51 protein-coding genes and 1 pseudogene (2 of these 52 cut by a window edge) are annotated in these 57,227 nt (G+C 61.8%); 29 read left to right on the plus strand and 23 right to left on the minus strand.

Translation table 11 applies throughout. From position 1 onward, the window contains the following. From V6943_RS16520 to V6943_RS16535, 4 genes are all read left to right on the plus strand, one after another. Positions 1–936 carry the 3' portion of a cation acetate symporter gene (locus V6943_RS16520; RefSeq protein ID WP_197445710.1) on the plus strand. The gene continues 720 nt to the left of window position 1, outside the view, so only the last 936 of its 1,656 coding nucleotides appear in the window; its start codon lies beyond the left edge, outside the window; it ends in the stop codon at positions 934–936. A gap of 200 nt (positions 937–1,136) precedes the next feature. Next, entirely contained in the window at positions 1,137–1,943 is an 807-nt protein-coding gene (locus V6943_RS16525) for an SDR family oxidoreductase (protein ID WP_340554629.1), read from the plus strand. A 110-nt stretch (positions 1,944–2,053) separates the two neighbouring features. After that, entirely contained in the window at positions 2,054–3,199 is a 1,146-nt protein-coding gene (locus V6943_RS16530; protein WP_340554743.1) for an MFS transporter, read from the plus strand. 120 nt (positions 3,200–3,319) lie between these two features. After that, entirely contained in the window at positions 3,320–3,742 is a 423-nt protein-coding gene (locus V6943_RS16535; RefSeq protein ID WP_340554631.1) for a hypothetical protein, read from the plus strand. 3 nt (positions 3,743–3,745) lie between these two features. Here the strand turns inward: V6943_RS16535 and V6943_RS16540 are convergent, their stop codons facing one another. The 6 genes from V6943_RS16540 to V6943_RS16565 form a co-directional block, all read right to left on the minus strand. Further along, positions 3,746–3,976: a YheU family protein gene (locus V6943_RS16540; protein ID WP_131650387.1), complete on the minus strand. Its 231-nt coding sequence runs from the start codon at positions 3,974–3,976 to the stop codon at positions 3,746–3,748. Between the two features lie 9 nt (positions 3,977–3,985). Further along, positions 3,986–6,742, minus strand: coding sequence for a hybrid sensor histidine kinase/response regulator (locus V6943_RS16545; RefSeq protein WP_340554633.1), 2,757 nt, complete (start codon positions 6,740–6,742; stop codon positions 3,986–3,988). A gap of 210 nt (positions 6,743–6,952) precedes the next feature. Further along, positions 6,953–8,143: an osmoprotectant NAGGN system M42 family peptidase gene (locus tag V6943_RS16550; RefSeq protein ID WP_340554635.1), complete on the minus strand. Its 1,191-nt coding sequence runs from the start codon at positions 8,141–8,143 to the stop codon at positions 6,953–6,955. A 101-nt stretch (positions 8,144–8,244) separates the two neighbouring features. After that, positions 8,245–9,987, minus strand: a complete 1,743-nt coding sequence (gene ngg, locus V6943_RS16555; protein ID WP_340554637.1) for an N-acetylglutaminylglutamine synthetase — start codon at positions 9,985–9,987, stop codon at positions 8,245–8,247. 91 nt (positions 9,988–10,078) lie between these two features. Next, positions 10,079–11,851, minus strand: coding sequence for an N-acetylglutaminylglutamine amidotransferase (locus V6943_RS16560; RefSeq protein WP_181101291.1), 1,773 nt, complete (start codon positions 11,849–11,851; stop codon positions 10,079–10,081). Between the two features lie 372 nt (positions 11,852–12,223). Beyond that, positions 12,224–13,078, minus strand: a complete 855-nt coding sequence (locus V6943_RS16565) for a LysR substrate-binding domain-containing protein (protein WP_181101293.1) — start codon at positions 13,076–13,078, stop codon at positions 12,224–12,226. Positions 13,079–13,175: 97 nt separating this feature from the next. Here V6943_RS16565 and V6943_RS16570 point away from each other — a divergent pair, with 97 nt between their 5' ends. Further along, positions 13,176–13,415, plus strand: coding sequence for a DUF1127 domain-containing protein (locus V6943_RS16570; RefSeq protein WP_340554639.1), 240 nt, complete (start codon positions 13,176–13,178; stop codon positions 13,413–13,415). Between the two features lie 9 nt (positions 13,416–13,424). Here V6943_RS16570 and mnmC read toward each other — a convergent pair whose 3' ends face one another. Continuing rightward, positions 13,425–15,398, minus strand: a complete 1,974-nt coding sequence (gene mnmC / locus V6943_RS16575) for a bifunctional tRNA (5-methylaminomethyl-2-thiouridine)(34)-methyltransferase MnmD/FAD-dependent 5-carboxymethylaminomethyl-2-thiouridine(34) oxidoreductase MnmC (protein ID WP_340554641.1) — start codon at positions 15,396–15,398, stop codon at positions 13,425–13,427. A gap of 154 nt (positions 15,399–15,552) precedes the next feature. Here mnmC and pap point away from each other — a divergent pair, with 154 nt between their 5' ends. Together pap and V6943_RS16585 are read left to right on the plus strand one after the other, a co-directional pair. Further along, a complete protein-coding gene (gene pap / locus V6943_RS16580) occupies positions 15,553–17,040 on the plus strand; it encodes a polyphosphate:AMP phosphotransferase (protein WP_181101300.1) in 1,488 nt (495 codons plus the stop codon). A 129-nt stretch (positions 17,041–17,169) separates the two neighbouring features. Next, positions 17,170–18,354 carry a thiolase family protein gene (locus tag V6943_RS16585; protein ID WP_131650395.1) on the plus strand — a complete coding sequence of 395 codons (1,185 nt, stop codon included), beginning with the start codon at positions 17,170–17,172 and terminating at the stop codon, positions 18,352–18,354. Positions 18,355–18,532: 178 nt separating this feature from the next. On the opposite strand, the gene V6943_RS16590 is transcribed toward V6943_RS16585, so the two are convergent. Further along, on the minus strand, positions 18,533–19,924 hold the full coding sequence (locus V6943_RS16590; RefSeq protein WP_131650396.1) for a class II fumarate hydratase: 1,392 nt from the start codon (positions 19,922–19,924) through the stop codon (positions 18,533–18,535). Between the two features lie 148 nt (positions 19,925–20,072). On the opposite strand from V6943_RS16590, the gene V6943_RS16595 reads away from it, so the two are divergent. The 8 genes and pseudogenes from V6943_RS16595 (at position 20,073) to V6943_RS16625 (ending at position 28,066) form a co-directional block, all read left to right on the plus strand. Beyond that, positions 20,073–20,597 carry a DUF2059 domain-containing protein gene (locus V6943_RS16595; protein WP_181101307.1) on the plus strand — a complete coding sequence of 175 codons (525 nt, stop codon included), beginning with the start codon at positions 20,073–20,075 and terminating at the stop codon, positions 20,595–20,597. A gap of 15 nt (positions 20,598–20,612) precedes the next feature. Beyond that, positions 20,613–20,912 carry a BolA family protein gene (locus V6943_RS16600; protein WP_131650398.1) on the plus strand — a complete coding sequence of 100 codons (300 nt, stop codon included), beginning with the start codon at positions 20,613–20,615 and terminating at the stop codon, positions 20,910–20,912. A gap of 134 nt (positions 20,913–21,046) precedes the next feature. Further along, complete coding sequence (gene trhO, locus V6943_RS16605; protein ID WP_340554645.1) at positions 21,047–21,982, plus strand: oxygen-dependent tRNA uridine(34) hydroxylase TrhO; 936 nt, start codon at positions 21,047–21,049, stop codon at positions 21,980–21,982. A gap of 62 nt (positions 21,983–22,044) precedes the next feature. Next, positions 22,045–22,677, plus strand: coding sequence for a DsbA family protein (locus tag V6943_RS16610; protein WP_340554647.1), 633 nt, complete (start codon positions 22,045–22,047; stop codon positions 22,675–22,677). Further along, positions 22,664–24,451, plus strand: coding sequence for an ABC transporter ATP-binding protein (locus V6943_RS16615; protein ID WP_340554649.1), 1,788 nt, complete (start codon positions 22,664–22,666; stop codon positions 24,449–24,451). The genes V6943_RS16610 and V6943_RS16615 overlap by 14 nt, the downstream gene beginning before the upstream one ends. Before the next feature lie 221 nt (positions 24,452–24,672). Further along, a pseudogene (locus tag V6943_RS20515) lies at positions 24,673–25,701 on the plus strand (HAMP domain-containing protein); the annotation flags it as partial. 144 nt (positions 25,702–25,845) lie between these two features. Beyond that, positions 25,846–26,559: a methyl-accepting chemotaxis protein gene (locus V6943_RS20520; RefSeq protein ID WP_371924071.1), complete on the plus strand. Its 714-nt coding sequence runs from the start codon at positions 25,846–25,848 to the stop codon at positions 26,557–26,559. A gap of 181 nt (positions 26,560–26,740) precedes the next feature. Next, the gene (locus tag V6943_RS16625; RefSeq protein WP_340554651.1) at positions 26,741–28,066 is read left to right on the plus strand and encodes an APC family permease; all 1,326 of its coding nucleotides are present in this window, start codon (positions 26,741–26,743) and stop codon (positions 28,064–28,066) included. Here the strand turns inward: V6943_RS16625 and V6943_RS16630 are convergent. Next, a complete protein-coding gene (locus V6943_RS16630; RefSeq protein ID WP_340554653.1) occupies positions 28,053–29,093 on the minus strand; it encodes a metal-dependent hydrolase in 1,041 nt (346 codons plus the stop codon). The two genes, V6943_RS16625 and V6943_RS16630, sit on opposite strands and share 14 nt — an antisense overlap. 136 nt (positions 29,094–29,229) lie before the next feature. Here V6943_RS16630 and arfB point away from each other — a divergent pair, with 136 nt between their 5' ends. Continuing rightward, positions 29,230–29,643 carry an alternative ribosome rescue aminoacyl-tRNA hydrolase ArfB gene (arfB, locus tag V6943_RS16635; RefSeq protein ID WP_197445721.1) on the plus strand — a complete coding sequence of 138 codons (414 nt, stop codon included), beginning with the start codon at positions 29,230–29,232 and terminating at the stop codon, positions 29,641–29,643. Between the two features lie 27 nt (positions 29,644–29,670). Here the strand turns inward: arfB and V6943_RS16640 are convergent, their stop codons facing one another. Then, the gene (locus V6943_RS16640; protein WP_131650405.1) at positions 29,671–30,981 is read right to left on the minus strand and encodes an MFS transporter; all 1,311 of its coding nucleotides are present in this window, start codon (positions 30,979–30,981) and stop codon (positions 29,671–29,673) included. Positions 30,982–31,238: 257 nt separating this feature from the next. Beyond that, on the minus strand, positions 31,239–32,147 hold the full coding sequence (locus tag V6943_RS16645) for a LysR substrate-binding domain-containing protein (RefSeq protein ID WP_131650406.1): 909 nt from the start codon (positions 32,145–32,147) through the stop codon (positions 31,239–31,241). A gap of 122 nt (positions 32,148–32,269) precedes the next feature. Here V6943_RS16645 and V6943_RS16650 point away from each other — a divergent pair, with 122 nt between their 5' ends. From V6943_RS16650 to V6943_RS16680, 7 genes are all read left to right on the plus strand, one after another. After that, positions 32,270–33,091 (plus strand): FAS1-like dehydratase domain-containing protein, encoded by an 822-nt coding sequence (locus tag V6943_RS16650; protein ID WP_131650407.1) that lies wholly within the window; start codon positions 32,270–32,272, stop codon positions 33,089–33,091. Between the two features lie 243 nt (positions 33,092–33,334). Next, the gene (locus V6943_RS16655; protein WP_340554657.1) at positions 33,335–34,498 is read left to right on the plus strand and encodes an acyl-CoA dehydrogenase family protein; all 1,164 of its coding nucleotides are present in this window, start codon (positions 33,335–33,337) and stop codon (positions 34,496–34,498) included. 42 nt (positions 34,499–34,540) lie between these two features. Next, entirely contained in the window at positions 34,541–34,933 is a 393-nt protein-coding gene (locus tag V6943_RS16660; protein ID WP_340554659.1) for a VOC family protein, read from the plus strand. Beyond that, on the plus strand, positions 34,930–36,282 hold the full coding sequence (locus V6943_RS16665; protein WP_340554660.1) for an MmgE/PrpD family protein: 1,353 nt from the start codon (positions 34,930–34,932) through the stop codon (positions 36,280–36,282). Before V6943_RS16660 ends, V6943_RS16665 begins: the two co-directional genes overlap by 4 nt. A gap of 204 nt (positions 36,283–36,486) precedes the next feature. Next, positions 36,487–37,692 (plus strand): CaiB/BaiF CoA transferase family protein, encoded by a 1,206-nt coding sequence (locus V6943_RS16670; protein WP_340554662.1) that lies wholly within the window; start codon positions 36,487–36,489, stop codon positions 37,690–37,692. A 34-nt stretch (positions 37,693–37,726) separates the two neighbouring features. Continuing rightward, on the plus strand, positions 37,727–38,554 hold the full coding sequence (locus V6943_RS16675) for an HpcH/HpaI aldolase/citrate lyase family protein (protein WP_340554664.1): 828 nt from the start codon (positions 37,727–37,729) through the stop codon (positions 38,552–38,554). 55 nt (positions 38,555–38,609) lie between these two features. Next, positions 38,610–39,596, plus strand: coding sequence for a TRAP transporter substrate-binding protein (locus V6943_RS16680; RefSeq protein ID WP_131650413.1), 987 nt, complete (start codon positions 38,610–38,612; stop codon positions 39,594–39,596). Between the two features lie 85 nt (positions 39,597–39,681). Here the strand turns inward: V6943_RS16680 and V6943_RS16685 are convergent, their stop codons facing one another. The 4 genes from V6943_RS16685 to V6943_RS16700 all read right to left on the minus strand — a co-directional run bounded on the left by V6943_RS16685 (position 39,682) and on the right by V6943_RS16700 (position 45,257). Then, complete coding sequence (locus V6943_RS16685) at positions 39,682–39,813, minus strand: putative transporter small subunit (RefSeq protein WP_340554666.1); 132 nt, start codon at positions 39,811–39,813, stop codon at positions 39,682–39,684. After that, entirely contained in the window at positions 39,795–41,468 is a 1,674-nt protein-coding gene (locus tag V6943_RS16690) for a sodium:solute symporter family protein (protein ID WP_340554668.1), read from the minus strand. Before V6943_RS16690 ends, V6943_RS16685 begins: the two co-directional genes overlap by 19 nt. A 709-nt stretch (positions 41,469–42,177) precedes the next feature. Beyond that, positions 42,178–42,585 (minus strand): PA2817 family protein, encoded by a 408-nt coding sequence (locus tag V6943_RS16695; protein ID WP_131650415.1) that lies wholly within the window; start codon positions 42,583–42,585, stop codon positions 42,178–42,180. A gap of 224 nt (positions 42,586–42,809) precedes the next feature. After that, positions 42,810–45,257 (minus strand): acyl-CoA dehydrogenase, encoded by a 2,448-nt coding sequence (locus V6943_RS16700; protein ID WP_340554670.1) that lies wholly within the window; start codon positions 45,255–45,257, stop codon positions 42,810–42,812. Positions 45,258–45,631: 374 nt separating this feature from the next. On the opposite strand from V6943_RS16700, the gene V6943_RS16705 reads away from it, so the two are divergent. From V6943_RS16705 to queF, 3 genes are all read left to right on the plus strand, one after another. After that, positions 45,632–46,564: an ABC transporter ATP-binding protein gene (locus tag V6943_RS16705; RefSeq protein WP_131650417.1), complete on the plus strand. Its 933-nt coding sequence runs from the start codon at positions 45,632–45,634 to the stop codon at positions 46,562–46,564. Further along, entirely contained in the window at positions 46,561–47,340 is a 780-nt protein-coding gene (locus tag V6943_RS16710) for an ABC transporter permease (RefSeq protein ID WP_181101343.1), read from the plus strand. The genes V6943_RS16705 and V6943_RS16710 overlap by 4 nt, the downstream gene beginning before the upstream one ends. A gap of 104 nt (positions 47,341–47,444) precedes the next feature. Beyond that, complete coding sequence (gene queF, locus V6943_RS16715; RefSeq protein ID WP_131650419.1) at positions 47,445–48,275, plus strand: NADPH-dependent 7-cyano-7-deazaguanine reductase QueF; 831 nt, start codon at positions 47,445–47,447, stop codon at positions 48,273–48,275. A gap of 63 nt (positions 48,276–48,338) precedes the next feature. Here queF and V6943_RS16720 read toward each other — a convergent pair whose 3' ends face one another. Next, the gene (locus tag V6943_RS16720) at positions 48,339–48,605 is read right to left on the minus strand and encodes a DUF4404 family protein (RefSeq protein WP_131650420.1); all 267 of its coding nucleotides are present in this window, start codon (positions 48,603–48,605) and stop codon (positions 48,339–48,341) included. Between the two features lie 210 nt (positions 48,606–48,815). Between V6943_RS16720 and V6943_RS16725 the strand changes: the two genes are divergently transcribed. After that, the gene (locus V6943_RS16725) at positions 48,816–49,517 is read left to right on the plus strand and encodes an MlaA family lipoprotein (protein WP_181101346.1); all 702 of its coding nucleotides are present in this window, start codon (positions 48,816–48,818) and stop codon (positions 49,515–49,517) included. Between the two features lie 72 nt (positions 49,518–49,589). Here the strand turns inward: V6943_RS16725 and V6943_RS16730 are convergent, their stop codons facing one another. Next, positions 49,590–49,889 carry a PilZ domain-containing protein gene (locus V6943_RS16730; RefSeq protein ID WP_131650422.1) on the minus strand — a complete coding sequence of 100 codons (300 nt, stop codon included), beginning with the start codon at positions 49,887–49,889 and terminating at the stop codon, positions 49,590–49,592. A gap of 205 nt (positions 49,890–50,094) precedes the next feature. Here V6943_RS16730 and rssB point away from each other — a divergent pair, with 205 nt between their 5' ends. Continuing rightward, the gene (rssB, locus tag V6943_RS16735; protein WP_340554674.1) at positions 50,095–51,282 is read left to right on the plus strand and encodes a two-component system response regulator RssB; all 1,188 of its coding nucleotides are present in this window, start codon (positions 50,095–50,097) and stop codon (positions 51,280–51,282) included. Further along, positions 51,279–51,761, plus strand: a complete 483-nt coding sequence (rssC, locus tag V6943_RS16740; protein ID WP_340554676.1) for an anti-sigma factor antagonist RssC — start codon at positions 51,279–51,281, stop codon at positions 51,759–51,761. Before rssB ends, rssC begins: the two co-directional genes overlap by 4 nt. Position 51,762: 1 nt before the next feature. On the opposite strand, the gene tal is transcribed toward rssC, so the two are convergent. The 6 genes from tal to V6943_RS16770 all read right to left on the minus strand — a co-directional run. Then, positions 51,763–52,689, minus strand: a complete 927-nt coding sequence (gene tal, locus V6943_RS16745; protein WP_181101350.1) for a transaldolase — start codon at positions 52,687–52,689, stop codon at positions 51,763–51,765. A gap of 124 nt (positions 52,690–52,813) precedes the next feature. Then, on the minus strand, positions 52,814–53,818 hold the full coding sequence (gene dusA / locus V6943_RS16750; RefSeq protein WP_340554678.1) for a tRNA dihydrouridine(20/20a) synthase DusA: 1,005 nt from the start codon (positions 53,816–53,818) through the stop codon (positions 52,814–52,816). Positions 53,819–54,104: 286 nt separating this feature from the next. After that, entirely contained in the window at positions 54,105–55,148 is a 1,044-nt protein-coding gene (locus V6943_RS16755) for a hypothetical protein (protein ID WP_340554680.1), read from the minus strand. 190 nt (positions 55,149–55,338) lie between these two features. Then, positions 55,339–55,668, minus strand: a complete 330-nt coding sequence (locus V6943_RS16760) for a DUF3325 domain-containing protein (protein ID WP_131650428.1) — start codon at positions 55,666–55,668, stop codon at positions 55,339–55,341. Next, positions 55,665–57,197: a PepSY-associated TM helix domain-containing protein gene (locus V6943_RS16765; RefSeq protein WP_340554682.1), complete on the minus strand. Its 1,533-nt coding sequence runs from the start codon at positions 57,195–57,197 to the stop codon at positions 55,665–55,667. The genes V6943_RS16760 and V6943_RS16765 overlap by 4 nt, the downstream gene beginning before the upstream one ends. Beyond that, positions 57,194–57,227, minus strand: the 3' end of a protein-coding gene (locus V6943_RS16770; RefSeq protein WP_340554684.1) for a DUF3649 domain-containing protein. The gene runs 263 nt beyond the window's last position; the window shows 34 of its 297 coding nt (coding positions 264–297); its start codon lies off the right edge, out of view; its stop codon occupies positions 57,194–57,196. Before V6943_RS16770 ends, V6943_RS16765 begins: the two co-directional genes overlap by 4 nt.

Genomic DNA, 57,227 nt, shown 5'->3' on the forward strand with positions numbered 1-57,227 from the left:
GAGGCCGTGAGCATCCATGAGAAGGGCGCTGCGATCATGAGCCCGGGTGGTTTGGTTTCCGATCCGATCTCCGCGATCTCGCTGGGTCTGGCATTGATGTTCGGCACGGCGGGTCTGCCGCACATCCTGATGCGCTTCTTCACCGTCGCTGACGCCAAGGAAGCGCGCAAGAGCGTGTTCTACGCCACCGGCTTCATTGGTTACTTCTACATCCTGACCTTCATCATCGGCTTCGGCGCGATCCTGCTGGTCAGCACCAACCCGGAATTCAAGGACGCAGCGGGCGCCATCGTCGGCGGCACCAATATGGTCGCTATCCACCTGGCCAATGCCGTTGGCGGCAACCTGTTCCTCGGCTTCATCTCCGCGGTGGCCTTCGCGACCATCCTCGCGGTGGTGGCCGGTCTCACCCTGGCGGGCGCCTCGGCGGTTTCTCATGACCTTTATGCTTGCGTGATCAAGAAGGGCAAGGCCAAGGAAGAGGACGAGATGCGCGTCACCAAGATCACCACGCTGAGCCTGGGTGTCGTCGCGATCCTGCTCGGCATCATCTTCGAGAAGCAGAACATTGCGTTCATGGTGGGCCTGGCGTTTTCCATCGCAGCCAGCTGCAACTTCCCGGTGTTGTTCCTTTCCATGTACTGGAAGGGCCTGAGCACTCGCGGAGCGCTGATCGGTGGTTCGTTGGGCCTGGCGACAGCGCTGATCCTGACCATCATCAGCCCGACCGTATGGGTCGATGTATTCGGCTATGCCGAGGCCATCTTCCCCTACAAGTACCCGGCGCTGTTCTCGATGATCGTCGCGTTCGTGGGGATCTGGTTCTTCTCGGTCACCGACAAGTCCAAGGCGGCGGGTCTCGAGCGCGAGCGTTTCTTCTCGCAGTTCGTGCGGTCGCAGACCGGTCTGGGTTCCAGTGGCGCAGTCGCTCACTGACAACTGATCGAGCATCGAACGAAGGGCAGCCCAAGGGCTGCCCTTCGTCGTTTCGGTACGGGCAAAGGTGCTCTGGCTGGATATCGGCGGCGTCAATCGGACTCGGAACATGCCCGTCATTCAGCATTTCGATAGAGGCCGGAGCGCGCCTCGGCTTTCGCTAGACTCGTTGCAACTCAACGAACAAGAAGGCAACAACGATGCAAAACCGCATGATGGTCACGGGTGCCGGTTCCGGCCTGGGTCGTGAAATCGCCCTGCGCTGGGCGCGTGAGGGCTGGCAGCTGGCGCTCTCGGATGTCAATGAGGCCGGTCTGGCAGAGACCTTGAAAATGGTGCGCGAAGCGGGAGGCGACGGTTTTACCCAACGCTGCGACGTGCGCGACTACAGCCAGCTGACCGCACTAGCGCAGGCTTGCGAGAGCAAGCTCGGCGGTATCGACGTGGTGGTCAACAACGCCGGTGTTGCGTCCGGCGGCTTCTTCGAGGAGTTGTCGCTGGAGGATTGGGACTGGCAGATCGCGATCAACCTGATGGGTGTGGTCAAGGGCTGCAAGGCGTTCCTGCCTCTGGTGCAGAAGAGCCGCGGCAAGATCATCAACATCGCCTCCATGGCCGCGCTGATGCAGGCGCCGGGCATGAGTAACTACAACGTGGCCAAGGCCGGCGTGGTGGCGCTGTCGGAAAGCCTGCTGGTCGAACTGAAGCAGCAGGAAGTGGGCGTCCATGTGGTCTGTCCGTCGTTCTTTCAGACCAATCTGATGGATTCCTACCGGGGGCCGACGCCGAACATGAAGGCGCAGATCAGCAAGCTGCTCGAAGCATCGCCGATCACCGCCGCGGATATCGCCGACTATATGTATCGGCAGGTCGCAGAAGGCCTGTTCATGATTCTGCCGCACGACGAAGGGCGTATGGCCTGGAAGATCAAGCAGCAGAACCCGCAAGCCATCTACGATGAGATGGCTGCGCTGGCGGAGAAGAAGCGTAACAAGAGCAGAACCTGACCAACCGGTCCGTTTTGCTTGCTGTGATCTGGGGTCGAGAGTAGGGTTGCCGGTCCGATCCCAGTCCGACCCATGGATTCACTGTGAAAAACCCATCCCGCTGGCTTCTCATGCTGGCCCTGGTGCTTGCCGCCATCAATCTTCGCCCCGGAATTACATCCTTCGCTCCCTTGATCGAACGCATCGCCGAAGAGCTGAACCTCAGCCGCGGTCTGATCAGCCTGACCACGGCTTTGCCGGTTCTCTTGATGGGGCTGCTGGCTCCCCTCGCGCCGCGTCTGGCCATGCGTTTCGGGCTGGAGCGGACCATTGCCCTGTGTCTGGGCGTCATCGGTTTGGCGTTGGTGCTGCGTCTGTTCGGCGAAAGTGCCGCAGTATTGATCGGCACGGCGGCGATGGTCGGTGCCGGCATCGCGGTTGCAGGGCCGCTGCTGTCGGGTTTCATCAAGCGTCATTTTCTCGATCGCATGGGCAAAACCGCAGCCTTCTATTCGCTGAGTATGGCCGTGGGCGGCACCATTGGCGTCGTGCTGACGGCGCCTGCGACGCAATTGCTGGACCAGCGCTGGACTTTGGGTCTGTCGCTCTGGGCCATTCCGGCCGTGTTGGCGCTGGCGCTGTGGTGGCGGTTACCGAGCCAGCCGGAAGCGGCCGTCGAGCGCCAGGCCGGATTGCCGTGGAGCGAGCCGCGTGCCTGGTTGGTAAGTATCTATTTCGCGCTACAGGCGGGGCTGTTCTACGCCCTGGCCACCTGGTTGGTGGCGCGCTATCACGAAGCCGGTTTCAGCGTGCTGCAGAGCAACGCGTTCTTCAGCGGCTTCATGCTGATTGGCTTGCCCAGCTCGTTCGCCATGCCCTGGCTGGCGCAGCGCTTCGGCAATCGGCACCTGCTGATGTCGGGCTGTGGCTTGCTGGCGACGGTCTGTCTGTTGATCATCGCCTGGGTTCCGCAGGTCCAGCCGCTGGTGGTCTGCATGCTATTGGGCGTGGCCTTGAACGGCACCTTTTCCATGTCGCTGATACTGCCAATGTATGAGGCCAGCACGCCACTGGCGGTGAGCCGATTGACCGCCATGATGCTCTGTACCGGTTATTGTCTGGCCTGCTTCACGCCCGTGCTGACCGGACTGGGGCGTGACGTCGCCGGCGACTACCGCTGGCCGTTCCTGGTGCTGGCGGGCATGTCTGCCGTGATGTGCGTCCTTGCCTTGCGTCTGGCTCCACGGCGCGATCTGGCTGCCGCGACTGCCACCTGACGAGGCGATTGGCGTCGCGAGCTGTGGCCTGTGTCACCCCTGCGTCAGGTGGTGATGCCGGATGCTGGAACACAGCGCGTAATTGATCGAACATGTCGGGCTTTCGTCTGGAGCGTCTCTGTGGAGCCAGAATCCATCGTTTACGGCAGCATTCGTGACTGGCCGTCGGTCGACGCCGAGCAGCGTCGCCTGCGCCGCGCCGTCAATCGCCGTGCGCTGGACAGCCTGCCGCAAGGCGAGGGCTGGCCCTTCATCGGGCGGGAAATGTTTTCCTGCTGCGCGGAGGAGGGCGTCTATCAGACCCAGGTCATCCACTTCGGCGCCAGCTATCGCGCGGTCGAGTACGAGTGGTCGTTATGGGTACGCAACTTCGAGGCGCTGCTCAGCGAACTCTACTGGACTAGCGCGGTGGTCCATCTGGAAACCGAGCTCAACGGCACGCACACCTTCCGCTGGGAAACCGAAAGCGGCACGCATAGCCCTCATCAGCGCGATCTGCGGATGCGTTGCGCCTGGGAGCGTGACGGCGGCGTGCTGGGCTGAGCGTCAGTCCTCCAGCCACTCCTTCGGCACGTCGCTTCTGAGCGCCAGCTGACACTGTTGGTGATCCGCATCGAACACGATCACCGCCGTACCCTTGCTCAACGCCCGGCGTACCCGTTCGACACGGGTCTGCAGCGGCGTCTCGTCGCCATTGTCGGTGCCATCGCGGGTCACGAAGTCCTCGATGAGGCGGGTCAGGGTGTCGGGTTCGAGTTGGTCGTAAGGAATGAGCATGGAGTCGGATCAGGTTGGATGGTCGGGTTCGGTGATCGGCTCATTGAGAAAGCGATCCAGGCAAGCATACAGCTGCTCACTCTCCAGCGGCTTACCAATGAAGTCGTTCATCCCCGCATCGCGGCCTTGCTGGCGATGATCGTCGAGGACATGAGCGGTAAGCGCGATGATCGGCACTTCGTCCAAGCCCTGTTCAGCCTCGATGCGGCGGATTTGCCGGCTCGCCTCGAAGCCGTCCAGTTCCGGCATCTCGCAGTCCATCAGGATCAATTGAATGGCGGAAGGGTTCTCGCTGTAGGTCGTCACAGCGAGGCGTCCGTTCTCGACGATCAGCACTTCGTAACCGCGTTTGCGCAGTAGACCCGACACCACCATCTGGCTGACCGGATTGTCTTCGGCAATGAGGACACGCGAGCACGGCTTCGTCTCGTTTACGTGGGGGGCGACCGCCTCGATTGCAGGGTTCGTTGGCTGGTAGAGCCGATGCAGCGCCTCGCGTAGCGGGCCGAGCGGAAGCGGCAATGACAGGTTGACCAGCCGGAGCGCTGGCGCCAGAACCGGATACTCGCTCTGTGGTGGGTACAGAAACATGACCCGCTGGTTCGGCTCGAGCTGGCTGCTCAGTGTCGCCAGCCAATCCCGCGGCTTGCCAGGCCATGGCGCTATCACGACCACCAACGGTGCGACGGCATGGTCGTCGAGGTAGCGGGACAGCCGTTGTGGCTCTTCGCAGCGCAGTACACGCATGCCCCAGCGCATGAGCAAATTGCTCATGGCATCGAGCCCATGGGCGTCCTGGGACGCGATCACCGCGGTTCGGCCTTCGAGCAGGGCGGTGAGCGGATCATGGTTGTCGCCGGCATCGCACAGTGCGATGTCGAAGCTGAAGCGGCTGCCCTGGCCAGGTGCGCTCTGCACGTCGATCTGGCCGCCCATCATTTCCACCAGCTCCTTGCTGATTACCAGTCCCAGGCCGCTTCCGCCGTAGCGCCGGGTAGTGCTCGAATCGGCCTGGGCGAAAGAGACGAACAGTTGCGAGAGCTCCTCGGCGCGCATGCCGATGCCGCTATCGGTCACGGAAAACACCAGCCGTCGTGCATCGGCCGGGCCTTGAGCCTCCACCTCGATCATGACGCAGCCGCGCTCGGTGAATTTCAATGCGTTGTTGAGCAGGTTCATCAATACCTGCTTGAGCCGGGTCGGATCGCCTCGTACTCGCCTGGGCACGCCAGCGGCAAGGCCAACGTGCAACTGGAGTTGTTTGTCCAGCGCTTGGGCCGTGAACAGGCTGATGGTTTCTGATATCAGCGCTTCGAGATCGTATTCGATGTCTTCGAGGACCAGCTTGCCAGCGCCGATCCGTGCATAGTCCAGGATGTCGTTGATCACTGACATCAACGAGGAACTGGAACTGGCGATGGTGTCGAGATAGAAGCGCTGTTTGCGATCCAGCGAGGTCCCGCGCAGCAGTTGCAGCATGCCGAGCACGCCATTGAGTGGGGTCCGGATTTCATGACTCATCTTCGCTAGAAAACGACTTTTCGCTTGATTCTCGCTTTCGGCCCGCGCGGCGGCCTGGCGTGACCGGAAGCCTTCTTCCTTGAGTAGATTGATCCGGTCGGCCAGGCCGATGGACAACGTGATCAGCTCGAAGGCTATGCCGGCCTTGACCACCGAGGAGCCGTACAAACCGAACAGGTTGAAGCCCAGGGACCCGGCGGTGACGATCGCGAAGGTCGCCAGCAACACGCCCCAGGCCAGGGTGTAATAGAGACCATAGCGAACACCGCGGCGCCAGACGAACGCTCCGGTCAGCAACAGGCCGATTGAGGAGCCGATCACCATGACGCTGGACAGGATGCTCCAGGTTCGCATGTCGAGCACCAACCCGGACAGGAGCGCCCCAAGTGACGCCACGAGCGCCACACGTAGCGTGAGATCGAGCCTGGGAAAGTACTCGCGGGTATGCAGAAAGTGACGGCTGAACTGGATCGAGACCAGGCAGTGGCTGAGCATCAGCGCATAGATGCCCTGGGTGACGAAGCCGCCATCACCGCTCAGCCATTTGACCAGCATGCCGTCGAAGCTGAGCGTGAACAGTCCGACGTTGAGGTTGTAGACCAGATACCAGAAATAGGCCGGCTCGCGAAGCGACAGAAACAGGAAGAGGTTGTAGCAGAACATCGCGAAAAGCACGCCGTAGAAGGCTCCGGCGAGGCCCATTGTCTCTTCGGCCGCGGCTGCGTTCGCCGCATAGCTGCTGAAGTAAAGGGGGACATACAGCGTGCTGGTGCTCTGCACGCGCAGCAGCAGCGTCGATGTGCCGGGCTGCAGATCGACCGGGAACAAGAAATTGCTGACTTTGACCGCTCGCTCACTGAAAGGGTGACTGTCACCGGATTGCTGTCGGCTTATGCTGCCATCGGGATGCCGCAGATACAGTTCAATGTGGTCGAGTAACGGGTAGTTGATTTCGAAGAAGCCGCCGATGGGCTCGCTCAGCTGATTGTCGAGCTCCACTCGAAACCACCATACGGCGCTGTTCTTGCCCTTGTTGGGGTGAATGCCGGTGACCGGTTCGAAGGTATTGTCCGCCAGCTCGAATACTTCGGCGACGTCCAGCTCGGCGGCCGGATCGCGCAAGAAATAGGTCCAGTTGCCAAGCGGTTGGCGGAAATCGTCCGAGTCCACTGGGACGGGGGCGGAAGCCCAGACCTGGGCAGACAGGCAGAACAGGAAGATGGCCAGGTAAAGACGCGGCAGCATGTAGGGACCCGGAGTGGTGCAAGTCGCAGCGGATCAAGCGAAGCAGTCCAATCGCGAACAGTGCGCGGTTTATACGCATATGGCAAAACCAGCATTGTCTGGCTGGTTTGCAGATCCATGAATATCAGTGGCTTGCGACTTTGCCCTTATCGCCGATTCATCGCAATTGGCAAACGCCTCAACTTGGCGGCACATCATGAAACCTGGACGTCAATCGTCGGTTCGCTTGTCGAGAATCGAGTCGACTGGCGGTACTCGCGTGTCATTTTCCATCTGGGTCTCGTGTTCGAGCTGATGACTGAAGCTTTCCAGGGTCCCTTGGCCGCTGTGAGCATCGCTGGCGAACACGGGCGGGCTGAGCAGGTAACTGCATATCAGGCGGCTCATCGCGGCCAGGCTGTCGATATGGGTTCGCTCGTAGCCATGGGTCGCATCGCAGCCGAAGGCGAGCAGGGCGGTGCGGATGTCGTGCCCGGCAGCCACTGCGGATTGTGCGTCGCTGTGGTAGTAGCGGAACAGATCGCGCCGCACCGGTATGTCGTGGCCTTCGGCCAACCTGATCAGGTGCCGGGACAGATGGAAGTCGTAAGGCCCGCCAGAGTCCTGCATCGCGACCGTGACGGCATGCTCGCTGGACTCCTGACCCTTGGCCGTCGGCGCGATGTCGATCCCGACGAATTCGCTGACATCCCACGGCAGCGCACCTGCCGCGCCGGAGCCGGTCTCTTCGGTGATGGTAAACAGCGGGTGGCAGTCGATCGGCAACTCCCGGCCGCTCTCCACCAGCGCCTTCAATGCCGTCAGCAGGGCAGCAACGCCAGCTTTGTCATCCAGATGCCGTGCGCTGATATAGCCGCTGTCGGTGAACTCCGGCATCGGATCGAACGCGACCACGTCGCCGACGCGAATGCCCAGCGCAACGGTATCGGCGCGGCTGCGGGTCACGGCGTCCAGGCGCAGCTCGACATGGTCCCAACTGATCGGCATCTCATCCACTGCGGTATTGAAGGCATGCCCGGAGGCGAGCAACGGCAAAACGCTGCCGCGGATCACGCCTTCATCGGTGAACACGCTGACGCGGCTGCCTTCGGCAAAACGGCTCGACCAGCAGCCGACCGGTGACAGACCCAGCCGGCCCGTTTCATGAATTTCGCGAACGCTGGCGCCGATGGTGTCGAGGTGCGCCGCGATGGCGCGGTCCGGACTGTCCTGGCGACCCTTGAGCGTCGCGCGGATAGTGCCGCGACGGGTCAGCTCGAATGGGATTTTCAGCTCCTGCAAACGCTCGGCGACGTAGCGCACGATGGTGTCGGTGAAACCGGTGGGGCTGGGGATGGCCAGCGTTTCCAGCAGCACGCGCTGCAGGTAATTGAGATCGGGTTCGGGAAGTTTTGCAGTCATGGTCATTCCTTGCGGGGCAGAGGCTGCCGCCATGCGGTTGAATGAATGCGGATGTACCACGGGCGGGCATGGCGCCCCAGTCGGGGCGCCGTGACTTGCCGTCAATGAGTGTTATGGCTGAGCGGAAACAGCAGATCGATGAAGCGCTCAGCGGTCGGCTGCGGATGATGATTGGCCAGGCCGACGCGCTCGTTGGCTTCGATGAAGACATACTCCGGCTGGTCTACCGCCGGTACCAGCAGATCCAGTCCGACCACCGGAATATCCAGCGCTCGTGACGCACGAACGGCCGCGTCGATCAATTCGGGATGCAACTGATCGGTGACGTCGTCGAGGGTGCCGCCGGTATGTAGATTAGCGGTGCGCCGGACTGCCAGATGCTGACCTCGCGGCAGCACGCTTTCGTAGTCGTAACCGGCATCTTCGATGCAACGCTGGGTTTCTTCGTCCATCGGGATGCGGCTTTCACCGCCGGTGGCAGCTTGGCGTCGGCGGCTCTGGGTTTCGATCAGCTCGCGAATGGTATGGCTGCCGTCACCAGCGACTTCGGCAGGACGGCGGATGGCGGCGGCGACCACGTCATAGCCGATCACCACGATGCGCAGGTCGTCTCCTTGGTGGTAGCTCTCGAGCAGCACACGCTGATCGAATTGGCGTGCTCGGGCGATGGCTTCCTCGACGTCTTCGATGCGGCGCAGGTCCACCGATACGCCGTGGCCCTGTTCGCCATCGACCGGCTTGACCACCACACTGCCATGTTCCGCGAGAAACGCCGCGTTGCTGTCCTCGTCGCCCGCCAGCTGCTGCGCGGGAAGCTTCAGGCCGGCTCGGGCCAGGGTGCGATGGGTCAGGCACTTGTCCTGGCACAGCGTCATGCTCACGGCCGAGGTCAGGTCGGATAGCGACTCGCGACAGCGCACCTTGCGACCGCCCTGGGTCAGGGTGAATAGGCCGGCTTCGGCATCATCGATGCTGATCTCGATGCCGCGACGCCGGGCCTCGTCGACGATGATTCGGGCGTAAGGGTTCAGTTCGGCTTCCGGCCCCGGGCCGAGAAACAGGGACTGGTTAATAGTGTTCTTGCGCTTGACGGTGAAGGTCTGCAGATCGCGGAATCCGAGCTTGGCGTAGAGCGCCTTGGCCTGCTTGTTATCGTGCAGCACGGATAGATCGAGATAAGCCAGACCGCGACCCATGTACTGCTCGATCAGATGGCGAACCAGCGCCTCGCCGACACCGGGACGCGTGCAACTCGGCGCCACCGCGAGACACCAGAGACTTGACCCGTTCTCCGGATCATTGAAGGCTTTGTGATGATTGATGCCCATGACACTGCCGATGATCTGGCCGGAGTCGTCATCCTCGGCCAGCCAGTAGACCGGCCCGCCTTGTTCGCGTGGCGTGCACAGCTCGGGATTGACCGGCAGCATGCCGCGCGACTGATACAGACAGTTGATCGCCTTCCAGTCCGCGTCGCTCTGCGCGCGGCGGATGCCGAAACCGCGAAAGCTGCGGCGGGCCGGGCGGTAATCGGTGAACCAGATGCGCAAGGTATCGGATGGGTCGAGAAACAATTGCTGCGGTGCATAGGCGAGCACCTGGTGGGGCGCGGCGACATAGAGCGCGATATCGCGCTCACCGGCCTGCTCATCCAGCAGGGCTGCGGCCAGATCGGCCGGATCGGAATAGGTGTGGCCAACCAGAATGCGGCCCCAGCCGCAATGCAACGTGACAGGCCCCTGGGGTTCGTCCTGGCCATCTTCGGCAAACCGTGCCTGCAGCCGCTCGTAAGTGGGTGTCTGGCCGCGCAACAATCGCTGTCCGTAAGCTTGAGACTTCTGCATGGTGTTTTCCTTGGGGCTTGTTCAGGGCGCCGCGGGTTGCAGACGGAACATCGAGTTCAGCTACGTACCGGGCGTCGTCACGATCGATCGCTTATAGGCCTTGCTCGCTCAACCATAGGTTGACTGCCGCCAACTGCCACAGTTTCGAACCGCGCAGCGGTGTGAGCTGCCCCTCCGGATCATTGAGCAGCTTCTCTATCATTGCCGGGTTGTATAGGCCGCGATCCTGGCTCGGGTCCGTCAGTAATTCGCCCACCCAGTTCAGGGTGTCGCCCTGCAGGTGCTTGAGCCCAGGTACTGGGAAATAACCTTTGGGTCGATCGATCACGGCTGCGGGGATGACCTTGCGTGCGGCTTCCTTGAGAACGTACTTGCCACCGTCGGGCAGTTTGTACTTCGCTGGGATGCGCGCCGACAGCTCCGCCACGTTGTGGTCGAGGAAGGGCACCCGCGCCTCCAGGCCCCAAGCCATGGTCATGTTGTCGACGCGTTTGACCGGATCGTCCACCAGCATCACGGTGCTGTCGATGCGCAGCGCCTTGTCCACGGCCGCGTCGGCGCCCGGTTGGGCGAAGTGCTGGCGTACGAAGTCGCCGGAGAAATCGCCCTTGGCCCATTGCGCCTGCACAGTGTCGGCATATTCCTCGTAACTGCGGTCGCGGAAGGCGGCGAGATAGGCCGCGACGGGGTCCTCGGCGCCATCGACCTGCGGATACCAGTGATAGCCGGCAAACAGCTCGTCGGCACCCTGGCCGCTCTGCACCACCTTGCAATGCTTGGAAACTTCGCGCGACAGCAAATAGAAAGCAATGCAGTCGTGACTCACCATCGGCTCGCTCATCGCCTGGAAGGCGGCGGGCAGTTGTTCGAGGATTTCCTTTTCCTGGATGCGCAACTGATGGTGGCGGGTCTGGTAATGCTCGGCGATCAGGTCGGAATACTTGAATTCGTCGCCGCGCTCGCCGCCGGCATCTTCGAAACCGATGGAGAAGGTCAGCAGATTGTCCGCCGCACCGGCTTCGCGCAGCAGTCCGACCAGCAGGCTGGAGTCGACGCCGCCGGACAGCAGCACGCCGACGTCCACCGCTGCCCGCTGGCGCAGCGCCACGGATTCACGGAGCGCCGCTAACGTACGGTCCTGCCAGTCTTCGAACGTGTAATTTTGCTCGTCCTCACGAGCGCCGAACTCCAGTTGCCACCAGCGGTGCTGGCTTGCCTTGCCGCTGGCATCGACGCGCATGAAGGTGCCAGGCGGCAGCTTTTCGATGCCGGCGATCAGCGTGTCCGGCGCCGGCACCACGGCGTGAAAACTCATGTAGTGGTTGAGCGCCACCGGGTTCAGCACGCCGGCGATGTCGCCGCCCTTGAGCAGGGCCGGCAGGCTCGATGCGAAGCGCAGTCGATCGCCGGTTTTCGATAGGTACAGGGGCTTGATGCCCAGACGATCACGGGCGATGAACAACTCCTGCCGATCGCGCTGCCAGATGGCGAAGGCGAACATGCCGTTCAGGCGCGGCAGCAAGGCTTCGCCCCAGGCATGGAAGCCCTTGAGCAGCACCTCGGTATCGCCGCCAGAGAAGAAGCTATAACCCAGCGCTTCGAGCTCGGCGCGTAGTTCGGGATAGTTATAGATGGCGCCGTTGAAGACCATTGAAAGGCCCAGCGCGGAATCGATCATCGGCTGGCCCGAGGCCTCGCAGAGATCCATAATTTTCAGCCGCCGATGCCCCATGGCCATCGGTCCGGCGCTATGGAAACCGCTCGCATCGGGACCGCGGGCGGTGAGGTGTTGAGTGATGCGTTCAATCGCCGCCAGGTCAGCGGGTCGATTATCGAAACGAAGTTCTCCAGCTATGCCACACATAAGATCCTTACCGGTTTTGCCGTTGGGGAGTGTGACTAACGCGCGGATTGCGAAGTTCAGGTTTCCGGACCAGCGTGCGCTGCTCTGGCGCGCTGCTTGTCGATGCAATCCGCACCGCGCGGATCGCGTCCTGCGGCGTCAGTCGGGCTTTACACCAAAACAGACATGCGCGCTCAGGTCAAACCAGATCGCTCGTAGGGTGGGCCGGGGCGGCGCTCCGGGTAGGGTGGGCTTCAGTCCGTAGGGTGGGCTTCAGCCCACCAAGCCGCAACGGTCAGACCGACAAAAGACAGCCGGCGTGGTGGGCTAAAGCCCACCCTGCAGGTGATGCCGCAGCCAAATAGGGTGGGCTTCAGCTCACCGCACCAAGGCCTAGATACGAAACCCTTCGACGATATGCTCGGCCAGGGTTTCGCTCACCTGAGACTGGTTGTGCTCGCTGCGTAGCAGCACGATGCTGCTCAGCGGCAATTCCGGCATCCCCTCGGCCTCGCCCAGCTGGCGCATATCCGACGACACCAGGCTTTGCAGCTGCGCGGTCACCGCCAGTCCGGCGTTGACCACCGCCATCAGCGCAGACAGGCTCGGGCTGGTATAGGCGACTCGATAAGGGATATCGAGGCCGTCCAGGGCGTTGCATGCCCAGGCTCGGCAGAAACAGTTGGTGTTGAACATCGCCAGCGGCATTGGCCGTTGCTCGTGGATATTGAAGCCCGGCGCTTCGGCCCAGACGAAGCGCTCACGACGCAGCAACTGGCCGATTTCCGTGCCCGGCTCGCGGGTGACGATGGTCAGGTCCAGATCGCGGCGCTGGAGCAACTGGTAGGACGGCTCGCAGTGCACCTCCACCTGCACCAGGGGATAGGCCTGGGCGAAGCGCGAAAGGATGCCGGGCAAAAACCGCATCACATAATCGTCCGGCGTGCCGATGCGCACCGATCCAACCATGTGTGGCTCGCGCAAAGTAGTCAGCACTTCACCGTGCAGCTTGAGAATCCGCCGCGCATAACCGAGCAGTATCTGACCCTCAGCCGTGAGCCGAACCTGACGACCGTCGCGCTCGAACACGGTCCGCTGCAGCACGTCTTCTTCCAGGCGCTTCATCTGCATGCTGATGGCTGACTGGGTGCGATTGACGGCTTCGGCCGCACGCGTGAAACCGCCGTGATCGGCGATGGCAACGAAGCTGCGCAGCAGTTCGGCATCGATACTTGGGTAGTGGGCCATTCATCAATCTCCGAGATGAATGTCATCAGAAACATTCGTTGGATTGATCATAATCCTGGTCGGAAACTGATGCCATCCCCACTTGGAGGTGCATCAGATGAAAAGCCATGCTGAGTTTTTGAAGGCCTCATATTTGCCCCGCGGCCGCAGTGCGTCGCTAGCCTCGTTGCTGCTCACTTACTGGCAGCGGCTCGGTCGTTGGTATGCGTTGTATCGGCAGCGTCGACAGCTCGCCGGACTGAGCGACCAGATGCTCAAGGATCTCGGACTGAGCCGTGCCGATGTCGAAACCGAAGCGAATCGTCCGTTTTGGGACGATCCCCTTCGTCGCGATTGATCAGACGCTTTAGTCCGTTCGCCGAATGAGCTTGCGTAGCAGAAATCGATTCGGATGGCAGGCCTCGGCGATGGCGCGCGGCAAAGGTAGCGGCCCGCCATCGAGCCATGCGGCCAGCAGTTCGCCGGACAGCGGCGTGGTGATCAGCCCCCGCGAGCCGTGGGCGGTATTGACGTAAAGCCCGTCCAGCCAGGGACACGCTGTGTCCGGCACTTGGCGGGCATCCTTGCCCAGCACGGCATAGGCCTCGGCGAATCGTTCGGGATCGGCCAGCGGACCGATGATCGGCAGATAGTCCGGGCTGGTGCAGCGAAACGCGACGCGGCCGTGCAGGTCCTCGATGGGGCGGGTTTCGGCCTCCAGACGCTGATTCAGGTCGGCGGAAATGTTCTTGAGCATGTCCAGATTGGATCGATGTTCCGCTTCGCTCGGGGCCGGGTCGGTCTCGGCGAAATTGAAACTGGCACCCAGTGTGTGAAGACCGTCGCGTGGCGGGGCGACATAGCCCTGGGCGCAAAGCACGGTACGTAATGCCGCGCTTTGTTCGGTCGCCGGCAACTCAGTGATCTGGCCGCGAATGCGCTTGAGCGGCAGCCAGGCGCTCTGACTGAATTGCGCGACGTCGGCCGCACCGGCCAGAATCGCCACGGGCGCCTCGCCCAACAACTCATCGCCATCCCTCGCCTGCCAGTGCCCCTCAACGCGGCGCAGGTCGACAGCTTGTCGATGCCGGATCAGCTCGATGGCGGGATGATCGAGCATCGACCGGCACAGCGCCGGCGGGTGCGCCCAGCCGGCTTCGGGGTAGAACAGGCCGCCATTGTCCAGCGCCACACCGGCTAGCTGCTCGGCCTCGGTGCGCTCCACGCCGCGCAACAGGCTGGGCGCAAAGGCATCGCGGAGTGTGGCTTGGCGCGCGCGTTCCTTGTCATCGAAGCCGAGCTGCAACACGCCGCAATCGTCCCAGTCACGCTCTTTCTGCAGGCTACCCAACAGGCGGCGGGTATAGCCGAAACCGCTCACAACCAGTTGCGAGAGCGCGGTGCCGTGGGCAGACAACTTCACGTAGAGCACGCCCTGGGGGTTGCCGGACGCTTCCTGAGCGATATCCCCGTGACGCTCCAACAACGTCACCTGCCAACCACGGGCGGCGAGGCTCGCCGCAGTCGCGCAACCGGCCAGCCCCGCGCCGATCACAAATGCCTGGCGCTGCGCCGGTTTGAACGCAGGACGGGCGTACCAGGGAGTCCCGGCCGGCTGCGGCGTGCCGAGGAAACGGCCATGCAAGCTTTCCCATTTTTTGCCGAAGCCGGGAATCCGCTCGACCTCGAAGCCTGCGTCCTGCAATGCGCGGCGCACGCTGCCGGCGCTGGTGAACGTCGCTAGGGTCGTGCCGGCCGCCGACAGACGCGCCAGTTGAGCGAACAGTTCGGGCTGCCACATCTCGGGATTCTTGGCCGGGGCGAATCCGTCGAGAAACCAGGCATCGACCTGCGCATCCAGGCTGCCGAGGCAATCGAGCGCATCGCCGACCAGCAAAGTCAGCACCACGCGGCCGAAACGAAATTGCTGGAAGCCCGGATTGACCGCCACGTACTGATCCAGCAGCAGCCGGGCCTGGATCTTCAGCTCGGGCCAGAGAGACAGTGCACGCTGCATATCGTCACGGGTCAGCGGATGCTTTTCGACGCTGACGAAATGCAGCTGTGCTGTCGACGGCGCGGTGCGCTCGAACAATGCCCAGGCGCACAGAAAATTCAGTCCGGTCCCGAAACCCGTTTCGCCGATGACGAATCGCTCCGCATCACCTAGCGCGGCGAATCGCTCGGTGAGTGCGTTGGGTCGCAAGAAGACGTGAGCAGTCTCATCCATGCCCGAAGCGCGCGAAAAATACACATCGCCGTACTGCCGTGATTGCGGCTGGCCGTTCTCATCCCAGTCGAGTTCGGCATGCTGGAAACCGGTGGTGGGCTGAGAAGGCATAGGCGATTCCTGGCGCGAAAGGAGGCGATTCTAGCAGCGGTGCGAAACCTGCCGTGGGTGCTGTTTGTCGCATCGACATAGCGCTTATTTATGCGGCCCCGATGCGGTGCACTGCCCGCTGGAGTTGCCGTACTGTCATTGTTCTGGAGAACACATGTTCGAATCCGCAGAAATCGGCCACACCATCGACAAGGTAACCTATGACGCCGAGGTGCCGGCCCTGCGCCAGGCCTTGCTGGATGCGCAGTACCGGTTACGCGAGCAGGCGCGCTTTCCGCTGCTGATCCTGATCAATGGCATCGAGGGCGCCGGCAAGGGAGAGACCATCAAGCTGCTCAGTGAATGGATGGACCCGCGGCTGATTCGCGTCGACAGCTTCGACGTGCCCACCGATGAAGAACTCTCGCATCCGCCGGCCTGGCGCTATTGGCGACGCTTGCCGCCGAAGGGCCAGACCGGCATCTTCTTCGGCAATTGGTACAGCAAGATGCTTGAGGATCGCGTTCACGGTCGTACCAAAAAGGCCGATTTGGAGTTGACCATCGATCGCGCCCAGCGTCTGGAGCGGATGCTCTGCATGGAAGGCATGCTGGTGTTCAAGTTCTGGTTCCATCTGTCCAAGAAGCAGATGATGAAGCGGCTGGATTCGCTGAAGGACGATCCGTTGCACAGCTGGCGAATCAGCCCGCTGGATTGGCAACAGTCCAAGACCTACGACCGCTTCGTCAAATACGGCGAATTGATCCTGCGCCGCAGCAGCCGGGACTTCGCACCCTGGTATGTGATCGAGGGCAGCGACGAGCGTTATCGCAGCCTGACGGCCGGACGGCTGCTGCTCGAAGGGCTCAACGCCGCGCTGGATGCCGCCGAGCAACCGCCGGTGCAGCCGCACGCCGCACCGGTCGAACTGCACACCGACCGCATGAGCCTGCTGTCCAGCCTCGATCTCACCCAGACGCTCGACAAGGAGGCGTACAAACAACAGCTGGTGCAGGAACAGGCGCGGCTGTCCCAGCTGCTGCGTGACCATCGCCTGCGCAAGCGTGGCGTGCTGGCGCTGTTCGAAGGCCACGATGCGGCGGGCAAGGGCAGCACCATCCGGCGCATCACCGGTGCGCTGGACCCGCGTCTGTATCGCACGGTTCAGGTTGCTGCGCCCAGCGAGGACGAACGTGCTCAACCCTGGCTGTGGCGCTTCTGGCGCAACGTACCGGCGCGCGGCCAGTTCGTGATCTACGATCGCTCCTGGTACGGCCGCGTGTTGGTCGAACGCGTCGAAGGATTCTGCCGCCCGGATGAGTGGCTGCGTGCCTACACCGAGATCAACGATTTTGAGGAGCAGCTGGTGGACGCCGGCGTGGTGGTGGTCAAGTTCTGGCTGTCCATCGACCAGGAAACGCAGCTGGAGCGCTTCAAGGAGCGCGAAAACACCGCGCACAAGCGGTTCAAGATCACCGAGGAAGACTGGCGCAACCGCGACAAATGGGAAGACTACGGGCACGCGGTGGCGGACATGGTCGACCGCACCAGTACCGAGATCGCCCCCTGGACGCTGGTGGAGGCCAACGACAAGCGCTTCGCCAGGGTCAAGGTGCTGCGTACCCTCAACGATGCGCTGGCGGCTGCCATCGGCGAAAAATGACGGAACGATGGTCGACCATATCCCTGCTGAATGGTCGTCGCCATCGGCGAACGGCTGGAACTATGCTCGGCTGATCGTCAATAGGTGGGTCGCGGTGGTCATGACTCGCCACACCATTCGAGGTATGCCATGCGTGAAGTAGTGATCGTCGACAGCGTACGGACCGGCCTGGCCAAGTCCTTCCGTGGCAAGTTCAACATGACCCGGCCGGATGACATGGCGGCCCATTGCGTCAACGCGCTACTGGCGCGCAACGGTCTCGACCCCAAGCTGGTCGAGGACTGTATCGTCGGAGCCGGCTCCAACGAAGGCGCGCAGGGTTACAACATCGGCCGTAACGTCGCGGTGCTGTCGAACCTGGGCACTCAGTGCGCGGGCATGACGCTCAATCGCTTCTGCTCGTCCGGCCTGCAGGCGATCGCCATCGCGGCCAACCAAATCGCATCCGGCTGCAGCGACGTGATCGTAGCCGGTGGGGTCGAATCCATCACCCTGACCGCCAAGAGCAAGAACACCGATAACCTCTACAACCCGATCATTCAGGAGCGGGTGCCGGGCATCTATCACACCATGGGCCAGACCGCCGAGCTGGTGGCGCGCCGCTACAACGTGACCCGCGAACAGCAGGACATCTATTCGCTGCAGAGCCAGCAACGCACCGCACGGGCCCAGGCCGAGGGTCTGTTCCAGGACGAAATCGTGCCGATGAATGTCCGTTATTTCACTGAGGACAAGGCTACCGGCGAGCGCACCGAGCACGAAGGTGTGGTGGACCGTGATGACTGCAACCGCCCCGACACCACGCTGGAAAGCCTTTCGGGCCTCAAGCCGGTATTCGCGGAAGACGGCTCGGTTACCGCCGGCAACGCCTCGCAACTGTCCGATGGCGCCTCGATGACGCTGGTGATGAGCCTGGACAAGGCCCTCGAACTGGGCCTCAAGCCACGCGCGTTCTTCCGTGGTTTCACCGTGGCCGGCTGCGAGCCGGAAGAAATGGGCATCGGCCCGGTCTTCTCGGTGCCTCGCCTGCTCAAGGCCAAGGGCTTGCAGGTCAGCGACATCGATCTGTGGGAGCTGAACGAGGCCTTCGCGTCGCAGTGTCTGTACTGCCGCGACACGCTGGAAATCGACAACGAGAAATTCAACGTCAACGGCGGCTCGATTTCCATCGGCCACCCGTTCGGCATGACCGGATCGCGTACCGCTGGGCATCTGATTCGTGAGCTGCAGCGGCGCAACCTGCGTTATGGGGTGGTGACCATGTGTGTTGGCGGGGGCATGGGGGCGTCAGGGCTGTTCGAAGCGGTGCGTTGAACGCAGCGGCACGTTTCAAGGAACGCGCGGCTGCGTATTTGGTGGGCTGAAGCCCACCCTACAAGTGGAGCCCACCCGAAACTGAACCCGTAGGGTGGGGCCGGGCGGCGTTCCGCTCCAGTCCACCGCTACCGCACATCGACTCAATCGTAGGGTGGGCTTCAGCCCACCGTCCCACTCAGCTGCGGCTGGATTCCAGCATGGTTTCCGGCCGTACCCACTGATCGAACTCTTCATCGGTGAGATAGCCGAGTTCCAATGCTGCTTCGCGCAAGGTGGAGCCCTCGGCGTATGCCTTCTTGGCGATCTCCGCAGCCTTGTCATAACCGATATGCGGATTCAGCGCGGTCACCAGCATCAACCCACGCTCCAGATGCTCGGCCATGCGCGCGGTGTCCGGCTCCATGCCGACGATGCAATGCGTGTTGAAGTTGCGACAACCGTCGGCCAGCAGCCGGATCGATTCGAGCAGGTTGTGCACGATCACGGGCTTGAACACGTTGAGCTGAAGATGACCTTGGCTCGCGGCGAAACCGACCGTCACGTCATTGCCCATCACCTGACAGGCCAGCATCGACAGCGCCTCGCATTGGGTCGGGTTGACCTTACCCGGCATGATCGAGCTGCCCGGCTCGTTGGCCGGCAGACGCACTTCGGCGAAGCCGCCGCGCGGGCCCGAGCCGAGTAGGCGCAGGTCGTTGGCGATTTTCATCAGTGCCGTGGCGAGGGTTTTCAGAGCGCCGGAGAGCGCGACCAGCGGCTCATGTCCGGACAGCGCGGCGAATTTGTTCGGTGCGGAAACGAAGGGCAGGCCGGACAACGCGGCCAGCTCGGCGGCAATAGCCTCGGCAAAACCGTGCGGCGCGTTAAGGCCGGTACCCACCGCCGTGCCGCCCTGCGCCAGCTCGAATACTGCGGGCAGCGTGTGACGAATCGACTGCTCGGCGATGTCCAGCTGGGCGACGAAAGCCGACAGTTCCTGGCCGAAGGTCACCGGCGTGGCGTCCATCATGTGCGTGCGCCCGGTCTTGACCAGTTGGCTGTGTCGCGCAGCCTGTTCGGCAATCCCTCCGGACAGCTCGGCGATAGCCGGCAGCAAGTCATGGTGAACTGCACGGGCGACGGCAATGTGCATGGCGGTCGGGAAGCAGTCGTTGGAACTCTGCGCACGGTTTACGTGGTCGTTAGGGTGGACCGGGCTCTTGCCGCCACGCGTGCCGCCGGCCAGCTCATTGGCGCGGCCGGCGATCACCTCGTTGACGTTCATGTTGCTCTGGGTGCCGCTGCCTGTCTGCCAGACGACCAAGGGGAACTGATCGTCGTGCTGGCCGTGCAGAATTTCATCGGCGGCCTGCTCGATCAGACGCGCGATATCCGGTGGCAAGTCGCCGATACGGTCGTTGACCCGGGCGGCGGCTTTCTTGATCAGTGCCAGCGCGTGGCACACGGCAAGCGGCATGCGTTGTTCGCCGATGGCGAAGTTGCTCAGCGAGCGCTGGGTCTGCGCTCCCCAGTACGCCTGTTCCGGGACTTCCACTGGGCCAAGGCTGTCGGTTTCGGTGCGGGTCATGCCGTGCTCCATCGATGAGGTCTTCCTGTTAGGTCGCCCGCCGAGGACACAGGTTCAATCGGCTGGCTCGCTGTTTCTTGAGCGATTGGAACTCCGCGCGCAGAATGAGTCCATTGAGGCTCATCTATCGTTCGCCAAGGAACATCCAATGCACTCTTTTCCTACCACTGGGCTTCGGGCCCTCGGCCTGTGCAGCGCCCTGTCGCTGGCGCTGCTGAGCGGCCAGGCCAACGCCGACAGTGCCAGCCATGCGGCTAAGGCCGAGCGCTTCCTCGAACTGGTCAACGCCGATCGCATTGCGGTGCCGGTCTACGCTCAGGTGCAGCAGATGTTCGCCGAGCGCTTCGCCCAGACCCAGGCTCCCGAGAGCAAACGGGCACTGCTGGAAAGCTACCAATCCAAGGCAGATGCTGCGCTTGAAAAGGCCATCGGCTGGAAGGAGGTCAAGCCCGAACTGGTGGCGTTGTACACCGAGGCCTTCAGCGAAGCCGAACTCACGCAGTTGAACGAATTCTACGAATCCGAGTTAGGCAAGAAGATGCTCACCCAGCTACCGCAGCTCAACGCGCGCTCGGCTCAAGTAACCCAGGCCAAGCTGGAAAGCGCTGTGCCGCAGGTGAATAAATTGCTGGCGGAAATGACAGCCGAACTCGACACCCAGAAGAACCCTTGAGGGAGTGCATCTGGCATGACCAAACTATTTACCATCGAAAACGCATTGCAATCGGCCCTGCAGCCCGTGTATCTGCAGGTGCTGGACGAAAGCCATATGCATAGCCGCGGGCAGGAAACCCACTACAAGGCGGTGATCGTCAGCGAGCAGTTCGCCGGGCTGAATGCGGTCAAGCGCCATCAGAAGGCATACGCCGCGATGGGCGAACTGATGCAGCAAATACACGCCCTCGCGTTGCACACCTATACCCCTGAAGAATGGGCAGAGCAGGGCGCGGCGCCGGCCTCGCCTGTCTGCGCCGGCGGCCATAAGTAGCCATCTGCCTGCCGCTTGAAGCCCATTGCTCGTTTATTGATAGAATGCGCGCCGCGCCGGCTCACGCCGGCGTTGTCGTTTTCGTATTCCCGGTCCGCCCTTTACGAGGGTGACCACTGGAGGAAGTAACCCGCATGACCCAGAACATCGTCGTCGCGGCGCTGTACAAGTTCGTCTCGCTGCCGGACTACGTCGCGTTGCGTGAGCCCCTGCTCGAAACACTCAACGCCAACGGCATCAAGGGCACGCTGCTGCTCGCCGAAGAAGGCATTAACGGCACGGTTTCCGGTAGCCGTGAAGGCATCGACGCGCTACTCGCCTGGTTTGGCACCGATGCGCGCCTGGCCGATATCGATCACAAGGAATCTTATTGCGAGGAGCAGCCGTTCTATCGCACCAAGGTCAAGCTGAAGAAAGAGATCGTCACCCTCGGCGTGCCAGGCGTCGATCCCAACCAGCGCGTCGGCACCTATGTCGAACCGCAGGACTGGAACGCGCTGATCGATGATCCTGAAGTCCTGCTGATCGACACCCGCAACGATTATGAGGTGGCCATCGGCACCTTCGAAGGTGCGATTGATCCGCAGACCAAATCCTTCCGCGAGTTCCCCGACTACATCAAGGCGCACTACGATCCGTCCAAGCACAAGAAGGTCGCGATGTTCTGCACCGGTGGCATCCGCTGCGAGAAGGCGTCGAGCTACATGCTCGGTGAGGGCTTCGAGGAGGTCTATCACCTCAAGGGCGGCATCCTCAAATACCTCGAAGAAGTACCGCAGGAAGAGACGCGCTGGCGCGGCGACTGCTTCGTCTTCGACAACCGCGTAACCGTGCGTCACGACCTCAGCGAAGGTGATTTCGACCAGTGCCATGCCTGTCGCACGCCGATCTCGCTGGAGGACCGCCAATCGGAGCACTACGCTCCAGGTATCAGCTGCCCGCATTGCTGGAATACCCTGAGCGAGAAGACTCGCCACAGTGCGCGTGAGCGGCAGAAGCAGATCGAGTTGGCGCTCAAGCGCAACCAGCCGCACCCGATCGGTCACAACTACCGCAAACAGGGTGTGTAGCCAAAGCTGCCTGGATAGATGATGGTGCGCAGTTCGCGCTCCCCGAGAGAACCGGAGCCCAGATGAGCACCCGATTGATCTATGTGATGGACCCGATGTGTTCCTGGTGCTGGGGCTTTGCGCCGGTGGTGCAGGCGCTCATTGAGCAAGCGCAGGCGCGCGGCGTCGGCGCCGAGCTAATCGTCGGCGGCCTGCGTCGGGAGCGCACTGCGATGGATCAGCCGGCTCGCGAGCGCACGGCGTCCTACTGGCACGCGGTCCACGAGGCAAGCGGCCAGCCGTTCAACTTCGAGGCGGGTTTGCCTGACGGGCTGGTGTACGACACGGAGCCGGCCTGTCGCGCGCTGGTTGCGGCGCGCGGTTTCGAGGCTAACGCTGACTGGAACCTCGCTGGGCTGATCCAGCGAGCGTTCTACGTCGAAGGACGAAACGTCACTTTGCCACCGGAACTCGTCGAACTGGCCGAAGCGGCTGGCATCTCGCGCAGCGAGTTCGCCGACCGCTTCGATTCCCAAGCCGTTCGTGATGCCACTGCCGCCGACTTCGACTGGGCACGCAATCTGGGTATCGCCGGCTTTCCTACCTTGCTTGCCGAGCACGACGGCCAGCTCGCTCTGCTGACCAACGGCTATCAGCCTCTCGCTGCGCTTTCGCCTCTGTTGAATCGCTGGCTGGAACACAATGTCGGTGCCTGATCAGCTCAGCTGGGCGGAGATCCGTCGACTCGCGCTGCGTCATCGCAAGGCGCTGGTCCTTGCTAACCTGGTGGCCGTGCTGGCGACGCTGTGCAGCGTGCCGATCCCGTTGCTGCTGCCGCTGCTGGTCGATGAGGTGCTGCTGGGGCATGGCGACACGGCTTTACAGGTCATGGATCGGGTGCTGCCCGCAGGCTGGGAGACGGCGATCGGCTATATCGGCTTGATGCTCTGCGCAACGCTGCTGCTGCGCGCCTTTGCACTGGTCTTCAACGTGTTGCAGGCGCGGTTGTTTGCACGGCTGTCCAAGGATCTGGTCTATCGCATCCGTATCCGCTTGATCGAGCGGCTCAAGCGCATTGCCCTGAGCGAGTACGAAAGCCTCGGCGGCGGCACGGTTGCGGCGCACTTGGTCACCGATCTGGAAACCATCGATAAATTCATCGGCGAGACCCTTAGCCGTCTCCTGGTGGCACTGCTTTCAATCGCCGGCACGGCGGCGATTCTGGTCTGGATGCATTGGCAGTTGGCACTGCTGATCCTATTGTTCAACCCGCTGGTGATCTACGCGACGGTACAACTGGGCAAGCGCGTCAAGCACCTGAAAAAACTGGAGAACGACAGCACTTCGCTGTTTACCCAGGCGCTGACCGAAACCTTGGATGCGATCCAGGAAGTGCGTGCCGGCAACCGTCAGGGTTTCTTCCTTGGCCGCCTGGGCCTGCGGGCTCGCGAGGTACGTGACTACGCGGTGGCCTCACAGTGGCGAACCGACGCCTCCAACCGTGCCAGCGGTCTGCTGTTCCAGTTCGGCATCGATATCTTCCGCGCCGCGGCGATGCTCACGGTGCTGTTCTCTGACCTGTCGATCGGGCAGATGCTCGCGGTGTTCAGCTACCTGTGGTTCATGATCGGGCCGGTGGAGCAACTGCTGAATCTGCAATACGCCTTCTATGCAGCCGGTGGCGCGCTCAGCCGGATCAACCAGCTGCTGGCGCGTGCCGATGAGCCTCAATATGCCGGCGGGCAGGACCCGTTTGCGGGACGGGAGACGGTGGATATCGAAGTCCGCGGGCTGCGTTTCTCCTATCAGGACGAGCCGGTGCTGGAGGGCCTGGATCTGTCCATTGCGGCGGGCGAAAAGGTTGCGATCGTGGGAGCTAGCGGCGGAGGCAAAAGCACGCTGGTTCAGCTGCTGCTGGGTCTGTATCAGCCGCAGGCGGGGCAGATTCGCTTCGCCGGGGTCGATGTGCAGGACATTGGCCTCGGCACGGTTCGCGACAACGTTGCCGTGGTGCTGCAGCATCCCGCGCTGTTCAACGACACCGTGCGCGCCAATCTGCTGATGGGCCGCGAGCGCGATGATCAGGCCTGCTGGCAGGCGCTGGAGATCGCGCAACTGGCCGAGACCATTCGCCAGTTACCGGCGGGGCTCGACAGTGTTGTCGGTCGGTCCGGGGTGCGCCTGTCGGGTGGCCAGCGGCAGCGGCTGGCGGTGGCGCGAATGGTCTTGGCCGAACCCAAGGTGGTGATTCTCGACGAGGCGACGTCCGCCCTGGACGCCGCTACCGAGTATGCGCTGCATCAAGGGCTGAGCCGTTTCCTTCAGGGCCGCACGACGCTGATCATTGCCCACCGGCTTTCGGCGGTTAAGCAGGCCGATCGGGTACTGGTATTCGATGGCGGGCGTATCGCCGAACAGGGCGACCATCAGCAGCTGATCGCCGACGGAGGGCTCTACGCCAAGCTTTACGGACATTTGCAGCAGCATTGAGTCGCGCTTTCCGTTTCGCTGTGCGTTCTGTTCGATTCTTTGGAATGATCGCTGGCAAATAGCCATTGCAACTTGTTTAAATTGCCCCGTTTTTGCGCTCAACTTTGGCCAGCATCGGCCGACTCCATGACGTGCGCTTATCTTCCAAAGGATTTCTGATGCAGTCTGTCGACATATTCGCCAACCTCTCCGTGGGCAAGAAGCTGTTGCTCGGCTTCGCCATGGTGCTGTTGCTGACCCTGGGAGTCGCCGGGACCGGCTTCTTTGCCGTGGATTCGATCCTGACCCGCTCTTCCCAGACGGATCAGCTGGCGGCCATTAACGCCGCAATTCTCGACGCGCGCGGTCAGGAGCGCGATTACGCCCTGACCCGCAGCGACGCTTCGGCTGCTGCGCTGCGCGATAGCCTGGACCAGCTCAACAGGGACCTGGACGATCTCGCCAAAGTCTCTAGCGCTGAGGAACAGGCGGTGCTGGAGCAGATCCGAAGTGACGCAGCGATCTATGCCCGACAGTTTGCCGACTATGGCGTACTGATTAGCAAAGGCGTGGAGCTGCGCAAGCGCATGGCCGATGCCGCGCAGACCAGCCGTGAAGAATTCGAATACATCGAACTGGACATGTACGACGCGGTTCGCGTCCTGCGACTCGAGGGCGATCACCTCAAGGGCAGTGATCCGTTGACGATAGCCGAGGCGGCATCGGGCCTGACCAAGCGCATCCTCGATCTGCGCACCTTCGAAAACCTGTTCATCAGCGACAGCTCCCAGGAAGCCAAGGACGCCTGGAACGAGGCCTATGGCGATGTCACTACCATTGGCACCAGTCTGAAGACCTGGATCAACGACGAACAGAAAGCCACCATGGACGGCGCGCTAGCCGCGCTTGCCATCTACGAACAAGCCTTCGGCGAGTTTCAGCGTTATCGCTTGGAGCGGGTCGCCCTGGAAGAGGCCATGGTCGGTCAGGCACAGCGGATACTGGATACCGCCAACCAGGCGCTAGCGGCCGCCAACCAGGCGATGCAGAGCCAGCGCAGCAGCGCCTACTGGCTACTCGCGGTCATCACGACCTTGGCTGTCATCATCGGCTTGGGAGCGGCCACGGCGATTTCCCGCATGGTCGTTGTGCCGCTGCGTTATACCGTGCAGCTGGCGCAGCGGGTGGCAGATGGCGACCTCACCCAATCGCAGAAGGTCACTCGTCGTGATGAGCTTGGGCAGTTGCAGCAGGCCATGTTTGGCATGACCGAAAGCCTGCGTACCTTGATCGGTCGCATCGGCGGCGGCGTAGGGCAGATTGCCGCTGCCGCCGAGCAGCTGTCGGCCGTCACCGCGCAAACCAGCGTTGGTGTACAGAAGCAACGTGAGGAGACCGATCAGGTCGCGACCGCTATGCATGAGATGGCCGCAACCGTGCAGGAAGTCGCGCAGAACGCCGAGCAGGCATCTAACGCTGCTCGCCAAGCGGATCAGCAGGCCCGTCAGGGCGACCTGGTTGTCAAGGAAGCCATCGGCCAGATCGACAGCCTATCCGGCGAAGTAGAGCAGTCGGCTCACGCCATCGAAGAGCTGAATACTGAAAGTGGACGCATCGGTAGCGTGCTGGAGGTGATTCGCGCGGTTGCTGAACAGACCAACCTGCTTGCACTCAACGCTGCCATCGAAGCGGCTCGCGCTGGTGAGCAGGGCCGCGGCTTTGCGGTGGTGGCCGATGAAGTGCGCGCGCTGGCGCGCCGCACCCACGATTCCACCGAAGAAATCGAAGGCCTGATCGGCAATCTGCAGCGGGTTGCGCAAAATGCTGTCGAGCAGATGCAGACCAGCCGTGAGCTGACCCAGCGCACGGTTGATCTGGCCAGCGAAGCCGGTACCGCACTCGAACGCATCACCGAGTCGGTATCGACCATCGAGCAGATGAATCAACAGATCGCCGCCGCTGCCGAAGAGCAGAGCGCCGTCGCGGAAAATATCTCCGAGAGCGTGACGCGAGTGCGCGACATCGGTGAGCAGAGCGCCAGCGGCAGCGAGCAGACCGCCGCGTCGAGTGCGGAACTGGCGCGCCTGGGCGTCGAATTGCAGGGGCTGGTGGCGCGTTTCCGCACCTGATCCCGCCCGCTTGCCGCACTGAAGCCCCGGCCCGCCGGGGCTTTGTCGTATCTGGCGCTGAACTCCATTGAGCCTCCACCGCTCTAGAAAGAAACGCGGCCGTCGCCGCACGCTGTGGAGATGCTCGATTGAACACCCCGTCGCTCGTTAACGCCCTTCCCGTTCCGGGAGCGACCCGCCGATGAAAACCACCGCATTCGTTGCAGGCGAATCCCGGCTGAAGCGGGCGATTACCGGGCCGGCGCTGTTCCTGTTCATCCTTGGCGATGTGCTGGGCGCCGGTGTCTATGCATTAGTGGGCAAGATTGCCGGCGAGGCGGGCGGCGCGGTCTGGGTGCCGTTGCTGGTTGCGTTGGGCTTTGCGATGTTGACCGCGGCGTCCTACGCCGAGCTGGTCACCAAATACCCCAAAGCCGGTGGCGCCGCCGTGTTCGCTGAGCGTGCGTTCGGCAAGCCACTGATCTCTTTTCTCGTGGGGTTCTGCATGCTGGCTGCTGGCGTGACCAGCGCGGCCGGGCTGTCGCTGGCGTTTGCCGGCGATTATCTCGGCGCCTTTCTGGACACCCCGGCGGTGCCCACCGCTCTGGTCTTTCTGACGGTCGTCGCATTGCTCAATGCGCGCGGCATCAAGGAATCCCTCGGCGCCAATGCGGTGATGACCGTCATCGAAGTCTCGGGCCTGCTGTTCGTCATCGTGCTGGCTGCGCGCTTTCTTCTTAGCGGACAGGGCGAGCCGGCGCGGGTGATGGAGTTCACGCCAGGCGTGTCGCCGGCTATCGCCGTGCTGGGAGCGGCGCTGATTGCCTTCTATTCCTTCGTCGGCTTCGAGGTTTCGGCCAACGTTGCCGAAGAGGTCAAGGATATCCGGCGCAACTACCCGCGCGCTTTGTTCGGTGCGCTGCTGGTGGCCGGGCTGGTCTATGTGGGCGTCGGCGTCGCGGCAACGGCCATCCTTTCCCCGGCGACGCTGGCCGAATCTTCCGCGCCCTTGTTGGAGGTCGTACGCGCGACCGGCTATGCCATACCGGACTGGCTGTTCGCTGCCGTGGCGCTGGTGGCGGTGGCCAATGGCGCGCTGCTGACCATGATTATGTCCAGCCGCCTGGCCTACGGCATGGCCGATGAGGGACTGCTGCCGTCAGTGTTGACTCGCGTGCTGCCCGAGCGGCGTACGCCCTGGTTGGCGATCATCGTCACCACCTTGCTGGCGATGATTCTCACCGTGACCGGTACGCTGGCGGCGCTCGCCGAAACCGTGGTGCTGTTGCTGCTGTTCGTGTTCATGAGCACCAACGTGGCGGTGTTGGTGCTGCGCAGGGATCACGTAGCCGCGCCGCACTTCCGTACGCCGACGCTACTGCCGATATTGGCGATCGGCTCCTGTCTGGTACTGCTTTCGCAGCAGGGCGCGGGCACCTGGCTGCGAGCAGGATTGTTGATGGCGCTTGGCGCCTTGCTCTACGGTTTCGGCCATTGGCACAAGAATCGTCGGGCTAGCGCGCGTTGAGATCGGCCGCCCACTCGGCGAGTGGCAGTCCCGGCTCCTGTTGCCAGATGCGCTGCCAGATCTGCTTCAGGCGATCCATGTCACCACGCTCGGCGGGCAGCCGCTCGACATGCGTGATCAGCTGCCAGTCATCGCCGTTGCGCTCGGCCAGGGCAAAGCGGAAGGGATGGAAGCCGGTCATGCCGAGCCGCAGATCCGTGACCAGAATCTGGTCATCGATTTCGTCATAGCGCAGCACGCCTCCGGTAAACCACTGCAAGCGGGTGTGTTGCGGCGATTCCGTGAGGTGCGCAGCGAGGCGTTCTCCGCGCTGGATGCGCACCAGTTGCGGTGGCGTCTCGTCGAACCAACTGACCAACGTCTCGTAGTAGACGTCGCCGTCCACCACAATGGCCCGCCACAGGAGGCTGTTGAAGGGCGTGGGCGTGGTGAATATCCGTGCGTTCTCGATGCCGTTGCTAGCCATCGCGGTCTCGACTTGCCGCTCGGCCATCTGCTTGCCCGCCAGGGTGAACCCCAGATACAGCGATGACACGATCAGTGCGAACGCCGGCCCGCGGACACTGCGCCCCTGCAAGCCGAATATGGTTCCGGCAAGCACAGCAAGCAGCAAAGGCACGCTGTACAAAGGGTCGATGATGAAGACGCTGGACCAGGCCGCCGGGGACGGTGTGAGGGGCCAGAACAGTTGAGTACCGTAACTGGTGAACGCATCCAGCAGGACGTGGGTTATCAGCACCAGCCAGAGCGCGAAAAACAGCCGCATGCCGGTGTAATTCGGGTTCGGCCGTATTCGTCGTGCCAGCCAGGCCAGCGCTACGGCAAGCAGGCTGAGCACGAACAGCGAATGACTGAAGCCGCGGTGATAGGTCATGTCGGCGACCGCGTCGCCGTAGTCGATCACGACGTCGAGGTCGGGCAGGGTACCGAGTATCGCGCCGTACAGCAGGGCTTTGCGGCCTTGCCAGCGGCCGAGCACAGATGCCTGAACAGTCGCGCCGAGAAGGGCCTGTGTAATCGAGTCCATGCAGAAATCCATCTGTTGCAAGCGGGCTACAGTAGCCGAACCGACTCGCCTGTAGCGGCTCGAAATCATATAAAAACGTGTCCACGCCGCCCGGCTCGTGGACAATGCTTGTTCATTTTTTATTCATGAAGGGCCGATGCTCGAGATATCCAATAGCGTGCAGCTACCTGACAGCGAGATCGAGCTGACCGCTATTCGCGCCCAAGGTGCTGGCGGCCAGAACGTCAACAAGGTCTCCAGCGCGCTGCATCTGCGCTTCGATATCAACGCGTCCTCATTGCCAGCGTTCTATAAGGAACGCTTGCTGGCACTGCGTGACAGCCGCATCACCAGCGACGGCGTGATCGTGATCAAGGCCCAGCAATACCGCACTCAGGAGCAGAACCGCGCCGATGCGCTAGAGCGGCTGGCCGAACTGATTCGCAGCGTGGCGAAAGTCGAAAAGACGCGGCGCCCGACACGTCCGACCCTGGGTTCGAAAAAACGCCGCCTCGAGGGTAAGAGCAAACGCGCCGCGATCAAGGCAGGGCGCGGCAAGGTGGATTTCTAGCCGGCGATCAGACGCCGCTCAGGCGTGTCAGTGCGTGCCAGTGCGCTGTTCGATAATCGTATCGTTGGGCACGCCGTCGTCGGCTTCCGGCTCGGTGGCCGGGGTTTCCGTGCTATCGCCTTCAGGCGTATCGGGCATCAACTCAAGCACCGTATGGCTGGTACGCAGCATCGGCGTGAAGTGGCCATGCGGCTCGGTGACCAGATCGATTACCCGGCGAGAGCGGAAGTAGGAATAGATGGCGAGAAACGCCAGCGTGACGGCGAAGAACACCGGCAGGGCTTTGGGGCCGAGAACGCTCATCAGGCCGCCGGCGACCACCGGACCGAAGGCGGCGCCGAAACCGTTGGCCAACAGCAGGCCGCTGGAGCCGGACAGAATTTCGTCCGGGTGCAACTGGTCGACCATCTGCGCCACTGCGATGGAATAGATCGAGAAGGCCAGACCGCCCCAGAGAAACATCATGCCCAACAACAACGGGCCGGATGTCAGCGGTGTAATCAGGCCGCCAAGGACCGCCGCGATCGCTACGACCCAGAGCATCACCAGGCGACGGTCATGCTTGTCGGAAAATAGCCCGATGGGCCACTGCAGAACGGCGCCGCCGAGAATGGTGATGCTCATCAGCAGACCCACGCCGGACGCATCGAAGCCGCTCTGCGAGGCGTAGACAGGCGCCAGCCCCCAGAAACCGCCGAGAGTCAGGCCCGAAATTCCTGCAGCCATCAAGGGGAGCGGCGCGATGCGAGCCAGTTGCAGCAGGTCTGTCGCCGGCATGTCGGGCTGTGCGGGCTGCGCCTGGCGGGTCAGCGTGATCGGCATCAGCGCGGCGCAGATGAGAATGGCGGCCAGCGCGAACAGGGTGAAATTCATCGGGCTATCGAGGCTCAGCAATTGCTGAGCAGCGGCCAGCGAGCCGAGGTTGACTGCCATGTACAGAGCGAATACCTGGCCACGTTTTTCACCGCTGACCTGGGCGTTGAGCCAACTCTCGATGACCATGTACAGCGTGACCAGCGCCACACCGTAAAGTACGCGCAACATCAGCCACACCCAGGGGTTGACGATCATCACGTGCAGCAACACGGCGATCGCTGCCAGTGCGGCGTAAAAAGCGAAGGTGCGGATATGGCCGACACGTCGGATCAATGATGGAGCGAGCCAGGTGCCGACGAGAAAGCCAGCGAAGTAACCCGACATCAGCAAGCCGATCATCCCGGTGGAGTAACCCTCGGCGATGCCGCGAAGCGTTAGCAGCGTATTCAGCAAGCCGTGGCCGAGCAGTAGTAATGCAACGCCACCCAGCAGTGAACTGATGGGGGCTAATAACGACGTCATGGCGAACAACCTTATGCAATGGTCTGGGGTGACGAGCCGATCGACTAGAAGCGGCTAACCGTTAAAGCATCCAGAACGGGTGACAACCTGCCTCACCGTTGCGTTCAGCGTATGCGGTTTGGGCAGCAGTTTGCGCTGAGGATTCAAAACGCCGGGTAATCTCCAGTGAAGCGTGTCAGCACGGCTCGCCGCCTTGACGTGCCGACTCCAGGACCAGAAAAGCCGTGACGGCTGAGCAGCTCCGTCCATATAAGCGTTCAGCTTGGCTCAAGCTTTCCGTTTTGTCCCGGTAGCAGCGTTGCGATCAGGGCGCGAACGCTACCCGGCAACGCCTCCAGATCGCGCACCAGAATGCTGCGTTCGCGCACTGCCCAGGGCTCGTCCAGCTCCACCGTCGCCAGCTGCATCGTGCGGCTATGCCTGATCGCGGCGGACTCGGGAATGATGCCGATGCCGACGCCGGCCTCGATCATCCGGCACACCGCCTCGAAGCTGGACAACTGAATGCGCAGCGACAGGTTGCCACCGAGCTTTTCCACCTGGTTGCGCAGAAAGGTCAGCAGGGTGCTGCCCTCGTGCAGGCCGATGTGCTGGTAGGCCAGCGTCTGGCGCAGGCTGACGCGCTTTTCGGTCGCCAGCGGATGGCCGACTGGCACTGCCAGCAGTAGGCGATCGGTGCTGAAGTGCAGCACCTGCAGGCCTTGTGCCCGTACCGGGCCGGCGATGATGCCCATGTCCGTGCTGCCATCGAGCACGCCGCGGACGATGTCACGACTGAGGCGTTCCTGCAGATCGACGGTAACGCCGGGGCGCTGGGCCAGGAAGCCCGCCAGCACCTCGGGCAGGAACTCGGTTACCGCCGTGGTGTTGGCGAAGATGCGGATGTGCCCGGCATTGTCCGCGCCGTATTCGGTGAATTCGCTTTTCAGGTAATCGACCTGGCGCATGATCAGCCGCGCGTGCTGCAGCAACCGGTTGCCTGCCGGCGTCAGCTCCACGCCGCGGCTGTCGCGGTACAGCAGGCGGCTGTCGAGTTGGCTTTCCAGGGCTTTGATCCGTGCGCTGGCGGCTGCTGGCGAGAGATGCGCACGACGCGCGCCCTGGGTCAGGCTGGGAGATTCGGCGATGTGAATGAAGAGGCGCAGATCGGCCAGATCGAAGTGCATGAGAGCGCTCGCTGGGAGAAACGGCGTTCAGGATAGCCGAACGCTGGTGTTGGTAAATACAAATTCTCGGAACGCCGGCTTCGGAGCATGCTGCGGCAAAACAACACAGCCGGAAGCTCGCGATGACCGACCTAACAGCCTGGATTGGCCGCACCGAAGAAACCCATGACCAGCTCAGCCGCAATATGCTCAAGCGCATCGCCGCGACGCTCGGCGAACCGACGCCGGCCCATGGCGAGCCGCTGCCGCCGCTCTGGCAGTGGTGCTTCTTTCAGGATGCCGTCGCCGAAAGCGGACTGGGCGAAGACGGCCATCCGGCGCGCGGTGGCTTCCTGCCGCCGGCTGACAATCGCAACCGCATGTGGGCCGGTGGCCGCGTGGAGTTCTTCGAGCCTTTACGGGCTGGCGGTGAGGCGACTCGGGTTTCGACCATCAAGCACATCGAGGAGAAGCACGGCCGCACCGGCGCGCTGCTGTTCGTCACCGTGCAGCACGAGTATCTGCAGGACGGCCGCCTGGCGATTCGCGAAGAACAGGACATCGTCTACCGCGAGCCCAGCCCGCCGAAAACCGTCAGTGGCGAACCGATGGTCGCCGGTGACTGGCGCGAAGCGGTAACACCGACCCCGACGCTGCTGTTCCGCTATTCCGCCGTTACCTTCAACGGCCACCGCATCCACTACGACTGGCCTTACGTCACCGAAACCGAAGGCTATTCGGGACTGGTAGTGCACGGCCCGCTGATCGCCACCCTCAATCTGCGTGCCTTCTGCCGCGCCAATCCCGATATGCGTCCCCGGCGCTTCGCCTATCGCGGCCTGCGCCCGCTGATCGCGCCGCAGCCGTTCGAGGTCGGCGGCCGCGCCGTCGCGCCGGGCAAGGCCGAGCTTTGGGCCGGGGACCACAACGGACTGGCGCAGAAAGCTGAAGTGGAATTCGAGTGAGGCCGGTGGCGGCGGCCCCTCCACCCTAGCCCTCTCCCCCGAGAGGAGAGGGGACAGATTGATGGGGTTGCCACTGCCGCTGAGCCCTTTGACTACGCAGATCGAGCCCTCCCTTGAAGAGAGTTGCCGGAGCTGCGTAGCCCAAGAGCAGCACAGACCAACCCCCCTCTCCCTCAGGGGAGAGGGTAGGGGCGAGGCGAAAACCGACACCCCGTACATGACAAGATTCGAGGAACCAAAAACATGAACCCGTACCTGAACGACGAATACAACGCCATCCGCGAAGGCGTGCGCGCCCTCTGCGCTGAGTTCCCCGCCGAATACTGGCGCAAGATCGACGAAGAAAAGGGCTTCCCCGAAGCCTTCGTCACCGCGCTGACCGAAGCCGGCTGGTTGTCGGCGATGATCCCGGAAGAATATGGCGGGTCGGGTCTGGGCCTGGCCGAGGCCTCTATCATCCTCGAAGAAGTGAACCGCTGCGGCGGCAACTCCGGCACCGTGCACGGCCAGATGTACAACATGTTCACCCTGCTGCGGAACGGCAGCGAGGAACAGAAGCGCTACTACCTACCCAAGCTGGCCAGCGGCGAGTTGCGCCTGCAATCGATGGGCGTGACCGAGCCGACCACCGGCACCGACACCACCAAGATCAAGACCACCGCGGTGAAGCAGGGCGACAAGTACGTCATCAACGGCCAGAAGGTGTGGATCTCGCGCATCCAGCATTCGGACCTAATGATCCTGCTGGCGCGCACCACGCCGCTGGCCGAGGTACAGCGCAAGGCTGACGGCATGTCGATCTTCCTGGTGGACCTGCGTGAAGCCATCGGCAACGGCCTGACCGTGCAGCCGATTGCCAACATGGTCAATCACGAGACCAACGAGCTGTTCTTCGACAACCTGGAAATCCCGGCCAGCAGCCTGATCGGTGAAGAGGGCAAGGGCTTCCGCTACATCCTCGACGGCCTCAATGCCGAGCGCACGCTGATCGCCGCCGAGTGCATCGGTGATGGTCGCTGGTTCACCGAGAAATCCGCCCAGTACGCACGGGACCGCGTGGTGTTCGGTCGCCCAATCGGCCAGAACCAGGGCGTGCAATTCCCCATCGCCGAGTCGCACATCGAGCTGGAAGCGGCCGACCTGATGCGTTGGCGCGCCTGCGAGGAATACGACGCCGGTCGCAACGCCGGCGCCGCGGCCAACATGGCCAAGTACCTGGCGGCCAAGGCGAGCTGGGAAGCGGCCAACGCCTGCCTGCAGACCCACGGCGGTTTCGGCTTCGCCAACGAATACGACGTCGAGCGCAAATTCCGCGAGACACGGCTGTACCAGGTGGCGCCGATCTCCACCAACTTGATTCTGTCGTACGTGGCTGAGCACTTGCTCGAGCTGCCGCGCTCTTTTTGATCGCCCGCTTCAGCCCACCAAAGGAGCGAAAGGAGATACGCCATGCACATCAGCCATCTCGACCACCTGGTGCTGACCGTCGCCGACCTCGACGTCACGACGGATTTTTACTGCTGTGTGCTCGGCATGCAGGCCGTGACCTTCGGCGAAGGCCGCAAGGCGCTGGCGTTCGGTAGGCAGAAGATCAACCTGCACCTGGCCGGGCATGAATTCGAGCCCAAGGCCGAGCGCCCGACGCCGGGCTCGGCGGACCTGTGTTTCATCGTCGCCACACCGCTGGAGGAGGTCATCGCGCACCTCGGGCAACAAGGCGTCGCGATCCTCGAAGGACCGGTCCAGCGTACCGGCGCCACAGGGCCGATCCGCTCCGTCTACCTGCGTGACCCGGACCTGAACCTGATCGAACTATCCAACCCCTTGGAGCCGAACGCATGAGCCAGCACACCCAAGCGCTGACCGAATTTCTCGCCGGGCTGCACTACGAGCAGATTCCCAATGCGGTGCTCGCCCGCACCGAAGACCTTTTCCTCGACTGGCTCGGCTCCGCTTTGGCCAGCGCCGGTTCGCACCCGATCCCGCTATTCGAACGCTATGCCCAGACGATGGGTCCGGCTTCCGGCGCATCGCACATCTTCGTCAATCGCAGCAGCAGCTCCGCCTATTTTGCGGCTCTGGTGAACGGCGCCAGCTCGCACCTGGTGGAGCAGGACGACCTGCACAACAGCTCGGTGTTGCACCCGGCTACGGTGGTTTTCCCGGCTGTACTGGCGGCGGCGCAGGACTTGGGCAAATCCGGCCGCGACCTGCTCGTCGCTTCGGTGGCCGGTTACGAGGCGGGGATTCGCATTGGCGAATTCCTCGGCCGCTCGCACTACCGCATCTTCCATACCACCGCGACAGTCGGAACCCTGGCTGCCGCCGTGGCGGTGGGCAAGCTGATGGGCTTCGATCAGAAGCAGTTCACCAATCTGCTGGGCAACGCTGGCACTCAGGCCGCGGGCTTGTGGGAATTTCTTCGCGATGCCGCCGACTCAAAGCAGCTTCACACCGCCAAGGCTGCCGCCGATGGTCTGCTTGCGGCCTACCTGACCGCCGAAGGACTGACGGGCGCGCAGAACATTCTCGAAGGCGAGCAGGGCATGGCCGCCGGGATGTCGAAGGACGCCAATCCGAGTGCGCTTTCCGATCGCCTCGGCAGCCGCTGGGCGTTGGCCGAAACCTCGTTCAAGTTCCACGCCTCCTGTCGCCATACCCATCCGGCCGCTGATGCGCTGCTTGATCTGATGCAGCTCGAGAAGCTCACCGCCGAAGACATTGCCAGCGTCACCACCCATGTTCACCAGGGCGCCATCGACGTGCTCGGTCGCGTGGTGGTGCCGCAGACCGTACACCAGGCCAAGTTCTCCATGGGTACTGTGCTGGGCCTGATCGCTCTGTACGGCAAGGCCGGACTGACCGAATTCCACACCCATGCGCTTACCGATCCGCGTGTCGGCCAGTTCCGGGAGAAGGTCTCGATGACGCTCGATTCCGAGGTGGACGACGCCTATCCGGCGCGCTGGCTGGGCCGCGTCGAGGTGACCACCACGGATGGCCGCATGCTGCATGGTGCCATCGACGAGCCAAAGGGCGATCCGGGCAACACCCTGAGCCGTGCCGAATTGGAAGACAAATTCCAGCGCCTGGTGCGGTTCTCCGGTGCGCGCAGCGCGGATGAGGCGGGTGCTTTGATTGAGCAGGTGTGGCATCTGCGCGAGATCGACGATTTGAGAGTCTTTCGCTGATCGCCAATAGCTGGTGGGCTGAAGCCCACCCTACAGACCGAACGATTTGCAAAAGATGCGCTGACCGTAGGGTGCGCTCTGCGCACCGAGGACTAGTACGAAGTTGGACGGTGCGCGGAGCGCACGCTACGAGAGGCAGCAGTAGGTGGGCCGGGTGATGTTCCGCTTCAGTCCACCAAAACAGACGAACAGGCAGGAAAAGACATGAACGACACAACCGCCAAACCCCGCCCACTCGACGGCATCACTGTAGTCAGCCTCGAGCATGCCATCGCCGCGCCGTTCTGCACGCGCCAGCTGGCTGATCTCGGCGCCCGCGTGATCAAGGTCGAGCGCCCCGGCTCCGGCGATTTCGCCCGGGGCTATGACGAACGTGTCGACGGCCTTGCCTCGCACTTCGTCTGGACCAACCGCTCAAAGGAAAGCCTGACGCTGGACGTCAAGCAGGAGGCCGCTGGGCAAGTACTTGATCAGTTGCTGGCTGGCGCCGACGTGCTGGTACAGAACCTTGCGCCGGGTGCCGCGGCTCGCATGGGCCTGTCTTTCGAGCAACTGCATGAGCGCTTTCCGCGCCTGATCGTCTGCGATATTTCCGGCTACGGCGAAGGCGGGCCCTACGAACAGAAGAAGGCCTACGACCTGCTGATCCAATCCGAGGGCGGCTTCCTCTCCGTCACCGGTGGGCCGGGCGAGACCGAGATGGCCAAGGCCGGTTGCTCCATCGCCGACATCGCCGCCGGCATGTACGCCTATACCGGCGTGCTCTCGGCGCTGATGCTGCGCGACAAGACCGGCGTCGGCAGCCGCATCGACGTCTCCATGCTGGAAAGCCTCGTCGAGTGGATGGGCTACCCGCTGTACTACGCCTACCAGGGCGCCACGCCGCCGCCGCGCGCCGGAGCCGCCCACGCCACCATTTACCCCTACGGACCGTTCCCCACAGGCGACGGCGGCACCGTAATGCTCGGCCTGCAGAACGAGCGCGAGTGGCTGCTGTTCTGCGAGAAGGTGCTGCTGCAGCCGGAGCTGGCGCAGGACGAGCGTTTCTCGGCGAATTTCAAGCGCTCGGAAAACCGTGCCGAGCTGCGCGCCATTATCGTCGAGGCGTTCTCCAGGCTGACCGCCGAAGAAGTGATCGCTCGGCTAGACAACGCGCCGATCGCCAACGCCCACGTCAATGACATGGCCGGCGTCTGGGCGCATCCGCAGCTACAGGCTCGCCAGCGGTGGAGCGAGGTGGACAGCCCGTCCGGCAAGTTACCTGCGTTACTGCCCCCAGGGCGCAATACCGCTTTTGAGCCACGCATGGACCCGATCCCAGCGCTAGGCCAGCACACCGACACGTTGCTCGCCGAGCTGGGCTATGCGACCGGTGATATTCAGCGCCTGCATGAACAGGGCGCGGTGTGACCGCCCTACGAAACCAATTCGAGAAGGAAGCAGCATGACATCTGCCATCATCCGCACCGCTCTGTTCGTCCCGGCGACCCGCCCCGAGCGTATTCCCAAGGCGCTGGCGACCGGTGCCGACGCGGTGATCGTCGACCTCGAGGATGCGGTCGCCGAGAGCCAGAAGAGCGAGGCGCGCGCCAATCTCGACGAGTTTCTCCGGACCAATCCGCAGGCTCGCGTGCTGGTGCGCATCAATGCGCCGGGTCACGCCGAGCAGGCCGCCGATCTAGCGTTGTGCGCACGTCATGTCGGAGTGGTCGGCGTGCTGCTGCCGAAGGTGGAAAGCTCATTACAGGTGGCCTTGGTGTTCGGCTGCGGCAAACCCGTGTGGCCGATCATTGAGAGCGCCCGCGGGCTCGCTCATCTGGCGGACATCGCTCATGCCCAGGGCGTCGAGCGGCTGTCCTTCGGCGCGCTTGACCTCGGGCTGGATCTGGGTCTGGCGAGCGGCACCGCAGGCGCCGAGCGCATCCTCGACCAGGCGCGCTACGCACTTCTGCTGCAGTCCCGGCTGGCTGATCTGGCGCCGCCGCTGGACAGCGTATTCCCCGATATCAAAAACGTGGGCGGCCTCGCCCGTATGACTGCCGACGCCCGCGATATGGGCTTCGGCGGCTTGCTGTGCATTCACCCCAGCCAGGTGGCTGTGGTGCATGAAACGCTGATGCCCAGCGCAGGAGAACTCGACTGGGCACAACGCATCCTCGCCGCCGGTGCGTCCGGCGATGGGGTTTTCGTAGTGGACGGACAGATGGTCGATGCGCCCGTCATCGGTCGCGCCCGTCGTCTGCTGCAACGTGCCGGGCAAGGAGTGTCCTGACGGCAATCCACCCGGCACTCGTACCAAATCTGACAAAAACAACAGAGGTACCACCATGCTGAAAACCACCGTAAAAGCACTTGCTTGCGCGCTTTCCCTCACCGCCGGCCTGGCCTTCGCCGATCCGATCACTATCAAGTTCGCTCATGTAGTCGCGGACAACACACCGAAAGGGCAGGGCGCGCTACTGTTCAAGAAGCTCGCCGAGGAACGCCTGCCAGGCAAGGTCAAGGTCGAGGTCTATCCGAACTCGTCTTTGTTCGGCGACGGTAAGGAAATGGAGGCGCTGCTGTTGGGCGACGTGCACATGCTGGCGCCGTCGCTGGCCAAATTCGAGCATTACGCCAAGCCCATCCAGATTTTTGACCTGCCGTTCCTGTTCGACGATATCGCGGCGGTCGACCGCTTTCAGGCGAGTCCGCATGGCCAGGGACTGTTGAGCAGCATGGAAGACAAAGGCATTACCGGGCTGGCTTACTGGCACAACGGCATGAAGCAGTTGTCGTCCAACAAGGCGATGCACGAGCCCAAGGATGCGCGCGGCCTGAAGTTTCGTGTACAGGCTTCCAACGTGCTCGACGAGCAGTTCAAGGCGCTGCGTGCCAACCCGCGCAAGATGAGCTTCGCCGAGGTTTATCAGGGGCTGCAGACCGGCGTGGTCAACGGGACCGAGAACACTTGGTCCAACTACTTCAGCCAGAAGGTGCATGAAGTGCAGCCGTACTTCACCCACTCCGAGCACGGTGTGATCGACTACATGGTGATCACCAATACCAAGTTCTGGAAAGGGCTGCCGGAGGACGTTCGTAGCGAGCTGAAAGCGATCATGGATGAGGTCACCGTCGAGGTGAACCGTCAGGCCGACGACCTGAACCGCGAGGCGCGTGATGCAATCGCCAATGCAGGCACCAGCGAAATCATCGAACTGACGCCCGAACAGCGTGCCAAGTGGCGCGAGGCGATGCAGCCGGTGTGGAAGAAGTTCGAGCAGGATATCGGTAAGGACCTGATCGAAGCTGCGAAGTCATCCAACAAGTCCTGATAGTCGCAATGCCACAACGAGAAAGGCCCGCTGATAAATGCGGGCCTTTCTCGTTGTGGCGGGTGAGTCCCGCCTGGGCAATGAATCAGACTAAGTCCGTTCCCTTGCGCTTGGCTTCGCACATGTCGTGCACAAGGGCAACGCAGAGCAGGCCGAGGACAAGGGCGGCCAGGGCTGGCCAGATAAGGACATAAGCGGTCAGAGCGATACTGGACATGGGATGTTCTCCTTCTCTTTGGTATTGGTTTCGGGTTGTACGGTCTGGAAGGCGACGACCTTTTCGCCGATCCGGTCGAAATCGAAGCGTTCCTGGTTACGCAGGCTGATAGCCACGCAAACCACCATGCTGACGCCGTAGGCGGTCAACGAGCTGAGCAGAACCGTGTAATCACGCAGGAAGCCGACGGCGAATGGCGCCAGCACCAGCGTCGTCAGTACGCCAAGCAGAATGCCGGCTCGGCGACCAAAGAAGCCGAAGGTCATGAGGCCGATCACCACGCCGCCGCCGACGGAGGCGCAGAGTTCGAAGAACACCGCCAATACGCCGTCCAGCGGCACCAGTTCGAAGCGGCAGACAATGAACATGGCGAAGGCCGCGACCACCGCGCTGGTGAAGGCCTTGTTGGTAACACGATCCCAGAACAGGCTGGCGATCACCGGAAAGACGATGGAGCCCCAGAGCGCACCGACGAAGATCAGCATGGTGAGGATGTCGAGTTTGAGGCTGGCGAAGGCGACGCCGACCATGGTCGCGACGATCATGGTCAGGCGGCCGACCCAGAGCATCACGGTCGGGTTGGGTTTGTTCTTGGCCAGCGTCTTGCCGTAAATGTCTGTCATGACGATGGACGACAGAGCGGAGAGGTCAGAGTCGGCTGTGGACGAGAGCGAGCCGATCACCATGATGAACAGCAGCCCGATCATGAACGGCGGCAGGTAGTTGGAGGCCATCTGCGGGATCAGGTTGTTCAGATCACCGTCAATGGGCTCGATGCCGGCCAGCAGCGCTAGCAGGCCGAGCATGCCGAGGCCGATGACAATGGCGCCGTAGCCGACGGTCGCGGTGAGGAAGGTTGGCTTGATCAGATCCTCGCGTACGGCGAATAGGCGCTGGGCGATGGTCTGATTGCCGATGGCGTAGGCCAGCACCGCGACGAAGAAGGGCGCGCCTTGCTCAAGGATCGCCGTGGGTGAATAGAAGCTCGCTTGCTCCGGCGCCAGGCGTGGCATTCCCGCCTCGAACAGCTCCGGCCCGCCTAGCTGGAAGAAGATCATCGGAATGATGATGACCGCCGCGAGGATCATGGCGACCAGCTGGCCGAAGTCGGTCAGCACCGAAGAACGGAAGCCCGACCACAGCGTGTAGGACAGCACACCGAGACCGGCGAACAGGACGCCATGCACGAAGCTCAGCGGCGAGAGCACTTCGACCAGCGCGCCAGCGGCGGTGAAGTTGACCGTCAGGCTGATGCAGCTACCGAGGATGTTGGAGCCTGCAAGGATCATCTGGCTGGAGCGACCGTGGCGCGCCTGCATGATCTCGCCAAGGGTGTGGGCCTTGGGCGCGAGTTGCCGGAAGCGCTTGCCGAAGGGGTAGATGAACAGAATCATCAGCGCGCCCCAGAATCCGTAATGCAGCGCACCGGAGAGGCCGTACTTATAACCCGCGCTTGCTGCGGCGTAGAACGAGGCGGCCCAGATCCAGGTGGCGGTCATGCTAGCGGCAGACATGCCGAAACCCACCGAGTTGTTGGAAACCATGTAGCTGTCTACGTTCTCTTTCTTCTGGCCGATGCGGGTCGACAGAAAAAACGTCAATCCATAGAAGCCCAGCAACAGAAGCAAAACGGTGGGTAGGGCGAGTTGGTACACAACGTCTCCTTTTTATGAGCCTCAAGCATCGCTGGCACGACGCAGGGCCGTATTCACGGCATGGCGTTATGGCACCCGAATCACTGCGCGAGGCAGGCATGATCGAACCGGTGTTCGAGGGGTGCGGACTGGAAGCTGACAGGAGGGAGACCGACAAGCGCGATCCGAAAGCGTCACAAGCGGCACGCACATGGGCGGCGATCGCTGTGATCCTGCAGCGGCGGTGCCGGGTGCGTTCCCGGCAGAATGAGGTTGCGTCTTTGCTGAACGGCGACGCAACGGCGCGCAGTCTACCATCAACGGGCGGTTAGCGGGGCTTCGCTTCCATTCTTGCGATAAATGCAATAGGTGACGGCGAAAATAATTCGGTTTGCCGAACGCCTGAGCCGCCCGCTCAGAGAGCCGGAAAGAGATCGGTTTCGAGCGGAGTGAGGCGGCAAAAGCGACTCGCTTGCTGTAATCCGAACGAGTCATGACATGACGTGACGCGCCGCGCCGATCTTGCAATGGCAAGCCTTGCCAACAGCTGTGTCGCAATCGTTCCGCTCAGCCGAGGCGCCAAGTCCGCTGCCGAGCAGAGACGGAATTAGCAGTGCTTAAGCCGTTCAGATAAGCGCTGAAGCCCTGCAGGAGCGCACCATGCGCGTGGATCGCGGGCGCGGCCCGCTCCTACAAAGCCCTGCATTAGCACTAAGTGACAGGTAGTTAGTCAGTGCCGTGGGCTTTCTTCCGGCATGCTCAGCAGCTGCCTTTCCATGTTCCAGTCGAAAGGTTCGTCGTTCTGTTCGGCTTCGTAGCGGCGCTCTTCCAGCTGCTGGAAAATCTCGATCTCTTCGTCCGGCATGAAGTGCAGGCAATCACCGCCGAAGTACCACAGCAGATCCCGAGGGACCAGATGCGCGATCTGCGGATAACGGTGGAAGACCTGGCAGATCATGTCCTGGCCCATATGCCGTTCTTCCGGCACATCTTTGAGATTCATGATCAGCTCGTCGAAGCGCTCAAGAAACAGCGCGTGGCTTTCTTCCGATACCTGTCCGGTTTCACCCATGGCAAGCAGGATGCCGCGCAGATGGGCCAGAAGAGCCAGGTTGTGGGCGTGATAAGGGTTGGCCATGGTTCACCTGTGTCGGGTTGGGCGCGCGATTATAGGGCGGCGCGTAATTAAATAGGACGTGTCTAGTTGACTCGCGACCACGGCATGGGTTCGATTCGAAACTGCTAGAGGCGTGTCTAGGCAGGTAGCTGACTGTGCCGTGCCCACGCTGCGTACGTTCAACCTCGATGAGAAAGACCCGCCTCGGCGCGAAGCGTTTGGCGTTGCCGAGGTGGGCCGAACAGCTAGCGAATCCGGCCTGGCTGTAGCTCAAGCGCCTCTTTGGCGAAGTCGTCCACGTCGATGACTTTACGTCGGGCGGCTTCGGCGCTGCGCAGTTGCGCAGCTTCGCCCTCATCGAACACGCCCGCTGTCACAGCCGCAGTGATGGGGTCTTGCGCCGCGGTCGGTTTGAACTCTCCATTCTTGAGCGCTTTGTGCAGCTTCTTCTGCAACGGTTGCGTGGCGGCCAGCGTGTCGAACGCAGCGCGCAGCGCGCCGAAGGCTTCCTCGCTGCCGAGCGGGCGATAAACGCCTTCAAGAATCTGCTCCAGCGCCGCGTCGCCTTCCGGCCGTCCGAGGATGGCGGCAACTTCCGCATCGAGTTCATCTGACGGCCCCCGGTGACGAGTACCGAAGGGGAACACCAGCACCTGCAGCACGCCGCCAAGCAGCCGGTTGGGGAAGTTGGCCAATGTGCCGGCCAATGCTTCCTCGGCTTTGCATAGACAATCATCCAAAGCCCATCGCAGCAGCGGCGCCTGTTCCACCGGATGGCCCAGATCGTGATAACGCTTGAGCGCGGCTGATGCCAGATACAGATGGCTGAGCACATCGCCGAGCCGGGCCGACAGGCGTTCGCGGCGCTTCAATTCGCCACCCAGCAGCATCATCGACACATCGGCCAGCATGGCGAATGCCGCTGCGATACGGTTCAGTGCGCGAAAATAGGGGCGGGTGAGGTCGTTGCCTGGCGCTTTACCGAACAGGCCGAAAGTCAGCCCGAGCACCAGAGTACTGGCGGTATTGCTGACGGCGAAGCCGATGTGCTGCATCAGCAGTTTGTCGAACTTCTTCACCGCGGCATCGCGGTCCGGCTCATGGACCAGTTCCATCTCGCGCAATACGAACGGATGGCAGCGGATCGCGCCTTGGCCGAAGATCATCAGGTTGCGCGACAGGATGTTCGCGCCTTCAACGGTGATGGAGATCGGCGCGGATAACCACAAGCGGCCCAGGTAGTTGTTCGGGCCCATGATGATGCCTTTGCCGCCGTGAATATCCATGGCGTCGGTGACGCATTCGCGGCCGCGTTCGGTCAGGTGATATTTGAGGATGGCCGAGAGCACCGACGGTTTTTCGCCCAGATCCACCGCATTGGCCGTCAGGATTCGTGCGCTGTCCATCAGCCAGGCGTTACCGCCGATGCGGGCCAGCGGTTCCTGAATGCCTTCGAATGCGGCCAGCGGCACGTTGAATTGCTCGCGGATCTGCGCATAGCGGCCGCTGACATAGCTACAGGCCTTGGCGGCGCTGACACCGGTGGCTGGCAGCGAGATGGAACGGCCAACGGACAGGCAATTCATCAGCATCATCCAGCCTTTGCCGATCATGTCGCGCCCGCCAATGATGGCTTCCAGCGGAACGAATACGTCCCTGCCCCAGTTCGGCCCGTTCATGAACGCGGCGCCCAGCGGTAGGTGGCGACGGCCGATCTCGACGCCGGCGGTGTCGGTGGGAATCAGGGCCAGGCTGATGCCGAGTTCTCCTTCATCGCCCAGCAGGTGTTCGGGGTCATAGGTTTTGAAGGCAACACCCAGCAGCGTCGCGACCGGACCGAGGGTGATGTAGCGCTTCTCCCAGTTCAGGCGCAGCCCGATGACTTCTTCGCCTTGCCACTGACCTTTGCAGATCACGCCGCTGTCGTTCATCGCACCCGCGTCGGAGCCGGCGTAGGGGCCGGTCAGGGCGAAGCAGGGGATGTCCGTGCCGTTGGCCAGACGCGGCAGGTAATGGTTGCGCTGTTCATCGGTGCCGTAGTGCATCAGCAGTTCGGCCGGTCCGAGCGAGTTGGGCACCATTACGGTGCTTGCGAGGTCGCCGCTGCGAGTGGCCAGCTTCATCACGATCTGCGAGTGCGCATAGGCCGAGAAGCCTTTGCCGCCGTATTCCTTGGGAATGATCAGGGCGAAGAAACCTTCGGCCTTGATGTAGTCCCATGCTTCTTGCGGCAGATCCAGACGCTGGCCGACATCCCAGTCGTCGACCATGGCGCAGAGCGCTTCGGTGGGACCATCGATGAATGCCTGTTCTTGGTCGGTGAGTGTGGCTTTGGGATAGCCGAGCAGGGTGTCCCAGTTCGGCCGGCCGCTGAACAACTCGCCATCCCACCAGACGCTGCCGGCGTCGATGGCATCGCGTTCGGTGTCGGAGATGGGTGGCAGGACTTTCTTGAACCAGTCGAACATCGGCCCGCTGAAATGCTTGATGCGCAGATCGGTAACCAGGAGCGGCACCGCGACGGCAATGAGCAGGAGCCAGAGGATGACCATCAGCCAGGCCGGCGTTTCGTCGGCGACTCCCATGAACATCAAGTACGCGGCCACGATGGCCAGCGCGGGCACGGGCGAAACCCGTAGATGGGCGATCACGGCGATGCCGAGCAGTAACACGAGCAGCCAGAGCAGGGTCATGAGTTTTCCTTTGTTGAGCGAAGGGCGTCCTACTTGAGCATAGGCGTTGGAAGCGAATCGAGATCAGCGACGGTTGATGCGTTTGGTTTCAAGTAATGACCGGACCGGGGATGGTGAGTTCGAGCATGACTTGGTAGCGCAGTCACGACGTGTTTCGCACCAAGCTGGCTGACTTCTAGGGAATAGCGGTTTGCGTCTTCACGTGCCCATGCTCCAGCGTCGGAGCCCGCGTCCCAGCGGCGTAGGGCATTGCGGCTGCGTTCCTCATCGGAGATACAGCGTCGGCCGGTTGGGGCAAAGCCACGCGATGGCGTTGCAATTGCCTCACCGCGCCCTTATCTAGTTTGAATCTCTTGCTTTGCGTGCATGTTCATATGAGTACCGCTCTGTCCATTCGGCAGTTGACCAAGGTTTACGGAAACGGATTCGAGGCCCTTAAGGGCATCGATCTGGACGTGGCCGAAGGCGACTTCTTCGCGTTGCTGGGGCCCAACGGGGCTGGCAAATCCACCACCATCGGCATCCTCTCCACGCTGGTGAACAAGACAGGCGGCACGGTCAATGTGTTCGGCCATGATCTGGATCGCGACCCCGCCAGGCTCAAGCGTTGTCTGGGTGTGGTGCCGCAGGAGTTCAACTTCAACCAGTTCGAGAAGGCCTTCGATATTCTCGTCACGCAAGCCGGGTACTACGGCATCCCGGCCAAGGTCGCCAAGGAGCGCGCCGAGCAGTACTTGAACCAGTTGGGTTTGTGGGACAAGCGTGACGTGTCCTCGCGGATGCTCTCCGGCGGCATGAAACGACGGCTGATGATCGCTCGCGCGCTGATCCATCGCCCGCGCCTGTTGATTCTCGACGAGCCCACGGCTGGCGTGGACATCGAGCTGCGTCGTTCGATGTGGTCGTTTCTCACCGAACTGAATCGTGAAGGCATCACCATCATCCTCACCACTCACTATCTGGAAGAGGCTGAGCAGCTGTGCCGTAACATCGGCATCATCGACCATGGGCAGATCGTCAAGAACACCAGCATGCGCGAGCTGCTCAAGCAGCTGCATGTTGAAACCTTCCTGCTCGATCTGAAGGAATCGCAGCTGGTGCCGCCGGAGCTGGGCAACTACCCGGCGAGGCTGGTCGATCACCACACGCTCGAAGTGCAGGTGGAAAAGAGCCAAGGCATTACCGACCTGTTTCGTCTGCTGGCAGCGCAAGGTATCGAGGTGCTGAGCCTACGCAACAAGACCAACCGGCTGGAAGAGCTGTTCGTTTCGATGGTGGAGAACAATCTGCCCAAGGTGGCCAAATGAACGCGGAATTTAGGCCCAATCTGGTTGCGCTGCAAACCATCGTCCATCGTGAAATCCGCCGCTACACGCGCATCTGGCCGCAAACCCTGCTGCCGCCGGCGATCACCATGGTGCTGTACTTCGTCATCTTCGGAAACCTGATCGGCGCGCGAATCGGCGAGATGGGCGGCTTCAGCTACATGGAGTACATTGTGCCGGGGCTGATCATGATGTCGGTGATCACCAACTCCTACAGCAACGTGGTCTCGAGCTTTTTCAGCAGTAAATTCCAGCGCTCCATCGAAGAACTACTGGTCTCGCCGGTTTCGCCACACGTGATTCTCATCGGTTTCGCGCTGGGCGGCATCACGCGGGGCCTGGCCGTTGCGCTGATTGTCACCGTGCTGTCGATGTTCTTTACCGATCTGCAGGTTCATCACCTAGGCGTCACGCTGCTGGTCATCACCCTGACCTCGACGATCTTCGCGCTGGGCGGCTTCATCAATGCGGTGTTTGCGCGAAATTTCGATGATATTTCGATCATTCCGACCTTCGTGCTGACGCCGCTGACCTACCTGGGTGGCGTGTTCTATTCGATCACCTTGCTGTCGCCTTTCTGGCAGACGTTGTCGCTGGCCAACCCTATCCTGCACATGGTCAATGCGTTCCGTTACGGCATCCTTGGGGTTTCTGATATCCAAATCGGGATTGCCATCAGCTTCATGGCGGTGGCGGCGGTGCTGATGTATCTATGGTGCATCCGGTTGCTCAAAAGTGGCCGCGGAATGCGCCAGTGAGCCGTTGAGTGCCAGCCATGCGGTAGGACGGCAGGCGTTTTTGGCGATGATAAACACGGCGGGAACCGATACACTTGCGGTCATTTTTCGTACAGGTTCCCGCCATGCAACACCCCGCCGAACTCTCACCGCTGGGTAAAACCAGCGCCTATGTCGCGACCTACAGTCCCGAGCAACTGTTTCCGATCCCGCGCGCGCCGAAGTGGGCCGAGCTGGGGCTGACGGTCGACACTCTTCCTTATCGAGGCGTGGACATCTGGAACTGCTACGAGCTGTCCTGGCTGCTGCCGTCCGGCAAGCCGGTGGTGGCCATCGGCGAGTTCAGCATCCCGGCGGATTCGCCGAACATCATCGAATCCAAGTCGTTCAAGCTCTATCTGAATTCGCTGAACCAGTCGGTGTTCGAAAGCCGCGAAGAGCTGGTTGAGGTCATGGTCAAAGATTTGTCGGCCGCAGCGGGCAAGCCGGTCGGTGTTCGCCTACGAACGCTGGACGAAGTTACCGGGGAAGGCATTGCACCACTGGCGGGACGCTGCATCGATGAGCTGGACGTGGCCATCGAGCACTACGATTCCCCGCGCGCGGATCTGCTGAATTGTGACCCGAGTCGTCAGGTCGAAGAATGCGTCTATAGCCATTTGCTCAAATCCAACTGCCCCGTTACCGGCCAGCCGGATTGGGGCACGGTGGTGGTCGAGTACCGTGGTGCTGCGCTGGATCACGGCAGTCTACTGACTTATCTGGTGAGCTTCCGTCAGCACGCCGACTTCCACGAACAGTGCGTGGAGCGCATCTTCCTCGATTTGCAGCGGTTGCTGAAGCCGGAGTGGCTGACGGTATACGCGCGTTACGTGCGTCGCGGCGGGCTGGACATCAATCCGTATCGCAGTACCGAGGCCGTCACCGTAAACAACGGGCGTCTCGTCAGACAGTGAGTGCAGCCGGCGGGCCGGAGGCGTTTTCGTCCAGCCTCCAGCCGCTTTATCGGCTTTCGCTCTTCATATGCCCATGTTCGCCAGCGTCTGCATGATGTTGCGCAGCGTCATGGCGGTATTGGGATGGCTGACCTCGAAACGTTCTACCGCGAGGTTGACGCCATCGACCAGCGAATCGTGCTGATCGACTACGCCCTGGTTCGCCAGGCGAAGCTCGATGTCCTGTGCAATGGCCTGTAGCGATGCGCGCTCCTCTTCGGTCAGCGGCGTGTCCTGGGCCAGCTGACTACGCAACTCTGCTAGCTGCGACTGCAGATCATGTTCCGGCATATTGCTTCCCTCTTATTTCAGACTACGAATTCGCCAGCTCGGTGAAGATGGAGTAAGCCAGCGGCCCGGGCTTGTCCTCCTTGGAGGGCGAGTCGTGCAGCGAAGTTCGCTCGCAGCCGCATGTCTGTTCGCTGCCGCAATCTCCAGAATGGATTTATACTGTTGCGCTTTGTTGGGCACGCCACCATTCGGGATAAGGGGAAGGCCGCGATGCAAATGATCGGCAAGGATTGGATCGGATATGTCAGGGTCACGCTCGTCGCAGCGCTGACGATATTTGGCGCGTCTTCGTTGCAGGCCGCCGAGGAGGATCCCTGGGAAGGCGTGAACAGGGTGGTGTTCAACTTCAACGACAAGCTCGATACCTACACGCTCAAACCGCTCGCGCAGGGTTACCAGAAAGTCACGCCTAATTTCCTCGAAGACGGCATAGGTAACGTGTTCAGCAACCTGGGCGATGTCGTGGTGCTGACTAACGATCTGCTGCAGGGCAAGGTTCACGATGCCGGCATCGACACGAGCCGCATCCTGTTCAATACCACCTTTGGCGTGCTGGGCTTCTTCGATGTGGCGACCCGCATGGGCCTGCAGAAGAACGACGAAGATTTCGGCCAGACTCTGGGTGCCTGGGGACTTGGCAGTGGACCTTATGTCGTATTGCCGCTGCTCGGGCCGAGCACCGTGCGCGACGCGGCAGGGCGTGTGCCTGATGCCTTCCTGCAGCCTTATCCCCACATGGACCATGTACCGACCCGCAACGTGACGCGAGCGGTGAATGTGGTCGACCTGCGCGCCGGTCTGCTCTCGGCCGAGAAGATGATCACCGGTGATAAGTACATCTTCGTTCGCAATGCCTATCTGCAGAACCGCGAGTTCCGCACACAGGACGGGCAGGTCGAAGACGACTTCTGATGGCTGTCGGCGACGCCACGGGGATGACGTGGCGTTCGCAGACCCCCGGCGCTGTTCAGCGCCGAGTGCCTTTTAGCTCATCGACAGGATGGCCAAGCCAAGGCTCTGCCGTCCATCTTCATGCGTGCCAACTCGTACCACTTCGGTGTCCGCCTCCAGTCCCTCCAGCTGATCGTGCTCCGAGGGGATATTCACCCGTACCTTGTCGCCCATTTGCAGGCTCGTCGCGGCCAGCACCTGCATACCTGTGCTCGAAAGGTCCATGCAGATCGCGTCGTAGCGCTGGCCGTTATGGATAAGGGTGATCGCCGTCTCTATTTGCATGCGGATGAAGTCGCGTTTTTCGCTGTAGTCCCGATCACTCTGGCTCATTTTTCGTCCTCTGAGTTTTGGTTGCGTCAGTTCTTATAACGCCCGTTAATTAAGCCTGTAAAGCACAGGCGGGGCGGCGGCGCCTGGCTTGAAACGCGGATCGTATGGGAGTACCGTCTGCGCCTTGAAAAGATCCCTTGCCCCAGCGTTCGTGCGGGGGCCGATGCTTTCGCCAATCATCCTGGCGATACCGCCTGGTAGGAACATGCACAACCCAAGCGCGACGCTGCTGATCATAGATGACGACGATGTGGTACGAGCCAGTTTGGCCGCCTATCTGGATGACAGTGGTTTCAAAGTCCTGCAGGCGCCTAACGGGCCGCAAGGCATGGAACTGTTCGAGGCCGAACAGCCTGATCTGGTGATTTGCGATCTGCGCATGCCGCAGATGGACGGTCTGGAGCTGATCCGCCAGATCAGCGAACGCCAGGCCGATCTGCCAGTCATCGTAGTGTCTGGCGCCGGCGTGATGAGCGATGCCGTTGAAGCCCTGCGTCTGGGTGCGGCCGATTACCTGATCAAGCCCCTTGAAGACTTGGCGATGCTCGAGCACTCGGTGCGTCGAGCACTTGATCGATCACGGTTGCGCATGGAGAACCGGCGCTACCGTGAGCAGTTGGAAACCGCCAACCGCGACCTGCAAGCCAGTCTGCATTTATTGCAGGAAGATCAGGATGCCGGGCGTCAGGTGCAGATGAACATGCTGCCTGTCACGCCCTACAGCATCGATGACTTCCATTTCGCCCATCAGATCATCCCTTCCCTCTATCTGTCCGGGGATTTCGTCGATTACTTCCGCGTGGACGAGCATCGCATCGGCTTCTATCTGGCCGACGTGTCCGGCCATGGCGCCTCTTCGGCATTCGTCACGGCGCTGCTGAAATTCATGACGACGCGATTGCTGTACGAGTCTCGACGGGGAAGGGGAGCGCCGCGCGCGTTCAAACCGTCCGAAGTGCTCGATCACATCAACCGTGGGCTGATCAATTGCAAGCTCGGCAAGCATGTCACCATGCTGGGCGGCGTGATCGATCAGGAGCGCAACGTGCTGCACTACAGCATCGGCGGGCACCTGCCGATGCCGGTGCTCTATACCGGCGGCATTGCGAGCTATCTGGAGGGACGGGGCTTGCCGGTTGGCCTGTTCGTCGAAGCGACCTACGATAATTATGAAATCGAGTTGCCCGAGGCATTCAGCCTCACGCTGCTTTCCGATGGCATTCTGGACCTTTTGCCTGGTGACACGCTCAAAGAAAAGGAAGCAGGCTTGCCCGGACTGATTTCCGAAGCCGGGGGTAGGCTGGATGGTCTCCAGCGAGTGCTCGGCCTGGCCGATCTCGAGGATATGCCCGATGACATCGCGTTGCTGGTATTGAGCAGGAACCTTGCATGAGCACTGGTAAGATCCAGTTCGCCGAGCAGGACGGCACGTTCGTTCTCAAATTCGTCGGCGAAATCCGACTGACGCTTTGCTCGGCATTGGACGCTACGATCGAAAAAATCTTCTCGTCGCTGAATTTCTCGGCGATCGTCATCGACCTCACCGAAAGCCGCAGCATCGACAGCACGACATTGGGGCTGCTGGCCAAGCTGTCAATTCTGTCCAGCCAGAAGATCGGCATGTTGCCTACGCTGGTTACGACGCACGCTGATATCACGCGTCTGTTGCAGTCGATGGGCTTCGATCAGGTATTCAATATCGTCGATCAGCCGCTGCCATCGCCAGAGCAGCTTGCCGACCTGCCTAGCCAGGATCAGTCGGAAGACGTGGTGAAGGACAAAGTGCTCGAGGCCCACCGTATTTTGATGAGCCTCAATGACTCCAATCGCGAGGCCTTTCGTGACCTCGTGACGGCACTCGAGCGCTCCTGATCTAGCGCTTAGCTTCCAGCAGAGCCTCGAGTTTCTCCTGATCACGAGCGAACTGGCGGATGCCTTCGGCCAGCTTTTCGGTCGCCATCGGGTCTTCGTTCAAACCCCAGCGGAAACTGCTCTCATCCAGTGTGACGCGCGGCTCAGATGCGCGGCCTGGCGACAACTTACGTTCTAGCGAACCTTCTTCCTGTGCCAGCTGGCTGAGCAGCTCGGGACTTATCGTCAGACGGTCACAGCCCGCCAGGGCTTCGATCTGCCCCGTATTGCGGAAGCTCGCTCCCATCACCACCGTGTCGTAGCCGTGGGTCTTGTAGTAGTCATAGATCCGGCTGACCGACAGCACGCCTGGATCTTCGCTGCCTGTGTAATCACGACCTTCATGTTTCTTGTACCAGTCGTAGATCCGGCCCACGAACGGCGAAATGAGGAACACGCCGGCTTCGGCGCAGGCGACCGCTTGGGTGAAGGAGAACAGCAGCGTCAGATTGGTCTGGATGCCGGATTTTTCCAATTGCTCGGCGGCGCGGATGCCTTCCCAAGTGGAGGCCAGTTTGACCAGCACGCGGTCCCGCGCGATACCTGCTTGTTCGTACAGGCCGATCAGGCGTTCGCCGCGCTGCACCATCGCCTGGGTATCGAACGAAAGCCGCGCATCGACCTCAGTGGAAATCCGCCCGGGGATCAGCTTGAGCACTTCCTGGCCAACCGCGACGGCGAATAGATCGCAGCCTAGCCCGATGTCACCGCCACAACGGGACATGGCGGCCTGCAGATGTTCCGCGTAACGGGGCAGGGCGGCGGCCTTGAGCAACAGCGAAGGATTAGTGGTGGCATCGACCGGCTGCAAGCGGGCGATGGCATCGAGATCGCCGGTGTCGGCGACGACGGTGGTGAACTGCTTGAGTTGTTCCAGCTTGGATGTCATGGGGGCGCTCTATCCTCTGAGTTGACATGACTGAACCCGAGGCCACCGAGCCACTTGACGAGTGGATGGTCCGGGCGGACAGCACTTGGATTGAAAATGGTCCCGCGTGTTCCGCAAGACTATATCAACGTCCTTCGAGCAGGCCGATCGCCTGATCGAGAAGGATCAACGGCTCCTTCGTCTTATGGATATCGACCGATAACAACTGACGGAAACGTCGCGCACCTGGAAAGCCCAGACCCAGCCCCAAAACATGGCGCGTGATGTGATGCATCGAGCCGCCAGCTTCGAGGTGCCGCTGGATATAAGGTCGCATCCGCGCTAGTGCCTCGGCGCGGCTGATGACCGGGTCATGACTGCCGAACAGCCGGGCGTCCACCTGAGCGAGCAAATACGGATTGTGATAGGCCTCGCGTCCAAGCATCACACCATCGAAGCGTTGGAGATGCGCCTCGCATTCGTCCAGCGTCTTGATGCCGCCGTTGAGGATGATTTCCAAGTCTGGAAAATCGTCTTTGAGCTGCGCGGCAATGTCGTAACGCAAGGGTGGAACCTCGCGATTTTCTTTGGGCGACAGCCCCTCGAGAATGGCAATGCGCGCGTGCACAGTAAAACTGCGGCAACCCGCTTCGCGAACCTGACCGACGAAGTCGCAGAGCTCGGCGTAGCTGTCGCGCCCGTTGATGCCGATTCGATGTTTGACTGTCACGTCGATGCCGACGGCGTCCCGCATCGCTTTCATGCAATCGACCACCAGCGCCGGATGGCCCATCAGGCAGGCACCGATCATGTTGTTCTGCACGCGATCACTGGGGCAGCCGACGTTGAGATTTACCTCGTCGTAGCCCGCCGCTTCGGCCATCTTTGCGCACGCTGCCAGCTCCGCCGGCACGCTGCCGCCGAGTTGCAACGCAAGGGGATATTCCGCTTCGTCATGACGAAGGAAACGCCCCGCATCGCCATTGATCAGCGCACCGGTCGTAACCATTTCGGTGTAGAGCAGGGCGTGTCGGGAAAGTTGACGCAGAAAGTACCGGCAATGGTGATCGGTCCAATCCATCATGGGCGCGACGGAGAAGCGGCGTGATGGCGAGCGGGGCGTGGTTATCGGGGCAGGACGGTTTTCCATCGGGTTCCGGAGTGTTGAATAGGTACTTGATGACTGGGCAATTTTTAGCGTCTAGGAACGTGATGTACCAGAGGCTATTTCAGCTCAAAAAGCTGATGAGGCGGCCAGATAAGCCGCTTGGAATGCGCGCAAGTTTATCAGGAGAGCTGCGCGCAAGGGCGGCTTAGGCGCGGGAAGTGTCCGAGTAAATGAGCGACCTGGCAGGCCTCAAGAAATCTCGCTCTGCAGGCCCTGCCCATGCGCGTCCGTGGCGCACGGGCAGGATCGGCTCGCCGTTGGGATGTGCCTATCGCTGAGTGACGTTGGCGATGTTGCCATTTCCGTTCTGGATAATGCTGGCGGAGTTGGTGGTATACGTCAGCGTATCCTGCCAAAGGGACGCTTGGTTCCCGTGCCCCGTCTGGTTGATCAACGCGTCGTGAGCATGGAACCCTTGGTAGGCTTCGATCCGGTTGTCAGAGCCAAGTTGGGCAATCTCAATGCTGTTGTCGTCGCCCACTTGGGCAATATCGACAAAGTTATAGTCGCCCTCCGAATAGCCAGTAATGCTTGAGCCCTGTCCGCCGAAGGACGCAGATAGCTCGTTTCCAACGCCTTGCTGGCGATAATCCAGGACGCTGTAACCATCGCCGGAAGAGATCTCCGCAATGTTGGCATCGCCGATTTGCTGTAGGAAAACGTCTCCGGCAGGGTAGCGACCGGAAACCTGATAGATGTCTGCTTGGTTGGCGGTACCGTCCTGATCGACCACGGCAAAACCACCGCCAATGCCGAAGCTTACTTGTTGTAGTTGCACCAGGTTATCGCTTCCCCGCTGTTGCAGGTCCGCCGTGCTAAAGCCTGATTGGTCCACATGGATGACGTTGTCCTGCCCCACCGACACCGCGTCGAGCTGGTTGCCCACCCAAGTCTGCGTTGCGTCGAGACGATTGCCGGTGCCCTCTTGGTGAACCGTCGCGGTCGATGACAACTCGCCGAGGTATTCACGTTGCTCCACCTGAGCGCTGTTTGAGACGCCTGTTTGATGGATCTCGATGCTGGCCATGCCCGACCGGTCGCCATGGATCTGATAGACAGTGGCCGAATTCAGCGAGCCCACCTGGTCGATGCTCGCCTCGCTTTCTTGGTCGTTGATACCGGTCTGCTCGGTTAGTGCGCTGTTCTCGGTACCGTTTTGCGTGATGTAAGAGCGTTGCAGCCCGCCGCTCTGTTGCTGCTCCGCGACATTGTTGATGCCGGTCTGGCTTATTTCGGCGATGTGTTCGCTGGCTATGACGCTGCCGCTTGCCGCCAGCAGCAATGCTGCTGCGAGAGGAGTCATACGAGTCACTGGAATCTCTCCTGTTCATGATGGATTGGCTCCGTACATCACAGGCGAAGCAATGAGATTGTTGTCGGTTCGTTTATCTGCCGGTATAGATCGAAGGGGTCAAAATGCCTTCAGCCCAGGATTAGTACCCGGGCTGAAGGCTTTATGTCGCATCGGTTCAACCGGCACTCCCATGTCTCGTTGGATTCCGCTAGCCGCCGCTGATCGCTGACAACATTCCAATCACACCGAGCAGGGCGCCGAGTGGCGCGGCCCACCGCTGACGCCATGCGAGCGTCAGGCTGACCACCAGGCCGGCAAGCATCAGCTGTGTCAGCGCAATCACCAAGCCAATCGCTAATCCTGACGATGCGGTATTCAGCAGAGCTGCGCCGAGTAACAGCCCGGACGCTGTGGCACGCAGCCAGCGCTGTCGTCTGGGTGTCGGCGCGGTGTTGTACACCGCTCGATGGTGTCGAGCCATTGCCAGGCAGAGTGCCAGCATGGCCAGGTAGGCCAGTGCGAATGCGAGCAGGATCATGGAGCTAACTCCTGTTGCCGAGTAGCCGGGCGTGTCTCCTCGCGTGCCGATTTCTTCGTTTGTGGACTGCTAAGCGAGTACCAGGCACATAGGCTGCCGACCAGTAACAACACTGCATCGATACCCGCCAGCATCAGATCCCCGCGCGCGAGGCTTGCCAGAAGATGCCCCTCCGGTGTCGTCAGGCCGTTAAGCAGCGGCAGGCCCAGCGCGAGTATTGCCAGCAAGGCGGATAGCCGGCGAGACAGTCCGAGCGGTTGCCGACGACTCAGGTAGGCGAACACCGCGACGGCCAGCCAGGCCAGGGAGAAGCACCAGGCCTCGGCAGCGCCACGCTCAGCCAATGTGTCGGGTAGAAGACGATTCGCCCACAGCAATGCGAGCGAGGCGATAGGCATGCCAAAGAACACCGCGCCGTTGAGCGCGCGCACGATTTCGATACCTCGAATCTGCCGCCCCTCGCGCTTGCGTAGCCATACTCCAGTGCCGGCAATCAGCATGGCGCAGCCGGCCAGCCCGAGCAGGCCGTATAACAGCCGCACAATATGCCCGCCGAATTGCGCCATGTGCAGTCCCACCAGCCATATGTAGGCGCGATAGCCGACCGGAGCCTGCTGCTGATGAAGAAGCTCGCCGGTGAATGCGTCGTAACTCAGGGCGTCCTGTGGCGAGCCGATGCGCGATGGATCGAAGCGACGCACGCTGACCACGGCGGATGCATCGGACGGATGCTCGACGATGATCCAACCGATCTCTGCGCCATCCCAACGCTCGCGGGCGTCGGCCAGCAGCGTCTCTAGCGGGGCGAACTGACCCGGTGGCTGGTTCAGTTCGTTGCGGTGATAGCCGCCCTGCACCTCTTCGTAAAAGGCGAGAGGGTCGCCTCCGTACGCCACCATCGCCCCGGCGGGCATGTAGGATGCAACGAACACCGCCACACCGGTGTACGCCAATATCAGATGGAAAGGCAGGCCGATGACACCGAACAGGTTATGCGCGTCGAGCCAGGCGCGTTGGCCGTTCGCTTGTGGACGCAGGGTGAAAAAGTCCTTGAATATCCTGCGATGCACGATGATGCCCGACACCAGAGCCACCAGCATGAACATGCCGGCCAGGCCAACGATGTACATGCCGATCGTTCCGGCGTGCAGGTTGTAATGCAGTGTGAAGAAAAACTCGCCTCCGACTGTTTCGGGCATGGGCCGCCCGGTGCGAGGATCGAACGCTACGCGACCGCGGGTCCCGGATTCATCTTCTTCCCAACCCAGCCGCCAGTATGGCTCGCGTTCGGTCGGGCCGTGCAGCCAATAGGCATGCAGAGGTGCCTGCACGTTTGCTTGCACCCAGTTGCCGACGTCAGTGGCGGTCATCGCGGTTGCTGCAGGCGTATGCAGGGCTGGCCGCATCCAGCGTTCAAGCTCCTTGTCGAAACAGGCCAGCGTGCCGGCGAAGATGATTACGAACAGCAACCAACTGGGCAGCAGCCCGCCCCAGGTGTGCAGCCCGGCCATGGATTGACGAAGCATCATGGCCGGGTCCTCCACTCGACGGGTAGGTAC

The sequence above is a fragment of the Pseudomonas sp. CBC3 genome (assembly GCF_037967085.1).
In the GTDB taxonomy this organism is placed as follows: Bacteria; Pseudomonadota; Gammaproteobacteria; order Pseudomonadales; family Pseudomonadaceae; genus Stutzerimonas.

Coding starts and splice junctions, on each gene's coding strand:
- V6943_RS16665 (WP_340554660.1), top strand. CDS start 34,930: ATGAGCCAGCACACCCAAGCGCTGACCGAATTTCTCGCCGGGCTGCAC.
- V6943_RS16585 (WP_131650395.1), top strand. CDS start 17,170: ATGCGTGAAGTAGTGATCGTCGACAGCGTACGGACCGGCCTGGCCAAG.
- V6943_RS16610 (WP_340554647.1), top strand. CDS start 22,045: ATGAGCACCCGATTGATCTATGTGATGGACCCGATGTGTTCCTGGTGC.
- V6943_RS16600 (WP_131650398.1), top strand. CDS start 20,613: ATGACCAAACTATTTACCATCGAAAACGCATTGCAATCGGCCCTGCAG.
- V6943_RS16680 (WP_131650413.1), top strand. CDS start 38,610: ATGCTGAAAACCACCGTAAAAGCACTTGCTTGCGCGCTTTCCCTCACC.
- V6943_RS16640 (WP_131650405.1), bottom strand. CDS start 30,981: ATGACGTCGTTATTAGCCCCCATCAGTTCACTGCTGGGTGGCGTTGCA.
- V6943_RS16760 (WP_131650428.1), bottom strand. CDS start 55,668: ATGATCCTGCTCGCATTCGCACTGGCCTACCTGGCCATGCTGGCACTC.
- V6943_RS16765 (WP_340554682.1), bottom strand. CDS start 57,197: ATGATGCTTCGTCAATCCATGGCCGGGCTGCACACCTGGGGCGGGCTG.
- V6943_RS20520 (WP_371924071.1), top strand. CDS start 25,846: ATGCATGAGATGGCCGCAACCGTGCAGGAAGTCGCGCAGAACGCCGAG.
- ngg (WP_340554637.1), bottom strand. CDS start 9,987: ATGCAGAAGTCTCAAGCTTACGGACAGCGATTGTTGCGCGGCCAGACA.
- V6943_RS16540 (WP_131650387.1), bottom strand. CDS start 3,976: ATGCTCATTCCTTACGACCAACTCGAACCCGACACCCTGACCCGCCTC.
- V6943_RS16685 (WP_340554666.1), bottom strand. CDS start 39,813: ATGTCCAGTATCGCTCTGACCGCTTATGTCCTTATCTGGCCAGCCCTG.
- V6943_RS16695 (WP_131650415.1), bottom strand. CDS start 42,585: ATGGCCAACCCTTATCACGCCCACAACCTGGCTCTTCTGGCCCATCTG.
- rssC (WP_340554676.1), top strand. CDS start 51,279: ATGAGCACTGGTAAGATCCAGTTCGCCGAGCAGGACGGCACGTTCGTT.
- V6943_RS16720 (WP_131650420.1), bottom strand. CDS start 48,605: ATGCCGGAACATGATCTGCAGTCGCAGCTAGCAGAGTTGCGTAGTCAG.
- V6943_RS16560 (WP_181101291.1), bottom strand. CDS start 11,851: ATGTGTGGCATAGCTGGAGAACTTCGTTTCGATAATCGACCCGCTGAC.
- V6943_RS16655 (WP_340554657.1), top strand. CDS start 33,335: ATGAACCCGTACCTGAACGACGAATACAACGCCATCCGCGAAGGCGTG.
- pap (WP_181101300.1), top strand. CDS start 15,553: ATGTTCGAATCCGCAGAAATCGGCCACACCATCGACAAGGTAACCTAT.
- V6943_RS16545 (WP_340554633.1), bottom strand. CDS start 6,742: ATGCTGCCGCGTCTTTACCTGGCCATCTTCCTGTTCTGCCTGTCTGCC.
- mnmC (WP_340554641.1), bottom strand. CDS start 15,398: ATGCCTTCTCAGCCCACCACCGGTTTCCAGCATGCCGAACTCGACTGG.
- dusA (WP_340554678.1), bottom strand. CDS start 53,818: ATGGAAAACCGTCCTGCCCCGATAACCACGCCCCGCTCGCCATCACGC.
- arfB (WP_197445721.1), top strand. CDS start 29,230: ATGCTCGAGATATCCAATAGCGTGCAGCTACCTGACAGCGAGATCGAG.
- V6943_RS16670 (WP_340554662.1), top strand. CDS start 36,487: ATGAACGACACAACCGCCAAACCCCGCCCACTCGACGGCATCACTGTA.
- V6943_RS16710 (WP_181101343.1), top strand. CDS start 46,561: ATGAACGCGGAATTTAGGCCCAATCTGGTTGCGCTGCAAACCATCGTC.
- queF (WP_131650419.1), top strand. CDS start 47,445: ATGCAACACCCCGCCGAACTCTCACCGCTGGGTAAAACCAGCGCCTAT.
- V6943_RS16525 (WP_340554629.1), top strand. CDS start 1,137: ATGCAAAACCGCATGATGGTCACGGGTGCCGGTTCCGGCCTGGGTCGT.
- V6943_RS16725 (WP_181101346.1), top strand. CDS start 48,816: ATGCAAATGATCGGCAAGGATTGGATCGGATATGTCAGGGTCACGCTC.
- rssB (WP_340554674.1), top strand. CDS start 50,095: ATGCACAACCCAAGCGCGACGCTGCTGATCATAGATGACGACGATGTG.
- trhO (WP_340554645.1), top strand. CDS start 21,047: ATGACCCAGAACATCGTCGTCGCGGCGCTGTACAAGTTCGTCTCGCTG.
- V6943_RS16675 (WP_340554664.1), top strand. CDS start 37,727: ATGACATCTGCCATCATCCGCACCGCTCTGTTCGTCCCGGCGACCCGC.
- V6943_RS16730 (WP_131650422.1), bottom strand. CDS start 49,889: ATGAGCCAGAGTGATCGGGACTACAGCGAAAAACGCGACTTCATCCGC.
- V6943_RS16530 (WP_340554743.1), top strand. CDS start 2,054: ATGCTGGCCCTGGTGCTTGCCGCCATCAATCTTCGCCCCGGAATTACA.
- V6943_RS16660 (WP_340554659.1), top strand. CDS start 34,541: ATGCACATCAGCCATCTCGACCACCTGGTGCTGACCGTCGCCGACCTC.
- V6943_RS16615 (WP_340554649.1), top strand. CDS start 22,664: ATGTCGGTGCCTGATCAGCTCAGCTGGGCGGAGATCCGTCGACTCGCG.
- V6943_RS16565 (WP_181101293.1), bottom strand. CDS start 13,078: ATGGCCCACTACCCAAGTATCGATGCCGAACTGCTGCGCAGCTTCGTT.
- tal (WP_181101350.1), bottom strand. CDS start 52,689: ATGACATCCAAGCTGGAACAACTCAAGCAGTTCACCACCGTCGTCGCC.
- V6943_RS16595 (WP_181101307.1), top strand. CDS start 20,073: ATGCACTCTTTTCCTACCACTGGGCTTCGGGCCCTCGGCCTGTGCAGC.
- V6943_RS16590 (WP_131650396.1), bottom strand. CDS start 19,924: ATGACCCGCACCGAAACCGACAGCCTTGGCCCAGTGGAAGTCCCGGAA.
- V6943_RS16645 (WP_131650406.1), bottom strand. CDS start 32,147: ATGCACTTCGATCTGGCCGATCTGCGCCTCTTCATTCACATCGCCGAA.
- V6943_RS16550 (WP_340554635.1), bottom strand. CDS start 8,143: ATGACTGCAAAACTTCCCGAACCCGATCTCAATTACCTGCAGCGCGTG.
- V6943_RS16705 (WP_131650417.1), top strand. CDS start 45,632: ATGAGTACCGCTCTGTCCATTCGGCAGTTGACCAAGGTTTACGGAAAC.
- V6943_RS16700 (WP_340554670.1), bottom strand. CDS start 45,257: ATGACCCTGCTCTGGCTGCTCGTGTTACTGCTCGGCATCGCCGTGATC.
- V6943_RS16625 (WP_340554651.1), top strand. CDS start 26,741: ATGAAAACCACCGCATTCGTTGCAGGCGAATCCCGGCTGAAGCGGGCG.
- V6943_RS16650 (WP_131650407.1), top strand. CDS start 32,270: ATGACCGACCTAACAGCCTGGATTGGCCGCACCGAAGAAACCCATGAC.
- V6943_RS16630 (WP_340554653.1), bottom strand. CDS start 29,093: ATGGACTCGATTACACAGGCCCTTCTCGGCGCGACTGTTCAGGCATCT.
- V6943_RS16570 (WP_340554639.1), top strand. CDS start 13,176: ATGAAAAGCCATGCTGAGTTTTTGAAGGCCTCATATTTGCCCCGCGGC.